The sequence below is a fragment of the Paenibacillus sp. Soil787 genome (assembly GCF_001429545.1).
In the GTDB taxonomy this organism is placed as follows: domain Bacteria; phylum Bacillota; class Bacilli; order Paenibacillales; family NBRC-103111; genus Paenibacillus_E.
Window position 1 is genome coordinate 230032 of record NZ_LMSP01000045.1, and the last position, 55740, is coordinate 285771.

The window sequence follows — 55740 nt, forward strand, 5'->3', positions numbered from 1 at the left end:
TTTCCTTGTTCAAGGTGACGAATCCGTTATGGCTACACATACGTTCCCCCAGTATAAGCATAACTGTGAAATCGAAGGCGCTGTGTCCATTGAAGTTCCTTTGAAAGAAGGAACACACGATCTGGATGGCATGCTTGCTGCCATTACGGAACGTACGAAAATTGTTTGGATTTGTAACCCGAACAATCCGACAGGGACGATGAATACCGATGCGGAGATTAAGGCATTTTTGGCCAAAGTTCCAGATCATGTTATCGTCGTTCTTGATGAGGCTTACTGCGAGTACAACACGACGGGGGAATTCCCGGATAGCATAGAACTAATTGGTCAATACCGCAATGTCATAGCGCTGCGTACTTTCTCCAAAATTTATGGGTTGGCTTCTCTGCGAATTGGTTACGGGATCGGACATCCTGATGTTATTCGATCGATTAATCAAGTGCGGGAACCTTTTAACACAACCAGATTTGCTCAAGCTGCTGCGCTTGCCGCAATCAAGGATCAAGATTTTATCCAAAGCTGCCGAGAAGCGAATACGGCTGGCTTACAATACTTAACTGAAGAGTTTGACAAGATGGGTCTGCAGGCATTTCCAGCACATGGTAACTTCATCATGGTGAATGTTGGCCTTCCAGCTGCGGAAGTATTTAATGGTTTGCTGCGTCGAGGGATTATTATTCGTGGAGGTCATATGTTGGGCTTCCCAACGTCGCTTCGTGTTACAATCGGTTCGCGCGAGCAGAATGAGAAATTCATTGCGGCTTTAACGCAAGTGCTTGCTGAGGTTGCAGTTCAGGCCTAATTTAAATCATAAAGGTTGATTTCATTGACGAAAATTGCGATATTCGGTGTAGGGCTGATCGGTGGATCACTCGCCTTATGCTATAAAGGAAAACCAGGGTTTACGGTCGTCGGTCACTCGCCGAATCCGAAATCAGTTGAAAAGCTTCTAAAACGGAATGTTGTTGATACGGCAACAACTAATATGGCTGAAGCGGCAGAAGGTGCGGACTACATTTTTCTATGCGTGCCAGTTGGTATGTTAGAGGAATATGTCCAGCAGCTCATGCAGCTCCCGCTGAAAGATGGTTGTATCATCACTGATGTCGGTAGTACCAAAGCTTCAATCACGGAGAGTGCAGCCTCCTTTGTCAAGGAAAACGTCTATTTTATCGGCGGCCATCCAATGGCAGGATCTGAACGTCATGGGGTGGAGGCGGCTTCCTCGCATCTTTTCGAAAATGCGTTCTATGTTCTGACACCGGCAGAAGGTACACCTCAAGCTGAGGTTGATCGTTTGACAGAACTGCTTAGGAAGACGAAGGCTCAAATTGTTCAAGTAGGTGCCCGCGAACACGATGATATCGTAGGAGCAATCAGCCATTTACCGCATATTATTGCGGTTGCATTGGTTAACCAAGTAAGAAGCTATAACGAAACGAATCCGTTGTATCAAAATCTGGCCGCTGGCGGCTTCAGGGATATCACACGTATTGCTTCAAGTGAACCGATGATTTGGCGCGATATTCTTGTTAACAATAAAGACGTGCTGCTTAAACTGCTCACGGATTGGAATCTAGAAATGTCACGTTTTATTAAGTTGCTGGAACAAAGTGACGGAGAAGGGATCGCTGAACAATTCCGTGTTGCGGGTGAGTTCCGCAGTCAATTGCCTGAACGCAGAAAAGGGATGATTACGTCCTTATTCGATATTTATGTGGATATTCCCGATCATCCTGGTATCATAGGCCAAATTACAACCTTACTCGGCAACGCTAGAATAAACTTAAGCAACATTCAAATTATTGAAAGCCGTGAAGATGTTCCCGGTATACTGCGTCTTTCTTTTCGAAATCAAGAAGACGCCGATCGGGCTTCCGGACTGCTCAGCGGGCCATACGCAGTGCATGTATGACGCTCATAGTTGTATGATCAAATAGCTGCTTTCTTCCCTTTTTTGGACAATTCAAAAAGAGGGAAGGAATCAGCTTATTTTATTTTTGTTAACAGATTTTCAAAGAAAAAGCTTCGTGATATAATGACATCTGTTCATATATATATTACATAATTTATTGTGGGGCGAACGTGATGAAGGTCCAATTGATAGGAAAAAGTATGCTTATTTTGTTAATCGCTTTCATCAATTTTTTACCATCCTTAGCGAGCGCCAATGATGTTGTTTATTCAAATGAAGTTGTTGTACTGGTATATCACCATATCGATGATCGGGATCAGAGCTCCGTGACGATATCGACAGAGCTGTTCGAAAAGCAGTTAGAAGCTATGCAGCGGAAAGGCTATCATTTCATAAGCATAGATGAGTTTAAAAGCTTCAAGTCAGAGGGGACGGCAATTCCCGACAATGCGGTACTTGTAACGTTTGATGATGGGTACAAAAGCTTCTACACCAATGCTTATCCGATACTCAAAAAAATGCGAATACCTGCTGTGAATTTCGTTATTACCAAAGATTTGGACAACCCGGAAGGAACACCTTTACCATCCTTGTCTAGAGAAGAGATTAAGAAAATGAGACAAGAGTTTGCCGGTATTGATTTTCAATGTCATTCGGATGCGCTGCATGCGATGAATAGTGGCAAGCCCCTGTTAACCAACAAAATAATACAAAACGGAATAACAGAAACAGACGTTGAATTCAAAAAAAGAGTTCTGAATGATACTCGTACAGGTCTTTCAAAACTTATTGAAGTGAATGGCTCAAAGTCCGTGGATTCCTATGCGTATCCTTTTGGAAGCTATGATAATCAAACGATTACTTATCTACAGGAAGCCGGAGTTAAGTTTGCCTTTACAACTAAGCAAGGTATAACTACGAAGGAAACGGATTCTATGCAAATCCCACGGATCAATGCAGGCAGTCCATTCATTCGACCGCATTCCATAAATAATTTGATTAAACAAGCCATGAGACATCAAATACAACCCATTCAATCTTAAAAAATTGAGTTGGTAAACGTTTTCAAAATAAGTATTGACAGAATGAAACCGTATACATATAATAAAAGTACAGTATGGTTTCTCTCCACTCCTATCCGATAATCGCACCATAAGTGCAACCGCCGATTCGGCGGTTTTTTTTTGTGCTTATGTACCATATTTTTCTGATTTTATTATATAATGGGAAGGACAGTCTGTTGTGTGCATCAGACACGCTGCAAATTGAAGTTTATCGAACAATTTGTCGAATCTAGCAGGAATTTCGTAATGAATCAAGAAGTTTTTATAGGCTCGTATTTTATTCGTACATAAATTCATAATTCTTTTACAAATAACCGCAACTTTTCACTCCTGCCGCAGTACAACATGTATGAGCAGTTGGAGTGGTACCCGGAGTCGTTAGGAGGGCCGCCACGTAATGACCGATTCCCAATTGATCAGAGAAATCAAGGATGGAAATGTTCAACTTTACAATGAACTTATGCGTCGTTACGAGCGTAAAATCCTTGCATTTATATTTCATATGTTAAAGAATACGCAGATGGAAGCCATCGCTGAAGATCTGTGTAACGAAACTTTTTATAAAGCGTATCGCAGTTTGCACTCTTTCCGTGAAATCGAGGCGTCCTTTTCAACCTGGTTGTACACCATTGCCCGTAATACGGTTCTAAGTGAGCTGCGCAAAAATAAAAGTGTTCAAGTCTCGCTGGAACAAAGTGGATTGACGCCACATGCGTCCTTTGATGCCATGCCAGAGCAAGCTATGCTGCGTAATGAGAAAGTGTCTATGGTTCGCGAAGCTATTAATAGTTTACCGGAGAAACAACGATCGGCTTTGATACTTAGAGAATACGATCAGATGGATTATCAGGAAATCGCGAACATTTTAGGTCAAACGGTAAGCTCGGTGAAGTCACTCTTGTTTAGAGCAAGGGCATCCGTTAAATTACATCTGGATCCTTATTTCAGTGAACCGATATTCGAAGAATCGAAGGGATGAAAGAGCATGAAGTGTAGTGAGATCCAGGAGTTGTTTGGGGTATATTGGGATTTACCGAATGATGACCTGCGTCGTGCCGCGGTAGATGAGCATATAACAACTTGTGCTGAATGTGCGGAAGAATTTCAAATATGGGAAGAAAGTACGATACTGATTCGTACTGCAGCGATCGAGAGTGAGCTGCCTGATTATGAGCCAATGGTTTCGGGCAAGGTTATGAATCGGATTTACGAAAATGAGTCATGGCGAATTCCAGTTTCTGAACGTATGTATGCCATTTCTTACACACTTAGACGGAATCTTACCGCTGTTATTGCTTTTTGTTTAGCCTTATTCGTATTCAGCTTCTTATTTGCAATCGTGTACGATGGAACGCCTCAATCTTCAATAGCAACTGCGGATAATTCCTTGTTCGATCTTCAAGCACCGCAAGCCTTGAAGACCAGCGGTACTGAATCGATGAATGGTCATAAGATGGGGGACGCAGTAGCGAGTCTGAATCCTAGTTTCATGGAACCTTTACGCTTCCACGTAGGACCAATTCACTCCTATCCACATTACTTACTGGTCGTTTCGATACTAGGTCTAATTGCAACAATTATTATTATGAATTGGTTGTCACGAACAAAAGCATAATGCTCCTGTAGGAGCATTTTTATTTTTATAGAGATGGTGGAGGGGCAAGTAATGACAACAATCGGATTCATACGCCATGGGAGCACAGAATGGAATCGTCTTGGTAAGCTTCAGGGGCAGCTAGATACGGATTTAACTGAGGAAGGCAGAGAACAAGCTCGATTACTTGGACTAAGATTAGCCAAAGAAAACTGGGATGGCATTATAAGCAGTGATCTGAAGAGAGCAAGAGAAACTGCACAAATCGTCTCGGATCTATCGGGGATAACCTTTATACGCACGGATAAGAGGCTGAGGGAACGCAAATATGGGCAGGTAGAAGGAACTACCGTTGCGGAAAGAGAAGAGCGCTGGGGGCCCAATTGGAAGCTTCAGGAACTAGGTCAAGAATCGGATGATGATCTATGGAAACGATGGACAGAGCTAGAAGCAGAATTGATACAGGCTTATCCGAATGGGAAAATATTATTAATTTCTCATGGAGGATTTATTGTGCAGATTCTTAGGGTCCTTCGCTTAGATAGTGAAGATTTTCTACAGAATACTTCGCTGACTATTCTACTACGTCAAGAAGAAGGCTGGGAGCTTCAATTATATAATTGTTTAACTCACTTACAATCTATAACTGAATAATAGGTATTAAGTAAAACATGACTTTTTTGAAAGAGTCATGTTTTTTTATTTCGATTGGAATATTTTCGGTGAAAAATCCCATAATGGTTACTAGAAACCACGGAGCTGTAAGCTTCGCTAATTGGGGGATGTAGGATGGAAATGAACCTAGCGGATATGCTCAGTTATGCCGATATCCATGAATTAGGCCGAATTGCTCATACCTACGAGTGTGAGTGTAATGGTCATTCGAAGAATGAATTGATTCAATCGATTTTGAGCACGGCGCTGCGCAGAGAGATTTTCGAAAAGCATATTCAAGGCTTAGCTATAGAGGATATTAGATTCTTGAATTCACTGCTATTCGATCCTCGCAATGCTTTCAGTATTGAAGAACTTATCGCTAGAGTTGGGCAATCACGATTTCAGAAGGAGGATTCGGAGGAATGGAATCCCCGGGATATGATCATTAAATTCAAGAAGCTGGGATGGTTGTTTAACGGCTATTCACAGCAAACGAAGTTTTTATTTCATGTCCCGCAAGATCTGAAGCGAAGATTTAGTGATGTTCTAACCGGTCAGTTCAAACAAAGCCTGAAAACAACAAATGAACCCAATGTGTACCGTGATGAGCAATTGCTTATCGTCGATGACATTTTTCATTTCTTGACGTTCATCTCTCAAGAACAGGAAATACAACTCACAGCGGAAGGTTCTATGTACAAAAGGCAGCTTCAACAAATTCTCAATCGATTATCGGTTCAAGAAGAAATGGTAACAAAGGGAACATGGAGATTCGGCTATGGCCGCATGTTTAAAGAGTATCCGAACCGGTTTTCTTTCATCTATGATTATTGCTTTTACAGGCAACTGATTAGTGAGCATTCACAAACACTTCGATTAACAGAAGATGGAAAAGCACGGTTGGTAGAAGGCAAGAAAGAAAACCTAGCTGAAGTGTATAAGTTTTGGCTGCGGCTTTATAAAAATCCGATTCCGAATGTGCAAAGCGTTGTGGCCTGGATTGACCGTCTAGGTGGGCAATGGGTGACCACGACATCACTTGGAGAGGTGCTTTGTAAGCTTGTAAAACCTTTCTATTATGATAGTTCTGAATCGATCGTGGAACAACGTATTTTACAAATGATGATGCATTTGGGCCTAGTTCGGATCGGGGAAGATCAGGAGAATGGTACTGTGATTCAAGTCACCAAGCTCGGAACGAAAGTGATTCAGGGAACCTTTGTAGCTGAAGAAGATAAGGTCGTCCTCTTTATGGATAAAGAAAGTATACGTTTCAGAGAAGAAGTTAAGTAGATAGGTAAAGACACATTCCTATTGAATCGGGCGATTGAAGGAAGCGCTAATGTAACGAGTGAATATGATGCAGTAGGGGCAAACACAAGGGATTGGCATACACCAAGAAACAGACTTACATGTTTTTGCGAAAAAGAAGCTCCTGACAAACCGCGGACAACATTTGGAGGTAGGTCTCATGGGAAAAATGAATGTATCTAACGATGCGCTGCTGGCACTTTTCGCGGAAATGGTTTGGGATAATGCCATACGCAAATATAAAGAAGAAAATCTCTATAAAGAGATTGACCGCGCTTTAGCCAAGGGAGATCAAACTACGTTCTTAGCTCTTACGTCTGAGCTCAAAATGTTACAATCGTTGGGTTAATTACTTATTTGGTGGCGGCCATACACACACAAAAAGAGGGCATGTGAATCTTATTCACATGTCTTTTTTGCTGGATATCGGGTGAAAAAGAACTAATTTGACGACCCGCGCGTCTATTTAAAAGAGCATTATATCAAAAACTATAAGGAGACAACGAATGAAAAAAATGATAAAAAATTCTCGTATTCGAAAAGTAATGATACCCGTTCTTTTGATCACAGGGCTATTTGTAGGAGCAGCGTCTGTGTATGCAGCTTATCTATATAACAAGTTGAACCAAACTTTGGATCATATTGCTGCGCCTGAAACCACCAAAGCATCAAACTTAAATGGCGAAAGCTATGTTCCTGTTACGCAAGCAGCTAACCCCATTGAGAAGCCGCTAACTTTCCTTCTGACGGCAATAGATGAACGAGAAGGCAATGAGGGATCGCTGAATACGGATGTCATGATGCTGTTCCGTATTAATCCGCAAACGCATCAAGGTACGGTGGTATCCATTCCAAGGGATCTGGAGATTGAAGCAGATAAGTCAGGATTAGACGGATCTCATAAAGCGAATTATTTCTATGCTTATTATTACAATAAAAATAAAGAAACGGCCCTTCATGAAACCAAAAGACTGTTCAGTGATGTTTATCAAGTGCCAATTGACTATATGGCCGTTATTAATTTTGAAGGCTTTCGGAAGCTCATCGATCAATTAGGGGGAATGACCGTCGAAGTTGATATGGATATGCGCTATCAGGATGCAAGTGACGGAACGGATATTCATCTGAACAAAGGAAAACAGCAGTTGAATGGCAAACAAGTGTTAGACTTTATCCGTTACCGGAAATCCAATTTAGGCACGGCAGAATCCTCGGATATGGAGCGGAATCAAAGAGAACAGCAAGTACTTAATCAGTTACTAGATAAGTTAACCACATTGAATGGTTTGACCGCTTGGGGAAGTGTGCTTGATATCATTGGAGGAACCGTTAAAACGGATATTCCAGCCGATCAGCTTCGTACATTGACGAAATCCTACCGTGACTTGAAACCGGCAACCGTAAACTACATCCAATTAAAAGGCGAATGGGAGAGCCCCTATCTGGTTGTGAAACAGCAAGATCTAGAGGAAGCGCTCGACGCTTTGCGTGGTCAACAATCAGGCGAGCAGATTGACAGTAAGAAAAGGACGGATTAAAGTACAAGATGAGCTTCACGATCTTACATAGCAAGCGTAAATTTGGCAAACGATAGGGGAGGACAACTCGTTGAAGTTTAATGATATCTCAGCACAAGATTGGCCAGAATTGAAACCGTATTTGGACACCTGTTTACTCCCATTGACGGGGTTGACGGGGTTTGAAGATCCAGCACAAGTGACACTCGCGTTAGAACATCTTCGAGATGCTCTGGAAACAATTGAAATTCCATATAAGGGAAGAGTAGTAACATATCCAGCGCTGCACTACATAACGGGTACGGATATGAGAGAACAGTTGAACACCATCTCACTTCATTTAAAAAGAATGGGGTTCCGTTATGTTATCGGTCTTACCATACATACAGAAGCAGCTCTTTGGAAGGATGAGCAAACGGATTTGCTGATTGTTGTCGATATGAAGCAGTGGACGAGCCAATCGGAACTAATCAAATCAAGCATTTCCAAACAAGTACAAGATCTATGGCAGCTGAACGATTAACTTTAAACGGATAAGCGTATTAATGGAAAAAAAGTTGTGCAGGATAAGGGGAGAAATTAATTTCTATAGCTTCCAAAAAGTTGTGACAATTTCGTTAAAATTTGTCCAATGGCCGAGTTTTCAACCGATGAAAAGGAGTTATGGATTCTTGACGACCTAGTAGACGTAGGCTATTATTAGTAATGTCCTAGTTATGTAGTGTAATGTCGAACGACACGTGATAGAGGTAACTGACGTCCGAGAGGGTTCGGACTTCGGCCAATGTAGGAGGGTAGACCTGAGAATGAGTGATCATAACAATCACAAAGAAGAACAGCATGGGAAGAAACCCGGGACCAAACGCGAAATGTCTCGTCGACAATTTCTTTCTTACACCCTTGGTGGCGCTGGAGGATTCATGGGAGCCGGTATTATTATACCGATGATACGGTTTGCTATTGATCCTGTCCTTCAAAAGAAGAGTGCTGCAGATTGGGTTAAAGTTGTCGAAGAAAGTAAAATTACAAATGTTCCACAAGCGTTTACGTTTCAAATTCATCAGGTAGATGGCTGGTACGAAAGCGATGCTGAACTGGTTGCATGGATTTCCAAAGACAGCGGCGGCAAGCTCTTTGCGTTGAATCCAACTTGTAAGCATCTCGGATGCACAGTCAACTGGAACGATAATCCTGCTTACAAAAATCAGTATTTCTGTCCTTGTCACGGTGCTCACTATACGCAAGATGGTAAGAACCTTGCTGTAGCACCAAAGCCTTTGGATGAGTACACGACCAAAGTAGAGAATGGTTTCGTTTATGTGGGACAACTACATGCTAACACAAGAGTATAAGGAGGCGTCAGCATCAGATGTTTAAAAACGTATACAACTGGATTGACGAACGTCTTGATATTACGCCAATGTGGAGGGATGTAGCAGACCACGAGGTTCCAGAGCACGTAAACCCTGCTCATCATTTTTCCGCTTTCGTATATTGCTTCGGCGGATTGACGTTTTTCATTACAGTCATTCAAATTTTGTCAGGTATGTTCTTAACTATGTACTATACACCTGATATTATCAACGCGTATGCCAGCGTTGACTATTTACAACATAAAGTGGCTTTCGGTGTTATTGTCAGAGGTATGCACCACTGGGGAGCCAGCTTAGTTATCGTCATGATGTTCTTACATACCCTGCGCGTGTTCTTCACAGGCTCTTATAAAGCACCCCGTGAAATGAACTGGGTTGTAGGCATGTTGATTTTCTTCGTTATGTTAGGTCTTGGTTTTACCGGATACCTGCTACCATGGGATAACAAAGCGTATTTCGCAACACAAGTAGGTATGAAGATTGCAGCATCTGTACCGTTCGCGGGACCTTATATTGAAACATTGCTGCAAGGTGGAAGCATTGTTGGCGCTCAAACATTGACTCGTTTCTTTGCCATCCACGTATTCTTCCTGCCGGGCGTTCTGCTAGCTTTGCTTGCTGGACATTTCTTCATGATTCGCAAACAAGGTATTTCCGGACCGCTATAATTGAAGGAGGGGCAAATAGCGTGGCGCATGGTCATAAGTCTGACGAAAAAATCGTTTATGTGGGAGATTCCCGCGTAATAAAGAAAACAGAAGAGCAGCGACTGATTCCTAAAGATTATTCTGCATATCCGGGGAAATCAGAAGCGTTCATACCAAACTTCTTGTTGAAAGAATGGATGGTTGGTGTAGTCGTATTGGTCGGTATGCTAGTACTGGTCATGTCGGATCCAGCTCCGCTAGGATATCCTGCGGATCCTAAGAACACAGCGTTCATCCCAATGCCGGATTGGTATTTCTTATTCATGTATCAATTATTGAAATACCCATATACATCAGGAGACTACGTTGTTCTTGGTGCGGTTGTAGTACCTGGTTTACTGTTTGGCGGCTTGCTGCTTGCTCCTTTCTTGGACACAGGTAAAGAGCGTCGTTTCTACAGAAGACCGATCGCTTCAAGCTTGATGATTTTATCTCTTATCGCTTGTACGTATTTGACGTATACATCTTGGTCTCATTACCAAGTAGAATTGAAAGAGAAAAACATCGTTCCAGAGCACATTAAGCGTGAGGAAGAGATGCACGCGAAAAAAGGCGCAGCTGGTGGCGGCGGTGCTACAAAGGAAACCAAGAAATCTGCAGCTATCGTTGCAGCAGATGATCCTGGTGCAGAGATTTTCAAAAAAGCAACTTGCTTATCTTGTCATGGCGCTGGACTTAAAGGGATGCCGGCTTCTGGTGTACCTCCCTTACTTGGTGTTGGTGATAAGCATTCCCAAGATGAGATTCTTGGTATTATCAAAAACGGTAAGGGTAACATGGGTAAACAATACCAAGCTAACATTGATAAAGGCTTGTCTGATGCCGATATCACGAAGCTTGCGGAGTGGCTATCCAAACAAAAGGCCCAATAAAATAGGAAAACCTGATCGCGAGAGCGGTCAGGTTTTTTTAGATAAGTTGACACAAGAGGAGGAGCTTACTTGCAGCAAGGGTTGTCCGTTTCCTATTTTTGGAGCAAGGATTTTCTGCTCAGCAAAAAGATGTTGTGGGCGTTTTTTATTTCAAACCTTTTAGGTACCGTTTATGGCTATGAGTGGTACTGGGAACAAATGGTCGATACGATTGCTAATTACCCTGTTTGGTACGTATTTTTCGTTCCAGACAGCCCAACAGCCAGCTTGTTTTTCACACTATCAATTGGCTTCCTGCTTTTAGACCGTTCTTTGGATCAGCAACCTGGTAAGCTCTATCGAGCTATTCGCGGGTTTGTTGAAGTGTTTGCACTGATTACTTCATTTAAATATGGAATCTGGGCGGTTGCCATGATTTGGACAGGTGCCTGGCAGGGAGTTCCCGTAGGTTGGGATGGTTGGATGTTGACAGGATCCCATTTGGCAATGGCTGTGGAAGCGCTGCTATTTGTTCGATGGAATACCTATAAGCTTACCGCAATCGTACTTGTGGCAGTGTGGACGTTCTGGAACGATTTCATGGATTATGAAAGAGGTGTTTTTCCAAGATTACCTGATGTACTTGTGGACAATTATTTAAGTAACATCGAGTGGTTCACAGTGGGGTTAAGTGTGACAGCTATTTTGATAGCAATCGTATGCCTGCTTTTCCGCAAGAAAAGAAGTACATAACTGAATAGCAGCTGGTCTAAATTGGGACAAACCTCCATATGATGATGGTGAAGGAGGGGATGTCCCATGTTTAATTATTCCGGTATGAAATGGTTAACAACCACACTTCTGCTGGCAGTTGTTATAAGTATAAGCTCAGCTTGCGGAGTTAGCACGAGTACAAACGGACAAGCCGCTAAGTTAATAGATCCTGAACAAGTAGAGCGGATAGCTTTTTTGAACCAAATTGCCGATGAAATGTACAAACAAACCATGGATGGACAAGTACCAGAAGCAAGAAATAAACTGATGCAAATGTCTGATCAGATACCCAAGATTCATTTCGAGGGGATTACATCTGTAGAGGGGTTAAATGCTTTAACGGAGACGATTACACAAGCGAAAAGGGTCTATAATGCCGCAGCTTATTCACCAGAAGAAGGGCAGATCGCTGTCGCCAAAATCCGTCTCGCTACGGATGCGCTAACGCATAAGAACCAGCCTATGTGGCTGCAATACCATAAAGTGCTGCAAAATGATACAAATATCCTAAATGAGGCCGTAAAAGCGAATAAACAGAAGGAGGCGTTGGCGAGTTTCGGCAAGCTGTCCCAACATATTGCCATTATTCATCCTTCCTTGCTGATTAGCCGAGATGCTTCTTCCGTCGAAAAGCTTGATTCGCTGCTCGCTTTCATCCGAACGAATTTGAATAGTCAGCCTATGTCGACGAGACAATTGGAATCAGGGCTTGACCATTTAAATCAAGTTTTGGATGAGTTGTTTCTGAAGCACAAGGATGCGATCGCTTTCGTGCCAATTACGGACCCTAGACAGCCAATCATCTGGTCGTTAGGCATTGGTCTCATTATTGTCAGTGTGCTTTCCTTTGTAGGATGGCGAATGTATCAATCAGGACGCAACATTGTACATGTTAAGCATACAAAAGAAGGCGAAAATAGGTGAAACATAAAAGTGGGTTGAGCAAGCTAATATAGCTGCTCAACCCACTTTTTGCGCTACTGTTTTTTGAATCCTTCCCCAATAACATCATGTATTTCACCAATAATGATGAATGCCCTAGGATCCATGGCATGAATAAGCTCGCGAAGCCTTCTCGTTTCGTGACGGTAGACGACACAATACACAACTTCCTTATTGTTGCCGGAGTAAGCTCCTCTAGCTGGGAATAAAGTCACTCCTCTGTCTAATTCCGTCGTGATGGCTTGTGCTAATTGACTTGCTTGATCGCTAATAATGGTAAATACTTTGGCGGCGTATGCGCCCTCGGAAATATAATCGATGAGACGAGAACTTACGAAGACGGCAACAAGTGAATATAAGACCTTCTCTTTTGGTAAATAAATTAACGAAGAGCCAATGACGATAACGTCAATAATGAGGATGACTTGGCCGACACTCCATCCTCTCTTCTTATTGCCGATATGTGCCAAGATATCAGAGCCGCCTGTTGTACCTCCGAAACGGAAGACAAGTCCGAGTCCAGCCCCGAGTGTGATACCCGCATATAGAGTCGCTAGAAAGTAATCCTGTGTGGTGTGAAAAGGGATCAGCCATTCTTTTCGAATGAGCAGCTCCATGATCCATAGAAAGAAAGACAACGAGACGACGCCGAAGATGGTGTATAGCATCTGTCCTCTTCCGAAATTTTTCCATCCGAGATAAAACAGAGGAATATTAATCAGCAAGGTAGATAGGGAAGGGGGTACATTTAGTACGTATTTGAGCAGCAAGGAAATACCTGTAACCCCGCCCTCCATTAGCTCATTGGAAATAACAAAATAGTGCAAACCAAACGCATAAATAGCCGTGCCGATCATAATTGCAACAACATTCGTAAATCGATCAGCAAATCGTTCTTTAAATCTCATTCCTGTTCCTCCAAATACTTGATGGTTTTGCCAAAAAAATTTGTCAACTTTTCTTCTATAGTTTAACATAGTAATGATAGCTCGGTGAAGATGATGGAAAGAAGGGTGAACATGTCCGAACGTACTCTTAAAGATATACAACAAGAGGTTGACACTTATATTTCCCAGTTTAAGGAAGGATATTTCAGTCCTTTAGCTATGCTGGCCAGAATGTCAGAAGAAGTTGGCGAATTAGCCCGAGAAGTGAATCACACATATGGTGAAAAGCCTAAAAAAAGCACGGAAGATGACAATTCAATTGAGCTCGAACTCGGTGATATTCTATTCATAACCATCTGTTTCGCGAACTCTTTGGGCATTGATTTAACGGAAGCGCACGATAAAATCATGCATAAATTCAACACGCGGGACGCGGGTCGATGGACCAAAATTAACACCGAAACTACATAAGCTTCATAAACTATACCATCCCCAATAACGGGAGACTCGATTTCGGGTAGAGGAGGATGGGCAGATGAATGGAGAAACTCAAATACAGAAAGCGTACGAATCCATACTTGGTCATGATTTTGAAAAAGCCATTGAATGGTTTGAAAAAGCGATAGCTGAAGAACCAAACAATGCTGCCTATCACTACAAGCTATCGATTACTTTTGCAAGAAGTAACAAATTGTCTAAAGCCATTGAGCATGCTTCTAGGGCTGTAGAGCTGGTTAAAGATAAAGAAGCTTATCGTTATCATCTGCAAGTACTGCATGCAAGAGAATTAGTTGAAAAAGCACAAAAACAGCTAAGCGCCCAGACTGAGCATGCGGAACGTGCGATTTTCTTACTTAAAGAAGCGATTACTCTTGATCCTCTGGCTATTGAAGCGTATCTTATTCTAGGAGAGGCATTTGCTTTTCGTAAGGATTATGGGAGAGCCTATCAAACCGTTATGGAAGCGGTTCGGTTAGAACCTCATCATGAAATTGCGGAACAGCATGCGGCGCTCTATCGACAAAAGATGAAATCATAGGCTTGAAACATACAAAAAGGAGATATTCTCAACATGGATCATACAATTCGGGTAGCCGTTATTGGTGCAAGTGGAAGAATGGGGCGAGAGGTCGTGAAGACCGTGCTCACAGAGTCCGATATGGAGTTGGTGGCGGGGGTTAGCCGCTCCTCTGGCCCAATTGATTTGGGAAGGATGGTAGGATTTGAAGAATGTGGGGTTCAAATGAGCAATGATTTGGAGCAGGCTCTCACAGAATCCAGGCCAGACGTTTTGGTAGATTTTACAGGACCGCAAACAGCGGTTTCACATACAAACTTGGCTATTCGCCTAGGAATTCGCCCAGTAATGGGAACCACAGGATTTACGCCGCAAGCTATTGCTGAATTGGACAAGCAGTGTCAAGAAAATGGAATTGGCGGAATCATAGCTCCGAATTTCTCAATAGGGGCTATCCTTATGATGAGATTTGCGGCTCAAGCGTCTAAATACTTCCCAAATCTCGAAATCATTGAGTACCACGGGGATCAAAAGCTGGATGCACCTTCAGGAACAGCAGTGAAAACCGCGGAACTTATCTCCGAAGTTAGAGGAGAGCTGCGTCAAGGTAATCCGAATGAAGAAGAAACAATTGAAGGTTCACGCGGCGGGTATTACAATGGATTTAGAATACATAGCGTTCGACTGCCTGGAGTCTTTGCTCAGCAGGAAGTGATTATGGCAGAGCAGGGCCAAGCACTCAAAATTAGACATGACTCCTATGATCGTGCAGCCTATATGCCAGGCGTTGCGATTGCTGTACGTAAAGTAATGACATATAGCGGAATGATATATGGTTTCGAGCATTTTATAGATTAAAGAGCCCTAGGGGAGTGGAAGACAAGATGTTAAAGATAGCGTTAATTGCCCATGATCGTAAAAAAGATGAAATGGTGAACTTCATTACCGCGTATGAACATGTATTCGAAGGTCATAAGCTATATGGAACAGGTACAACAGCGCAGCGGATTATGGATGGCACGAAATTAGACGTACATCGATTTATGTCGGGTCCACTTGGGGGAGACCAGCAAATTGGCGCATTGGTAGCACAAAATGAAATGGATTTTATTATCTTCCTTCGAGATCCATTAATGGCTCAACCACATGAACCGGACATTATTGCTCTGCTCCGTCTATGTGATGTTCAAGGTATTCCTTGCGCTACGAATGTAGCAACAGCAGAGCTCCTCGTCAGAGCGCTTGATCGCGGTGATTTTGCTTGGAGAGAGTTAGTACATAAATATAAGCCAGGTATTGAATAAGATGAGCGAATCTCTCGATATTCTTATTTTTGGCGCACATGCAGATGATGCTGAGATTGGAATGGGGGCCACCATTGCCAAACATACCAAGTCTGGGCTTAAGGTAGGACTTTGTGATTTAACCTATGCCGAAATGTCCTCTAATGGCACAGTTGAAACAAGGATCGAGGAAGCTAAACGGGCTGCTAGTATTCTTGGCGTGAAGGTTCGTACGAATCTGGGACTGCCGGATCGAGGATTATTTGCCACACAGGCCAATATTGAGCGGATTACGCAAGAAATTCGTAAATATAAGCCGAGAATCGTGTTCGCACCCTACTGGCAGGACCGACATCCAGACCATGTAGCTTGTTCGGGGTTGGTTCAGGAAGCTGTTTTTAACGCCAAGTTACGAAAATATTTACCTGATTCTGAGCCTGTGAACGTGGAGCAGATGTACTTTTATTTTATAAATGACGTTTACGAAGCTGATCTCATGGTGGATGTAACCGATTGTTACGATGAAAAAATTGCCGCACTGAGCGCTTATCGCTCTCAATTTATAACAGGTCAAGGTACGGTAGCCACGCCCTTAAATCAAGGCTATATCGAACGAGTTGAAGCTCGTGATCGCGTGTTAGGTCAAAAGCGCTTATTAACTTATGCAGAAGGTTTCGTTTCTAAGCTGCCTTTGGTGGTAGATCGATTCGTTTGATCGGAAAAGAGGTGCATGATGAAAGATAAACTCAAGATTGGAATTACCTGTTATCCAACTTTAGGTGGTTCAGGTGTTGTTGCTACGGAACTTGGCAAGCTGCTTGCCGAAAAAGGGCACGAGGTTCATTTTATTACACATAGCATGCCTTTTCGTTTGGGCAAATTTCATAAAAATATTTTTTATCATGAAGTAGAAGTCAGTCAATATTATGTCTTTCGGTATCCGCCTTATGACCTTTCTCTCGCTAGTAAATTAGCGCAGGTCGCCAAGATGGAGGAGCTGGATTTACTACATGTTCATTATGCCATTCCTCATGCCGTATGCGCACTTCTGGCGAAACAGATGGTTGGAAGTAAGCTCAAGGTAGTCACTACTCTCCATGGAACTGATATAACGGTTCTGGGACAGGATCAATCCATTTCCGACTTGATTCGTTACGCCATTAATGAAAGCGATGCGGTTACAGCGGTTTCGAAAGATTTAATTAAAGAAACAAGAGAATTATTGGACATCGACCGTGACATTGATCTAACCTATAATTTCGTCGATAAACGGGTGTACTACCCGCGTGATATTACGAAGCTTAGAGGCGAGTTTGCCCGGCCGGATGAGAAGATTCTTATTCATATTTCTAATTTCAGACCTGTCAAACGTGTGCAGGATGTTATTGATATTTTTGCAAAAGTTAGTACGGAGATTCCGTCGCGCCTCTTGTTCGTTGGAGAAGGTCCTGATCTATCCAAAATGATTGCAAAAGTTAAGGAACTTGGACTCGCAGATAAAGTTACGTTCTGTGGTAAACAGGATGATGTAGCGCAGGTGATCTCCCTTGCCGACGTGATGCTGCTTCCTTCGGAAAAAGAGAGCTTCGGTCTAGTCGCTCTAGAAGCAATGGCTTGTGGAGTACCAACAATCGGTTCCAATGCCGGCGGGATTCCCGAACTCATTACGCACGGTGAAACCGGCTATTTAGCAGATGTTGGGGATACTGATAAAATGGCCGAACATGTCGTAAACTTACTTAGTAATCAAGTGTTGTATGAGCGAGTGTCGCAGAATTGCTTGACTCGTGCTCGGCATACCTTCTGTAATGATATAACTACGGTTCAATATGAGGAAATTTATTATCGCGTACTGGGAAGAGAGCTTCCAGAATCCCATCGCATTACAGCTTCGTCCTGTCAATAAGAGGATGTTAGCAGGTTAGGAGTAACATGTCGGATGTTGTTAAAGTAAAAGTAATAGATCCTGGAGCTTCTATCGTTCTCACTAAGCTTACAGAAGCAGGTTATGAGGCGTATCTTGTAGGTGGTTGCGTTCGTGATGCTGTGCTTGGCCGACCGATCAAGGACATCGACATAGCGACGTCTGCATTGCCGGAGCAGGTGATGTCCTGCTTCCCGCGAACGGCGCCGACAGGGCTGCAGCACGGCACCGTAACCGTTATCCTGTCACAGGGGACCTATGAGGTGACGACGTTCCGTAAGGAAACGGAGTATGAGGGCTTCCGCCGCCCGACATCTGTCGAATACATTTCGGATTTGACGGAGGATTTGAAGCGGCGCGATTTTACGATGAACGCGATGGCCATGGACGCGGCGGGCTTTGTATTAGATCCTTTTGCAGGGCAGAAGGATCTGGAACTGGGCGTGCTGCGCTGCGTCGGGGCAGCAGAGGAGCGATTCGGCGAAGATGCGCTGCGCATGCTTCGCTGTGTTCGTTTTGCCTCGACCTATGGACTGGAGGTCGAGTCGAGTACGTGGCAGGCGCTGCTTGCGCAAGCTCCGCTGCTGCGCCACATCGCAATGGAGCGCGTGCGCAGCGAGCTGCAGCGCATGATCGAAGGGCCAGCCCCAGCGCGGGCTGTGCGGTTGCTGCTGGCGAGCCGCCTCACGGCACACCTCAAAAAGCAGCTGCCGCTGCCTTTTGAGCGCTGGCTCGCCTGGGATGACGCGCTGGACGCTGTCAGCGCGCTGTCAGGGCAGCATGACCGCTGGGGCATGCTGCTGATGCTTCTGGAGATGCCGGCGGACACGGTCCGCACGGCGCTCCAGGAGCTGACCTTCTCCCGCGCCGATTGCGAAGCGGTCGTGGCGGTGCTGGCCCTGCGCGAGGCTGTGGCCGCGCAGCTTACGGGCGGCGGCGCTTCGCAGGACGCCGCGCAAATGCAGGACCCGGCTCCGCTGGAGCGGGTCTGGAAGCTTGGCGCGGTGCGCAGCGGCGAAGCCGCTGCCCGCGCGCTTCTGCGGCTGCTGCGCGTGCTGCCGCAAAGCCTTGAGGAGCGCGGCGAGCTCGCGCGCTTCCTGCAGAGCGCCGCGCCGGAGGTACTGCGCCGCGGGGAGGCTTGGCTGAAGGAGGTTCCCTGCTTCAGCCTGAAGGAACTCGCCATATCCGGCACGGATTTGGCGGAGGTGCTTGTCCGGCAGCCGGGCCCATGGATGGGCATACTGCTGCAGCAGCTGCTTGAAGGAACCGCGCTCGGTGAAATTCCGAACGAGCGAGAATCACTTTTACTTGCCGCGCGGGCTGCTAAGTAGCAGCGCAGCGCGGTTTTTTTAATAATGTGAATAAGGATGATATATAATGAATCCTTATTCGTCGGTTTGTTGTAAAAACAATCATGACGCCTATGACGCCACCCCCAAGAAAGAAAATAATATGCTCTTACGTTTGTTATTTTCGTATAAAAGTTGAGTGTGAGGGCAGGTAGATAATCAAGAATAGGTTCACTGGCGGGTTAACATTAATTGTTTGACCTGCCGTAACCATATGACGTGCTCCGTTATCGGAGTGTATAGCAGAAAAGTTTGGTGCGAGGGCAGATAAAATAGTATTCTATTCAAATACTGATAAACAGCTGGTCGAATTCAGCTTTGTGGAGTGACTTCGGAGATATAAGCTGCTAATCTGCGGATCATAGGGAACGAGGAGCCGCTATTTCGGTGATTATGCCGATTCCGTATCGGTACGCGGAACGTGGGGGCGTTATTTTGGCGTTTTTCCAGTTTTTACACCTCGAAAGCGGAAATAGAGGCTCCTCGTTCCGCGAAAACGTGAAATACGTGTTTTTGCGCAAAATAAGGCTTCTACGTTCCGCTAAAATCTAGTGATGCCTGTTGCGGGTTGAATTTGGGAAACGGATAGAAGAACATGGGTGCATCTTGCCTGATTGGGCCTTGAGATGGAGATGTGCTCCTTAGTTGAAGTATGTTGTAAAAACAATCATCACACCTACGATGACCACCTCCCAAGAATGAAAATAATGTGCTCTTATGTTTTTTATTTTCGTATAAAAGTGCAACAATTATTGCCTAGATCCCGCTCCAGCTCCTTTTTTGTTGCATAATGGAGTCAATTTCATAATTCAAAACCCTTGCTACATAAGGACTTATACCGCATTCAAAAACAGTCACCTACTCCAAGATATCTATTAGGTGCCAAGATATCATGTTATTCTCCGTTTAAGTATTAAAAATCAGGGCATTTAAACGGATAAATCTCTTTCTTAATTCTGTAATTGGTTTGAAGGAAATGAAGAAATAGCAGTCTCTAAAGGCTCTTATCCGATTCTTTTCTCCCGAATTCATACTTGAAGAAATCGAACTTTTATTATGAAATTGACTCTAATGTACAACAATTGGGCCTTATATAAAATATTTCGCAACAAATAGACTCGAAATGTTGTACAGACTACAACATCAGCTTGCAAATTAACCTTTGGGAGGGTAAATTGTTATATAAATTCTGTAATTACAATAGCCACTCTAACTTCACGAAACTGCGAGTCGTTGAAATCAAACTTTGGAGTTTGCCAGTTGTGACATCCCATTAAATTACCGATAGATCGTGAGTGAAATCGAATGAACAAACGTATATTAGAGCTGTTCCAAGAGTTCCCGGAAGCTTATGTTTCGGGCGAGGAAATCAGCCGACGACTTAACGTTAGCCGCACCGCGATCTGGAAGCATATCGAAGAGCTTCGAGCGGCAGGCTATGAATTTGAAGCTGCACCTCGCAAAGGGTATCGATTGCTGAGCAAGCCTAATTCATGGCAAGTGAATGAACTGTTGAGCGGATTGAAAACCAAGGTACTTGGTCAGAAAATCCATGTTTACGGGGAAGTCGAATCTACGCAGACAATTGCACACGCTCTCGTTGCTTCAGGTGCGCAAGAAGGCACGATTGTGCTAGCAGAGGCACAGACAGCAGGAAGAGGCAGAATGGGGCGTACGTGGCATTCTCCGGCCGGTAAAGGGATCTGGATGAGTTTGGTGTTAACACCGCGCATTCCTGTTTTTTTCATGCCCCAATTAACGCTGCTAAGTGCGGTAGCACTGTGTCGCTCGATCCAGAAGGTTTGCCAGGTAGACATCGGCATCAAGTGGCCGAACGATCTTCTGATTAAAGGCAAGAAGGTTAGCGGCATTTTGCTGGAAAGCAGCGGGGAAGATGAACGGCTCAAGTATGTGATTGCAGGGATAGGCATCAGTGTGAATTTGAAGACGGAGGATTATCCCGAGGAACTGCGGAATATTGCGACTTCACTAGCGATTGAATCGGGTACTGACATCCCAAGAGAAAGTTTGGTACAAGCTTTTCTTTTAGAGTTTGAAGAACTTTATGCACTTTATATGGAGAAAGGCTTCGCCCCAATCCGTTTGCTGTGGGAGGCTCTCAGTGTAACTTTAAAGCGGCCAATCCGCACGCATACACCTTCAGGTGTTATTGAAGGCATCGCTGACTCGTTGGATGATTCAGGTGCATTAACGGTAATAACGCAAGCTGGAGAGAAAATAAAGATCTATTCCGGAGATATTGAACTGAAGTAAAGGTATCAAATGGAAGCAATATTTGGTATAATAGCATGACAAGGCGGTATCTTATAGGAACTGCACTTGCAGCTTGACGGTTGATTGTTTAACAAAGGAATAGGACTTAAAACATGATGTTGGATTCTGCTCTGAGCCTTATGGGACCGAGACAGAAGGATCATTGGATTCTTTCTGCATGCGATCCTTTTAGCTCTTAGCTAAAAGGTTTTTTATTTTATATGAGGAAGCTGGGATACCGATGGAACAACGTAAGCCGCTAACGACAGCTAAGATGAGAAAAATGAAGCAAGATGACGTTCCCATTACCATGGTAACTGCTTATGATTATCCCTCAGCCCGCTTGGCGGAAGAGGCTGGCATTGATGTTATCCTTGTAGGAGATTCACTAGGGAATGTCGTATTAGGCTACGATTCAACCCTGCCGGTCACCTTGGATGATATGGTTTACCAGACGCGAGCCGCGGTGCGTGGAGCTTCAAATACGTTCATTGTAGCGGATATGCCTTTCTTGACTTACCATGGAAGCTTGGACACGACATTTCGAGGTGTTGCCCGATTAATGCAAGAGGGTGGAGCAAAAGCGGTTAAGCTGGAAGGCGGAGCTGAAATTGCGTCAACTGTTAAAGCAATCACGGAAGCCGGTGTGCCTGTCGTCGGGCATTTGGGTTTAACTCCGCAATCTGTACATCAACTTGGTGGTTTCCGGGTACAAGGACGCAGCTCTGAACAGGCGGAGAAATTGCTCAGTGATGCCAAAGCTCTGGAGGAAGCGGGAGCTTTCGCGGTGGTCTTAGAGCTGGTGACTGACGAGTTGGCAGAATGGATAACGAAGCAGCTGTCGATCCCGACGATTGGAATTGGTTCTGGCATTCATTGCGATGGTCAAGTACTTGTTTATCATGATCTTCTCCAATATGGTTCTGACAGTGCTGCCAGAAAGTTCGTAAAAGCATACGCGAATATAGGGGAAACTATTCGTGCAGGTATAGGTGAATATGTGAAAGAAGTCAAAGCGCGGGCATTCCCTGCGCCAGAGCATACGTTTCATATGGACAACGACGTTGTTGAATATTTATATGGCGATAAGGAGAAGTGAGAGGCATGGAAGCAATCCAGACTATGGAAGTGATTCATTCAATTGCTGATTTGCGTTCTCGCATAAAGAACTACCGACGCAAGAATGATCAATCTATTGGGTTTGTGCCCACAATGGGCTATTTACACGAAGGCCATGCTAGTTTGCTCCGTAAAGCACGTGCTCAAAGTGGACTTGTCGTGCTAAGTATATTTGTAAATCCGCTCCAGTTCGGTCCAGGCGAGGATTTCGAGCGATACCCGCGCAATACGGAGCGGGACTTGCAATTAGCTGAAGCCGCGGGCGCTGATCTGGTGTTTATGCCATCTGTGAGCGAAATGTATCCGTCACCGACGCGCACTACGGTCAGTGTGACAGGTCTTACCTCCAGACTCTGCGGAGCGTCGCGCCCTGGACACTTTGATGGGGTTGCAACTGTCGTTAGCAAGCTGTTTCATATTGTTCAGCCTGATCAAGCTTTTTTTGGTCTGAAGGATGCTCAGCAGGTTGCTGTGATTGAACAAATGGTTCAAGATCTCAATCTCGACATTGAGATTGTTCCTTGTCCTATATTGCGTGAAGCAGACGGGCTGGCAATGAGCTCGCGTAACGTGTATCTGTCTGAGGAAGAGCGTAAGCATGCTTTAGTTTTGTCTCAATCCTTACAGAAAGCAAAGGCATATATGGAATCACATGCAACTTTTACACCGCAGGAGCTTGAAAGCTTGGTCAGCCAACATATTGCGACTACACCATTAGCCGTCATTGACTATGTAGAGGTCTTAGCTTATCCGACATTAGAGCCTTTTGAAAATAGCCATTATATCGATTCTATCATCATTGCTTTGGCCGTGAAATTCGGCAAGACGCGTTTGATCGATAATTTAATTTTACAAGTAAGGAAGTGACCTCCATGTTTCGAACCATGATGAAAGCGAAAATCCACCGGGCAACCGTTACGGAAGCGAATTTGAATTATATCGGAAGCATTACGATTGATGAAGATTTGATCGATTTGGTTGGTATGCTGCCGAATGAGAAAGTGCAAATTGTAAACAACAACAATGGCGCACGTCTCGAAACTTATATTATTCCGGGGCCGCGAGGCACAGGTGTGATTTGTTTAAATGGGGCGGCCGCCAGGTTAGTTCAGACCGGTGATACGGTTATTATTATTTCTTATGCGATGATGACCGATGAAGAAGCTAGGAAGCATCAACCAACGGTTGCCATTATGGGAGAAAATAATAAAGTGGCGCAGCTTCTCAAAGAAGAAGAGCATTCAACGATCCTTTAAGAGGAACACTTCCATGCATGAAATCGGCTCTGTTTACAAAGAATGAGGATAAGCTTTCGAAGCAAAGGTGGGATGCCAAATGTTTAAGCATTTATTTTCCACAATGAACGAGGTTTTGGAAGAAATCCAAAAAGAATATCCGAATAGTAATGTGGAAAAAAAGGCGGAGCTCGACGAACAATTGCAGGTGTTGAAAACGATGAGCGACGAGTTCATTGAGGCGTGGCTGCTTTTTGAGGAGAAGTTGGGAAAGTTTTATGGGGCCGTACCGATGAGTACCCAAACCCTTCATGATGAGCTGATGGATCTAGATGTGTCCGGGAAGCAGACAGATGAATTCATGAGGGGCCAGGGATTTTACAAACTTTATATGTACGATCAAGCGATTAAAGAATTCGAAGCGCTGATTCAGAGGCAGCCGGATTTCTTGCTAGCTCGGGTGTATTTAGCAATGGGTCATTTGCGCAAAGGGGAGTTTGGAGAAGCGTATCAACACTTCAAGTTCCTTCTGCCCTTGACCGATAATACCAAGATGAAGGCTATTTCTTACAACGCTATGGGCTGCATACAAGTGCAAAATCAGAATATGGAAAAAGCTTTTGAATTTTTTCAAAAAGCGTATCACACCGATCCTTCTTGCATGGAGCCGCTTATCAATTTGGACGAATCCTGAAACGGAAGCAGCTAACTGGGTATTCCCTTTTCCTAATAAGATTTGGTATGCTAGGAGAAGTGCAGGACGAAAGGATTGAAGGTACACGTCATGAAATTTGCAGTTTTGGATTTTGAAACGACAGGAAGTCAGCCTGCGGATGATATTATTCAGGTTGGACTCGTCATTATAGATCAATTTCAAATTACTCACAGGTATACTTCTCTGGTAAAACCAGGGATAAGTATACCTTCTTCGATTACAACCCTTACAGGAATTACGGAAGATATGGTTGCGGATGCTCCTTCGCTGGACCAAGTCATGGCAGATATGTTTCCGCTGTTGTTTGATTGTGTTCTTGTGGCGCATCACGCGGCTTTTGATTTATCCTTTTTGCAAAAAGGATTAACGAAAACCGGATACCCGCCCTTCACAGGACGTGTGCTGGATACAATGGATTTGCTGCGCATCTTATTCCCATCGATTTCGAGTCTTCAGCTCAGCATGGTGGCCGGTTTGTTTGGTATTGATCATGAAAGGCCGCACCAAGCGGATAGTGATGCGGAAGTAACGGCGTCCATCTGGATTATTTGTTTGGAGCGTTTGCTGGGGCTGCCGCTTCTAACGGTTCAACGCTTGCAGCATATTTTCGAAAACGGTAACAGCGATTTGGGTTGGTTCCTCGACGAAATATGCTTATACAAAGAGTCTATCACCAGTGTGGATATGGATACGAATCGGTATTTCCGGCAATTTACGCTAAATGTATCCGATTGGGGGGAAGAGGAAGATACGCGCAAAGACTCCGATGCGGATGATTTAGGTGCATCTTTTACCGAGTTCCATCAAGGTTTGAAAACAGCTTTAAGGGAAAAATTCGAGATCTTTGAAGACCGTGAATCCCAAGAGCAGATGATCCGGGAAGTTGAGAAGTCGCTAAGGGCTGATCAGCATTTGATGATTGAAGCGGGGACGGGAACAGGGAAGTCACTAGGGTATTTAATACCATCCATTTATTATGGCATCAAGTATGAGAAGAAAGTGATCGTCTCTACGCACACGATTAACTTACAAGAACAGCTCCGTGAGAGGGACATTCCACTCTTGAAGGAAATCTTCCCAATACCATTCAAAGCTGCTGTGCTTAAAGGCAGAAGTCATTACTTATGTTTGCGTAAATTCGAGACAAAGCTAACAACACGTGATTACGAGAATGGCAAGGAAGATCCGATTACGGCAGCGCAGATGGTTGTATGGCTTAGTGAGACGGAGCATGGAGATGAAGAGGAGCTGCATTTTGGCAATAAAGGTGCGCAGTTTTGGTATTCGGTTGCAAGTGACACCGATTCTTGTTTGAATCGCATGTGCCCTTGGTACAAAAAATGCTTCTATCATCGCGCTCGGAATGATGCCAATACGGCTGATGTGATCATTACGAACCATTCCCTCCTCTTCACGGATATGAAGGCTGAGAACCGCCTTCTACCGTCTTACAAGCACCTTGTGATTGATGAGGCACATCACTTCGAAGAAGTGGCCAGTAAACATCTTGGCATTGAGCTGCATTCGTCCGCATTTTATCATTCAATGCTATGGCTGTATAAAGATAACCGCAGCGGCCAATTACCGATGCTGCGGTTTCGATTGCAGAAGTCGGATGAACATCAGGAACGCGCGGCTGCTTGGAGTCAAACCATTGACGGGCTCTTTCCCAAAATCGTACAAATCAAAGAAGATTGGGATCGGCTCAGCGAAGCGCTTTATGAGCTGTTATCTTCTAGAAGCGATCCTTCGCAATCCGAAAACTCACAGTACGTACTGCGGATGAAGCCTGATATGCTTCCACCCGAGTGGCGAGAGCTTCAAATTATGGAAGACAATATTTATTTGAATGCGAATGATTTACTTCGCACTCTTGATAAATTGTTAAATGAAGTGAAGGACATGCAGGAAGTTTTAGGAGTTCAAGGTTTAGTTACCGATCTGAACGGGACAGTAAAGGAACTCTATAATCATCGAGATGCTCTGCACTTTTTTATGAAAATGGCTGATGAGGGTTATGTGTATTGGATGGAAGCGGGCACTTATGCCAAATCGAAATCGCTGCAGCTTATATCAGTGCCTACTGATGTAAGTGGGCTGTTGCAGCAGCATTTCTTTGAGACCAAAGACAGTATTATCCTGACCTCTGCGACGTTGTCTGTTAATAAATCTTTTCAATATTCGGCAGATCAATTAGGATTAGTAATCCCGGAGGATGAAGAATCGGGCAAGCTGAAAACCGTTCAATTGCCGTCTCCATTCAATTACAGAGAGCAAGCTCTCGTCGTCATTCCTAGGAACTTCCCGACGATCAAAGGTGCCGGTGATCCTGTTTTTATCAACGCACTTATTGAGTCGCTTAGTGATGTTGCGCGAATTACCAAAGGACGTATGTTGATTTTGTGCACTTCGAATCGCATGCTGAAGCAAATTTACGCGGGCATGAAGGATCTCTTAAAGCCGCATGGGATTACGGTGCTCGGGCAGGGGGTAGACAGCGGCAATCGGAGTAAACTAACCCGGATGTTCCAAGATAACAAAATGTGCGTCCTACTGGGCACCAGCTCGTTCTGGGAAGGTGTCGATATTCCAGGAGATGCACTAAGCTGTCTTGCTATTATTCGATTACCGTTTCAACCTCCTAATCATCCGCTTGTTGAGGCTAAGTGTGAAAATATTAAGAAGCGTAATGAAAATCCATTTATGAAATTTTCTGTGCCGCAGGCTGTCATTCGATTTAAGCAAGGCTTTGGCCGACTGGTCAGACGTGCATCCGATAAAGGCATCGTAATCATCTATGATACTCGTGTCATTGATACGTATTATGGCAAGCACTTCCTTTATTCATTGCCTGGTCCGAAGATTGAGCATATGACGACCGAACAAATGTTGCCTAGAATTGAAGAGTGGATGGGGGAGACGTAGCATTGAAAACACAAAAAATATCGGAAGCAGTCGTCCGGAGGCTGCCCATTTATTTACGCTTTCTGAATGAACTTGCAATGAAAAATATCTCGACGGTATCTTCGCAGGATTTGGGTCAAAAGCTCGATCTGAATCCGGCACAGATTCGCAAGGATTTGGCTTATTTCGGGGAATTCGGCAAAAAGGGAATCGGCTACGACATTGCTTACTTAATTGAGAAGATTAGACAGATCCTGAAGTTGGATCGCCATATTCAAGTTGCTCTCGTGGGAGCGGGTAATCTAGGCCGCGCTTTATGCAATTATAATACTTATTTACGGAATGATATGAAAATTGTAGCTGTATTCGATGCAATGCCAAGTAAAGCAGGGGGATCGATCAACAATTTAATCGTTCAACCGATGTATGATATGAAGAAGGTTTTATCTGAATTAGGCGTCCGCATCGGCATCATTACGGTTCCTGCGAACGAAGCTCAAAATGTAGCCAATCAATTCGTTGATTGCGGGATCGAAGCGATATTGAATTTTGCCCCCGTCATTATTAAGGTTCCTTCCGAAGTGCGTGTGCATTACGCGGATTTTACAACTGAATTGCAAAGTTTAGCTTATTATTTGGATTAGTAAAAAGGCACGACCCGATTCGCTTGGGTCGTGCCTTTATTTTTTAGAAAATGAGTCTGAACAAAACGAAGTAGATCGAGAATGCGAGCGCAATGCTGATTGGAATCGTGATAACCCAAGTGATCAACATGCGTCCAACCGTGCCCCATTGAACTTCATGGAAGCGCATGACACTGCCTGTCCCGATAATCGCGGAGGAAATAACATGCGTCGTAGATAATGGCTTACCAATATGAGTTGAGAATTGAATAACAAGTGATGACGTTAAGTCCGAGGCAAAGCCATTGATTGGCTCGATTTTAACAATCTTACCGGAAACGGTTTTAATAATTCGCCATCCACCGATGGACGTTCCCAGTCCCATAGCCAAAGCTGCGGAGATTTTCACCCAAAGCGGTACTTCCAGATCCGTTTGAACACCGGCTGCTACTAAGCCAAAAACGATAATTCCCATTGCTTTTTGTGCATCGTTACCACCGTGCGAGTATGAAAGCAATCCCGCGGATAGAATTTGCAAGGTACGGAATAAGCGATTTAGCTTCGATCTTGATGTGTTCCCTGACCATAATATGATGTACTTGATCAATATCATTATTAGGTAACCTAGGGCAAAAGCAATGATAGGCGATAAAACCAAGATGATAATAATTTGCGTAAACCCACTCCAGTTCACTGCATGAACCCCAGCACCAGCGATAACAGCTCCAGCTAATGAACCAAGGAGCGTATGCGAAGATGATGAAGGAATCGCTAGATACCATGTCAACAAGTTCCAAATGATGGCCGCAAGTAAGGCAGCGATCACGATTTCAACGCCATTTTCAATTTTGGCTGGGTTGGCAATGCTTCCTCCAACGGTTTTGGCAACCTTAGAGGAAACCATAGCTCCGACAAAGTTGAGTGTGGCGGCCATGACGATGGCGACACGCGGGCTTAAGGCGCGAGTGGAAATGGAAGTTGCAATCGCATTAGCCGTATCGTGAAATCCATTAATGAAATCAAATAGTAAGGCAAGCACAACGATGACGATTAAATAAGTTAACATGATTTCCTCCTAAGAGTTTTCCATTTGGAAAACTTTCTTCGTAGACATAGGGCACGAATGTGCCTTATGAATAGCGAAGTACAACACTATCAAGGATATTGGCTACATCTTCACAAGCATCTGTTGTTTCTTCCAAACGCTCATAGATTTCTTTCAGTTTAAAATCCTCGTACGGGTCTTTACGTGTGATAAAAATTTGGCGAATCCCTTCGCGCATTAAACGGTCTCCGTCATTTTCGAGGGAATTAATAGCAACCGTATGCTCAGGAATTTGCATGTATTTTTTCTTCGCCAGCAGCTTGAACGCATCCAGCATATGCTGGCAAGAGTCTACAATGACAGCGGAAAACTCTTTCATATAAGAATCTGTATGGGATACAGCTAGATAATCGAAACGAGCAATTGTTGCTTCAATACCATCCGTTACATCATCCACTTTGGAGGCTAGAACCATAATATCTTCACGATCAATTGGTGTAATAAAGACTTTGTTTAAACCTTTAAAAATTTCGTGAGTTATGGAATCGCCTGCATGCTCTAAATCATGAATCGCTTTAACATACTCAATAGGCGGTTTATCCCCCATCATGGCTGTGCGAAATAGTTGAGCTGTTTGCAATGCGTTTTCTGCAGCACGGATGAGAAGTTGCAAGAAATCGACTTCGTTCTTTTTCGTGAATAACGTTGTCATATAATCCTCCTATATTTTGCTATATGTACTAATTTTTGATCGAATATATAAGATAAACAGACCAAATGGTTGAAAAAACTCACGAAGTTAAAAATATCATAACAATTGTATGGAAAGCAACGAAAATTCCGTGAAATTTTGCAATTTCTTAACATAGCGAAGCTTCCTTGATTTTACAAGCCCGAAGATGTAAAGTTTATAGGGCAATGTTTATTAATAGAATGAGCATAGAGAGGGATTTTTAGCATGAAAAAAACATTAATTATGAACGGTATTTTTATCTCAAATACTGAAGCAAAATCGTCTATCAAGGGCTGTATGGTAATTGAAGGCAGCCAGATTACATACATCGGTGAGGAAATACCTGAACCTCGAGAAAATTATGACGAAGTGATTGACGGCACGAACAAGCTTTATATGCCTGGTCTTGTGAATACGCATGGACATGCAGCGATGTCGCTTTTACGCGGATACGGAGACGATCTTGCTCTCCAAATTTGGTTAGAAGAGAAAATGTGGCCGATGGAAGCCAAATTCAGCTCTCAAGATGTGAAGTGGGGGACGCTTTTAACTATTCTTGAAATGGTTAAAGGTGGTACAACGACTTTCGTAGATATGTACGACCATATGAACGAAGTTGCTAAGGCTGTTGAAGAGTCAGGTATGCGCGGTGTTCTGACCCGAGGCATTATTGGTCTTTGTCCACCAGAAGTACAAGACGCTAAATTAAAAGAGGCTACCGAGTTCGCTAAAAACTGGCATGGCGGTGCGAATGGAAGAATCACGACGATGATGTCTCCACATGCACCTTATACATGTCCACCGGACTATATCGAGCGGATTGTTCAAGTGGCTCATGATTTGAACCTGCCAATCCATACCCACATGTCGGAGACCCTTCGTGAAGTTCAAGGAAATGTTGATCAATACGGTTTGAGACCCGTCGCACATCTAGAAAAGTATGGTGTGTTCAGCAGACCAACTCTCCTCGCTCATGGTGTTCATCTCACAGACGAAGAAATCGGTATCCTTAAGCAATATGATGTTCGTATTTCCCACAACCCAGGAAGCAATCTGAAGCTTGCTAGCGGTGTTGCCCGAGTTCCTGAACTTCTTCGTGCAGGCGTTAAAGTTTCGCTTGGAACAGATGGAGCGGCTTCCAATAATAACTTGGATATGTTCGAAGAAATGAGACTCGCTGCACTGATCCACAAAGGTGTTTCAGGCGATCCTTTAGCAGTACCTGCTGCAGAAGCGCTTCTTATGGGAACAAAAATGGGTGCGGAATCCATATGGTTAGATAATGTAGGTTTATTGCAAGCTGGCATGAAGGCAGACTTCATCGCGCTTGATATCGATCAACCTCATTTCCTTCCGAAGACAGACTTTATATCCCATATTGTTTACTCTTCTTGTGCAAAAGATGTAGTAGATGTGTGTGTAGACGGAAATTGGATTGTCCGCAAGGGTGAATGTTTAACACTTGATGAAGAAAAAATTAAGCGTGAGTTTGAACAATGCTTCGATAAGCTCATTGGCTAAGTAATTTCCTTATAAGTTCGTCTGGGGAGGTGAGCGGCGTTCATGAATGCGAAGCGAACAAGGATCATAGCATTCGGAGTATTTATTATTTTGACACTTGGTGTAGTGCTTAGCCGCTTTTATTTAAATGTTCAGAATGAGCACTGGGACGATAAGCGCAAAGCGGTAGAAATAGCCTATGAGAAAAGTATTATGACGAAAGCAACGAAGGTGGATTTCTTCTATGGAGATGAACCCCTTCAAATCGTTTATGGGGAAGACAAGCTCAGTCAAGGTGTCATCGTTTGGGTTTCAGACAAAGGTGTACATGCCGAGATGACTGCTGAAGCGTTCACCGAAACGCAAGTTCGAGAAACTGTGCTAAAAAAAGCTCCGGATATTGAAATAGAACGTGTGCTGCCAGGTAAGCTTGGAAACGATTATGTCTGGGAAGTCTTCTATAAAAAGAAAGAAAACAGCGGTACACGTTATTTCTATGACTATTACAAATTCAAAGATGGACTCTATATGGATACGTACAGACTCAGCCTGCATTAGGCTGAGTTTTGTTGTTTCCACTCATTTCATAGAGCTAATGTATGTATCGCGTGATATACTCATCGTATAGCAATTGAGGCAACAAAATACGTGTAGAAAGGGGGACGTTGACTGATGAAGCTGCGTCTCTTACCTGTCGTCATGAGTGTTATTATCTCTGCTGGTGTTTTATTCGGTGGTTGGTTCGCTTATACAAGCTTAGCTATGGAAAATCCCTTATCTGATATCATTAGCAAAGTTCCCGGTGTAACGAGCTCAACGATGAAACTTGACAATAACCAAGTTGACATACAAGTTAGTCTAAACCCAGATGCCAATTTACGAAATGTGGTCGATCGTATTCATAAAGATGGTGCATCCATTATCGGAAAGCGTACAGTGAATATAGATGTGAAAAGCAACCCGTCAGAGAAACTGGATCAGTGGTGGTCTAAAGCATTATTCGAGGTAGCACAAGCTATGGAAACGAAGCATTATGCAGATATTCCAACAACGCTGCAGAAATATGCCGAAGGTGTTCCAAGTATGAAAGTAGATAGTGAAATGGACCAAACTTATGTATATATTCGTTTGACAGATGGTGATGCCACTAAATTCATCATGCTTCCTAGAACTTCCCAGATAGGAGTGTGGCCGAATGAGTAAAATATACAAAGAAATTGGGATCGGATTTATTCCAGTTCTTCTTATCTTTTTAGCTTTTCTAGGTGTGAATGTGATACCTATCTTGTTTGTTGGTGTATTGGGTGTATCCTTGTTTTATATGATTAAAGGCCGCGGCGGTGCCGGTATATCAGCAGGTGGCGGTGATCGTAAAAACAAAAATCGGACGCCTTCGTACTTGACGTTTGATGAGATTGGCGGACAAGATCGCGCTAAGAAAGAATTGATGGAAGCTCTTGATTTTCTGATCAAGCATGAAGAAATTAAGAAATTAGGAATCCGTCCGCTCAAAGGGATCCTGCTTACTGGCCCTCCTGGAACAGGGAAAACGTTAATGGCCAAAGCGGCCGCGCATTATACGAATTCCGTTTATATTGCCGCTTCAGGTAGTGAATTTGTTGAAATGTACGTTGGTGTCGGTGCAAGCCGTGTACGTGACCTTTTTAAGGAAGCAAGAACCCGTGCTGTTAAAGAAGGCAAAGACAATGCGATTATTTTTATTGATGAAATTGATGTTATCGGCGGAAAACGGGATGGCGGACAACATCGTGAGTACGATCAGACGCTGAACCAGCTATTAACTGAAATGGATGGTATTCATACGAATGATGCTCCCCGTATTTTGATTATTGCAGCAACGAACCGTAAAGAAATTCTCGACAGTGCTTTATTGCGTCCTGGACGGTTCGACCGTCATATTGAAGTGGACTTGCCGGATAAGAAAGGACGTCTGTCTATTCTTGATATTCATGTAAAAAATAAACCGTTGGCTCAAGGTGTTTCTTTGGATATGATCGCTGATCAAACCTTTGGTTTCTCTGGTGCACAACTAGAAGGTGTTCTGAATGAAGCCGCTATTTATGCCATGCGAGAAGATAAACTAGCCATTGAACAGCACCATCTAGCTTCCGCTATTGATAAAGTGATGATGGGGGAAAGAACGGATAAAGAAACGGCTCAAGAGGAAAAAGAGCGCGTTGCTTATCACGAATTGGGTCACGCGATTGTTGCTGAAATTGTGCGCCCTGGTTCCGTTTCTCAGGTTACCGTTAGTCCGCGGGGGAAAGCGCTGGGATATGTGCGTCATAATCCGCCTAAGGATCATTATTTGTACACCAAGGATTATATTGAGGAGCAAATCATGATTGCTCTCGGCGGTGCCGCGGCTGAAGAAATCTTCTATGGTGGGCGCAGTACAGGTTCGCGTAACGATTTCGAGCAGTCACTTTCCATGGTGCGTAATATGATGGATTCCGGCCTTACTTCCCTCGGTATCATTGACCGTGATATGGTGACGAAGGATCAGCTTATGAAAGAGAATACGAGCATCCTTGATGCGCTCATGATTCGCACCAAGGAGCTTTTAGAGCAGCAGCGCAGTGTTTTCGAACATTCCTTTGCGATTTTGATGAAAGAGGAAGTTCTTTCTGGTGACACGTTCCGCAATTTGTTTGATGCTTCTGTTTCGAAGAGTGCATAAGTTGACCGTTGGCCTTGAGGCCAGCGGTTTTTTCGTGTAGCTAATTATTTCTCAGAGTTTCTGCCCATCATTCGGTTTATTTGTTGTAAAAACTGTAACAATTAAGTTGATTTCTTCTCACTTAGGGGTAGATGTTGTATTTTGTGCAACAAATTTAGCGTATTTCGGTCGAATTCCTTTCTTTTGAGAGGAATTATTGTATTTTTCACAACATTCGCGCGGATATCGAGAATCTGATTACTTAATGTTGCACAAAATACAACTTTGCGCCGCACCGATTGATCTCTCACTTGCTTGGATCAAGACAAATAAACGCGCAAGGAATGCTTTAGCAGGCTGTGCAGAGCGATAAGTAAAGGGGCTTCTCAGAGCTGATCGGAAAAGAGGGAGAGGATATGTCAATTATATTATTCACGGTAACTATGTGTGGATAAGTCGGAGTTGGCTTTTGACAGATGCTGAACTACACCTATATTACAAGTGTTTAAGCTGATAAGTGTTAAAGTAATAAGATAACCTTCTCCTCTCCAAACGAGCAGGAATTGTGTCAAAGCTGAGATAATCTAGCGAATGTTTTGTGTATACTAATGAAATTGGGAAACAAAAATTGTATGATATGAGTGGGTTTTCGAGCTGAGGCAGGATTGTAGGTAAAGAAAGCAGCTTGGGAGAAGGAGAAACTTGGCATGGAATTCAAAACAATAGGTGTAATTGGTGGCGGAACGATGGGACAGGGGATTGCCGAAATGCTCGCTGCCCGCGGTTTGGACGTATTGCTCGTTGAAAAAACAGCAGATAAGCTGGAGCGCGCCATGGAACAAATTACGGTCAGCTTGGATAAGCAGATAGAACGGTGGTCATTGACCGAAGCGGAGAAAAAGCTGATTTTAACCAAAATCAAAAAAGCCGACTCGCTGCAAGACATGGCCTTATGCGATATGGTTATAGAGACGATTTCGGAAGATTTGAATGCGAAAAAGCATGTATTTTTCCAACTGAATCAAATTTGTTCACCAGCCATTATTTTAGCAACAAATACATCTACGCTTAGTGTCACTGAGATTGCAGCGGTCACTACGAATCCTGAACGGGTCATTGGACTTCATTTTTTGCATCCCGTGGCGAAAATTGATCTCGTCGAAATTATACGAGCGATGAAAACGTCAGATGAAACCTTCAAACAGACACGCCGTTTCGTGGACGAGCTCATTTTAAAGAAAAGTATTAAGGTTACAGAGTCGCCTGGCTTCATTACAACGAGGCTTATTTGCACATTGATTAATGAGGCGCTGCACACGTTGTCTGAAGGAGTGGCTTCCGCTGAGGATATCGATACCGCCATGCGGATTGGTTATGATTTCAAATATGGTCCACTGGAAATGTGTGACCGATTCGGGTTAGATTCGGTACACGCAGCCCTTGAGGGCATGTTCCGCGATTATGGAGACATGAAGTACCGCCCGTCCTTCCTATTGAAGCAAATGGTACGAGCGGGGCATCTAGGAGTCAAAACGGGAGAAGGATTTTTCCGTTATGATAAGGATGGTGACCGATTGTGAATATTCTCGTTATAAATGCAGGGAGCTCTTCGCTTAAGTATCAACTGTTCCAAATGGAAGATGAAGCCATTCTCGCCAAAGGTAAGGTGGAGCGAATCGGGATGGAAACGGCGATATTGACACATGAACCGACGGGGAAAGCCGAAGTTCACGAGGTTAGGGAAATTCTCGAGCATACGACAGCTATTCGCAAGGTGCTCGAGCTGCTGGTGCACCCTGATCACGGTGTGCTGGCGTCCACGTCAGAAATCGACGCCGTCGGCCACCGAGTCGTTCACGGCGGCGAATCCTTCAAGAGCTCCGTCCTCGTAAATGACGAGGTGAAAAAGGAGATCAAGCGGCTCTTCGATTTGGCGCCGCTCCACAATCCGGCGCATATGCTCGGCATTTCGGCGGTGGAGGCGAACATGCCCGGCGTTCCGCAGGCCGTCGTCTTCGACACCGCCTTCCATCAGTCGATGCCGGCGCACGCCTACCTATACCCGGTACCGATGGCCCTGTACCGGAAGCACAAGGTGCGCCGCTATGGCTTTCACGGCACCTCGCACAACTACGTGAGCGAGCGTGCCGCAGCCTTCCTAGGCCGCCCGCTGGAGCAGCTGAAGCTCGTTACCTGTCACATCGGTAACGGAGCTTCCTGCGCCGCCGTGATGGGCGGCAAGTCCGTGGATACGAGCATGGGGATGACCCCGCTCGAAGGGCTGATGATGGGCACGCGCAGCGGCGATCTCGACCCGGCCATCGTGCCCTATGCGATGGGCAAGGAGGATTTGACGCTGGGCGAGATCGGCTCCATGCTGAACAAGCACAGCGGGCTGCAGGCGATCTCGGGGATCTCCAGTGATATGCGGGAGATCGTGGAAGCAATGGAGGCGGGCGATAAGAACGCCGCGCTTGCTTTTGAAATGTATGAGTATCGGCTGCGCAAATACATTGGCGCTTACGCCGCGGCGATGAATGGCGTCGATGCGATTGTGTTTACAGCTGGCGTCGGAGAAAATTCCGAGCTGCTTCGTAAAACGGTCTGCGAACGCCTGACATTCCTCGGTGTGGAATTCGATGAAGAAGCGAATCGTACGGGGAGAGGTCTGGAGCGGCGGATTACGAAGCAAGACTCCAATGTGGAAGTGCTTGTGATCCCAACGAATGAGGAGTGGGTGATCGCTCGTGATACATTTGGACTCATTCAGTCACAAACTGTCTGATTTGGAATGGTCTAGATAGATTTTTCTCATGGAAATAGAAATAGTGTACAATAAAGAAGTGTTCAGTAGCCGAGGTTTCGGATTTTTATTGAATATCGTGACGAAGTAGGTTTTTTACGAAAACTTTAAGGAGGTTCAAAAGCAGAATGAAAAGTACGATAAGCGAAGTTAAACATCATGTCGGCGAGTCGGTTACCATTGGCTGTTGGCTAAACAAGAAACGTTCGAGCGGTAAAATTCAGTTTTTACAACTAAGAGACGGTTCCGGATATATACAAGGTGTCGTAGTCAAAAGTGATGTAGGAGAAGACGTCTGGGAAGCCGCTTCTAAGCTAACGCAGGAAAGCTCACTTTACATAACAGGAAAAGTGAAAGAGGATACGAGGAGTAAAGGCGGCTTTGAGCTTGATGTCCTAGGCATTGAAATCATCCAAGTGACGGAAGAATACCCGATAACACCGAAGGAACATGGCGTTGATTTCTTGATGGATAACCGTCATTTGTGGATCCGGAGTCCACGTCAGCGTGCGGTGCTCGTGATTCGCGCTCAAATTATTCAAGCTGTCCAGCAATTTTTCAATGAGCGTGGCTTCCATTTGGTTGATCCGCCGATTCTAACCCCTTCCTCATGTGAAGGAACAACGAATTTATTTCATACCAAATACTTTGATGAGGATGCCTTCCTTACACAAAGCGGACAGCTCTATATGGAAGCAGCCGCGATGGCACTTGGCCGTGTATACTCTTTCGGTCCCACATTCCGTGCAGAGAAGTCCAAAACACGACGACATCTTATCGAGTTCTGGATGATTGAACCGGAAATGGCTTTTGTCGATCATCTTGAGAACCTGGAAGTACAAGAGCAATTCGTTTCTTATATCGTTCAAACCGTGCTCAAAAATTGTGGGCCAGAGCTGGAAACATTAGAGAGAGACATAACTAAGTTGGAGAAAATTCAAGGCAGCTTCCCGCGAATTACGTATGATGAAGCTGTAGACTATCTACAAAAGAACGGTCATGAATTCGAATGGGGCGAGGATTTCGGTGCTCCGCATGAAACAGCGATTGCTGCTCAATATGAAACACCGGTTTTCATTACGCATTGGCCGACGGAAATTAAAGCGTTCTATATGAAGCCCGATCCAAGCCGTCCGGAAGTTGTGCTATGTGCCGATATGATTGCCCCTGAGGGGTATGGAGAAATCATTGGAGGCAGTCAAAGGATTGATGATCCTGAGCTAATGGAGCAGCGCTTCCAGGAGCATGAGCTGTCGAAAGAAGCTTATCAATGGTACCTTGATCTTCGGAAATATGGCACCGTGCCGCATTCAGGCTTCGGGCTTGGACTTGAACGTACGGTTGCTTGGATTTGTGGTTTGGATCACGTGCGCGAAACGATTCCATTTCCTCGTCTCTTATACCGTTTGTACCCTTAACCGATTTTATCGACCATGGGTAGAAAGGGGAACGAATGAGTATACAATCTAGTACACAGCAGCAGATAGAAGCTGTCCTTGTGGCCGGCTTTCTGGAAGGGAATGTCGGAGTTCCAAGTCTTCTTCTTAAGAATTACCGCGCCCTTCATTTGAGTGAAATTGAAGTCATGACACTGATTCATTTGATATCATTTCTGGAAAAGGAAAAGAATGACTTTCCAACCACGGATGAGATTCAATTCCGGATGTCAGCTTCACCGGATCTGGTCATTGCCAGCCTGCAGAAATTAATTCATGAGCAGTTCATCGCGATCGATGAGGATACAGCAGAAATAACGGGGATACGCAGTGAGCGATACAATCTTACGCCGTTATACCAAAAATTAGCTAAACGGGTGGCCGAGCAGCAGATGGCTGAGTTAAGCGCGATCCGCGCATCTATTCCGTCTGACGAGAGTGCCAAAAATATTTATACAACATTCGAAAAAGAATTTGCACGCCCGTTAACACCAATGGAGCTGGAAACAATCAGCGGTTGGTTGGATAAGGATATGTACAAAGAAGAGCTCATTATGACCGCTCTTAAAGAAGCTGTCTTTGCAGGTAAAGTACACTTCCGTTACATTGACCGGATCTTACTGGAATGGAGCCGCAATCGAGTAGCAACCGTGGACCAAGCAAAGGAATATTCACAACGATTTAGGCAATCCAGATAACTAGAAAAACGTCCTCATCTCTATGAGCTTACAGGGGCTAACAACCCAGTTCTCGAACGTGGAGGTCATTTACTTTGACGCTCATGTTGGTCTGAATACTGAAGAGACAAGTCCGACAGGGTACTTTAATAGGATGTGCCAGATGAGCGAGAGCTGATTGTGATGGAGGGCATTTCTTGCTTCACGATGCATTATGTTGGGGATAGTGAAGGTCATTGAAAAGGCGCTGCAAATTGCCTAACATGGAACCGATGGGATTCATATCAGCTTCGATGCAGATTGCTTAGATCCATTAGAAGCACCGGGGGGCGTTCCGACAGTGTCGACGAGCTTCAGCTCGAGGAGCTCCCGCTATAAGCGCGTTTTTCGCGCTTATTTGTTCGAGGCAGCACGATTAAGCGCGATTTCCGCGCTTATTTTTCATTGGGGCTGCCAGTTTTTGTAATGCTTTTTAGCCAGACTAAATAAGATCGTGTTCAGACCAAAGGTTAAAAGATAGACAGGAAACGAGTAGATAAGCTCCCAACCATAATATTGAAACACCGAAAAGGTAACAGCAAGGGCTTCAAAGCCAAGAGAGGCAATTGACCAAACCACGATATGTATAAACTGAAAAGGAGCACGAATGGGATACTTGTCATAAAAATACACATAGAAATAGCCAACAAGAGGAAAAGGAATCGTGTATAGCAGAAAATCGAACAAATCATAGTTTGGAGTATCCATAATATCATACACATTATAAGGGTATGAGGAAGACAAGATATTATCGACGGCTCGTCCCAAATAGGAGTTGAAAATCATAATGAGCAGTGCGATGGGAAGTGGAATTTGCTTAGGAAGCATGGCATATAGCAGGACTAAAGCGACCATAATGACCGTAGCAAAGCCTTCGTTTGCGTCAAAAGTAATCGGTGGAATTAAGATCATACAGGTTGTTTGTCCCTACCTTTCAACCATCGAAGTACGTACATGAGTCCCACTGTAGAAACGATAAAAGTTAGCCAGACAACAAAAGACCACCAAAATTTCCAGTGGACAATATAGACATAACCGGCAAGTTCCATAATAGCAGGCATACTTGCTAATATAAGGGTATAAACAATAGTGAGAATCAAGCGCTTCCTCTTACGGCTCATTTTTAAATAAAAATGCAAAAACCATATCATGGACATAGGGAATAATAATAAATAATAAAACATAGTATCCCAAAATATTTGGTAAGTGCGATAAGGCACAATCAGCTTTAAATTTGTTACTACAATTTCAGAAAAATCTTCCCCGAATAATGAGACCCAAAACCAATAGACTAAGACCTCGAAGAGATTCATGTTTTTTTTAACATAGACATAAGAGATGAATAAAAGTAGAAATAAACTTGTATTAATGACTGAGAACATAGGCGTAGTTATATTCCTTTGCAAACGAATTTAACATGTAATAGTAGTTTTACCCATTATCCGAGTTTCTATGAGATTTTATCTGCTCAATCCAAAATAAAAAAAACGTCCAACTTTCCATAAGGGAAGTTAGAACGGTTTTTTTATTTTACACTTTGAATTTCCCTACCAAGCTTTGCAATTCTTCTGCCATCTGTGACAAGTAGTTCGATGAAGCGGAAATCTCTTCCATGGAAGCCAACTGTTCTTCCGTTGCAGAGGAGGCGACTTGAATTTCTGCAGCCGCATGCTTCGAAATGTGGGAAACGTTGCGAATGGAGTCGGTTACTTCTTCACTGCTGGCTGCGATCTGTTCAACGGCTGCTGAAACCTCCTGAACTTGACCGGATACCTCGATAATCGCACGCTGGATAATCTCAAACGATACTCCTGCCTTATCCATGCTGGTAGAGCCCTGATTGACTTCGTTCATAGTAGTGTGCATGGATTGAATAATTGTATTTGTATCGTTTTGAATGGCATGTACGAGTTGGGTAATTTGACTGGCAGAATTCGCTGACTGCTCTGCAAGTTTTTTGACCTCATTAGCAACTACGGCAAATCCTCGACCATGATCCCCAGCGCGTGCTGCCTCTATGGAAGCATTAAGAGCCAATAAATTTGTCTGAGATGCGATGCCAGTAATAACAGAAATAATTTGGCTGATTTCTGTAGAACGCTCATGAAAGCCCTTTACTACATCGGATAACGAATGAATGGATCGGTTTGTCGTCTGCATTTGCCCAATCGCATCCAGGATGGCATCATTTCCAACTTTTGCAGCTTCAGCAGATTGATGGGATGAACTGGAAACATCTTGAATACTTTCGGCAATTTGCTGGATCCCTTTGGAAATTTCTTGGATGGTAGTTACATTTTGATCCAAACTAACTACCTGCTTGTCGGTACCGGTGGCCACTTCCTGCATGGTGTAAGTGATCTGCTCAGTAGCTTTACTAGTTTGTTGGGAACTGGCGCTTAATTGTTCGGAGGATGAAGCTACTTGTTCTGCCGAATGTCCGATATGCTTCATAATACTTCGCAGATTTCTCAGCATCTGGTTAAAATATAAGGCTAAATCACCAATTTCATCCTTTGAACTCACAAGAATCTCTTTCGTTAAATCCGCTTCGCCTTCTGCAATTTCTTTTACTTGTTTGCTGACCTGAAGCAGTGGCTTAACAATTCGTCTAGAGATGATTAAAGCGATGAAAATACCCAGAATAACGGTAACAAGAATAACACCGATATTAAATTTGGAGACGAACGACTTGAAGGTTGCGATCTTATTTTCCAGATATTTAATCTCTACATTTAATTTGTTTTGATAGGAAATCAAAGATTCAATAATAGGTTCAAAAGGAACTTCCGTATAAGTCGACTGCGCTTTTTGAATTTCTCCCTGCTTAAATATCGCAAAGACTTCTTCATTTGCTTTCAGATATTTATCCCATTGATTTTCAAATTCCTTAATGGCTGTTATTCCTTCTGGGTTAAGCTGTGATTGTTTGAGAACCGATATTTCATTAGTAACCGTTTTAACGTTATTTTGATACTGGGAGAAGAATTTCTTTTGGCCTTCAAGGGATGAGCTTAACAGATACCAAGCACCGTCATCATCCGCACTGCGGATTAAGTAATTTACTCTTTGCATCAAAATAAGTTCGTCTTTCTTGTGGCTGATTTCATTCATGGATGTACTCATTTGATTTTGCACCCATAAATTACTGACAAAGCCTACCAGTGATAAAAGGATAATTAATGAAAAGCCAGCTGTTATTTTTTTGCCGACCGTAAATCTCATAATTCTAGCCCCCGTTTACAGTAGATTTTTGGTTTAGTCTACAAATTCTAAACGCAGGCCTCACGCTCCTTTAAATAAAAATCTCTGTAAAAAAACACCTGAACATCCAGGTGATGGATGTTCAGGTGTTCGTTATGCTTTATTTACCATTATGAAGCAGATGGGAGCGGTACACGTATTCAAAAAGGAACTCAAATGCCTCGAGATGGCGCTTAGCTTCAAACGCATTAGCACCCCAGGCATAAATACCATGCTTTCGTAACACGATACCAGGAATTCGAGGAACTATCGCACCTTCCACCAGCTCGGCGATGCGAGGGATTTCCGCATAATTTGGTAAAATCGGAATTTCGATTTGAGCTTCTTCATCCCAAATATTGAAAGCTTTAATAAGTTCAACACCGTCTACGGGTATGCTTTTACGTTCCCAATACAATTCAGAGATCAAATTATTGAAAATCGTATGTACATGAAAAATGGCGCCTGCACCCGTTAAACGGTAGATTTCACTATGAATCAAGGTTTCTGCCGATGGTTTCAGGCTTGTAGCTTCCGTCGGTTGACCTTTCTCATTTACAAGTAGAAAATCCTCAGGTGTTTGCACGGATTTATCTCTACCGCTTGATGTAATAGCGAATGTGAATGCGTCAGGCTCGAAGCCTCCTATACGAACGGACAGATTGCCGCTCGTTGCCGGAAACCATCCTCTAGCCGCTAAATTAGCTTTAATATCACGCAAATCAGCGAATGCACGCTGCTTCTCTTCCAGTAAAATACTCATCCTACAGGTTCAGCCTCCAATTGCTTCATAATATCAAAGAAAGTATCGAATGGATGATACGGATAGTCTAGCTGCTTACACATATCGATGAGATGAGAGCGAGCAAAGATCGTATCGACCAGCTTAGCGCCCTCGAAATCCGTTATACTATCACCGATGATAATTCGTTCAAATCGATTCGTATCATATGAGCGAATAATGCTTGTTTTGCACATGCCACAATCTGTTGTACAATGCTCGTCACAACGGTTTGGCCACAAAATCTCAATAGTGTCTCCCTCAAATGTGCTGGCATTGCAGTAGATATGCTCTCTAGGGATTGCAAAAGGCTTCAGCAGTGGATAGATAAAAAAATCAATGCCGCCGCTCGTAATCAAAAGCTTGATATTCTGTTCTTTGCAATAGTCTACGAATTCTTTGAATCCATCACGAATCACGGCGTTATTGATCGCATATTCGACAATCTCATCCTTGCGGGAAGTAGGGAGGAGGGCGAACATCTCACCAACACCTTGGCGTATCGAGATGGATTTGTCCAAAATTCGTTCTACGATAGCTTCCCATCCAGCTGGATTGAAATGCTTCATGATGGCAACGATGTTATCGTTCACGGTAATGGTACCGTCAAAGTCACAAAAAATAATGCGTTCCTTACTCATTCGGGAGTCCCCCAAGTGTCAATAGCTGATTGTAACTCTGGATGTGTTCGGGCGTAGTCTTGAAGTGTAATTCCTTGGATAGTTGCGTCGATCGCCTGACGGAAGGCTTGTCCACCGGCAATCGTACCCAGTGGATGTCCATGAATGCCTCCGCCCGCATTGACAATGACATCCTTGCCAAAATCACGCAGAATAAGCGGAACAAGACCAGGATGAATGCCTGCGGAAGGGACAGGAAAGCTTGAAGCTAATTCCAATTGTACATCGGCAGGAGCGTTATAGATGTAATCTTTTCGTAAATCGTCTGTTAGCAGCGCATGCTTAATCGCCATGTTTTCTTCCCTAGGCATAACGACAGAGCCATAAGGGGAAGGGAACAGCACTAAATCTGCTCCGGCCAAACGCATGAGCTTGCCTAGAAGCACAGAAGCAGATATACCATAGTGAGGTGATGGATAAGTCGCACCTGCCATGGCTGGATGAGCCATGATCGGAATCGTGATCTCCGGATCGGAGCTTAATTCATGCAGCGTATCAAATCCGTAAGCTAATACATTAAAAAGTAAAGCATTAGCTCCAACACCGATTGCTTTCTTGGCTTGAGCTGCAAGCTTGGAGGTAGGTCCTGTTAAATTAACAGCATAGAGCAGCTTTTGACCTGTTTCCTTGGTGGCTTGTGCGGCTGCTTCCAGGCAAATTTCGATCCGTTTCTCCAATGGTGTTAATGGATTTTCAAATAAAATCTCATCATCTTTAATGAGATCCACACCGCCGGCTGCTTGCAAATAAAATTGTTCGTGCAGAGCTGGAAGCTCATACCCAACTACCGATTTAAAGATACTCATTAATAAGGGGCGATCATGCACTCCAAGGAGCTCTCGCACACCTTGCATACCGAATTTGGGACCGGAGAAGGCAGATAAGAAATCAGATGAGAAGGATAAGTCAATTAGCTTTATTTTGCCGTCCATCGACAGTTTACCGAATACGGTGACCAACAAGGCAGGGATGTCCTGGCTGAAGTTCACATCTGGATAGGCGATTGTGATATCGGCATAGCGGTTTGAAATCGGTTCTCCCTGAGCAGGCTCATGAACTTCAACCGAAATCACTTTTCCTAAATGCTTCTCCATTTGCGCTTTTTGCGCTTCGGGCAGTTCGGTCCAGCTGCCAACCGTAAGGCCGACAGCGATGCTTGTTGCTTTTTTATGAAAATCGGCTTTCTCATCGAAACTCCGATAGGTAGCTAAACAATAGGCGTTCATCGTAAACATTCACCTGCTTTAGATAGAATTAGACCTCTTGAAATTAGGAGGATTTCGCTACGGGGCTTGGCGCAGCAATTTGTTCGCCCATTTCTTTGGCTCGCTCCGCAGAACGAAATACCGCTTGTGAGATAGCCTCGCTAAACTGAAAACGATCCAATGCTTCTATGGAAGCTTGCGTTGCCCCATTTGGCGAAGTGACCTTGCGGCGAAGCTCAGCAGGATTTTCTTGCGTAAGCTGAACCATATGCGCGGCTCCAAGCACCGTTTGAAGTGTCAATTGATGTGCATCTTCAGCGGAAAGACCGCCATCAATGCCAGCTTTGATCATTGCTTCCATGAAATAGTAGACATAGGCAGGACCGCTGCCGGATACGCCAGTCAGAATTTCTAATTTTTCTTCCTCCACGATCGTTACAATACCAACGGCTTCAAACATTTGGATTGCAACTTGTTTGAATGTAGCATTGACATTGGAAGAGAAGCTCATCCCTGTAGCACCTAGACCAATGGTGCTGGACGTGTTCGGCATCGTGCGAACAATCGGCATATTGGTTTGCAATAGAGCTTCTGTTTTCGCGATGGAGAGCCCAGCAATAATCGAAACGAGAAGCTGCTGCTCGTTCAGAAGCGGCTGCAGCTCGGCGAAGGCATTCTCCACATCCTTAGGCTTCATGCAGAGTACAACGACATCGGCAACACGAAGAAAGGTTTCCTTCGTTGAGGGGTCTGACGTTGCCTGCAAACCGTATTCCGATTGCAGAAAAGCTAATCTGTCTTGATCCGAGCGATTCATTACATAAATATTTTGGGGATCAGCGACTTTTGTTTCAATGAGTCCGCGGATGATCGCTTCCGCCATAGAACCAGCGCCGACAAAGGCGATTTTGGTTTGGGATAAAGTAGTGGACATCGTACATTCCTCCTTGAGTTTTGAATCGTTATTCGCGTATTTGTCCGCTTCCATAAACGCGGTATTTGGTTGAAGTTAATGCTGGTAGACCCATAGGTCCGCGAGCGTGAAGCTTTTGGGTGGAGATGCCGATTTCCGCTCCGAAGCCGAATTCAAAACCGTCTGTGAAGCGAGTCGAAGCATTGTGATAAACAGCCGCTGCATCCACTTCCTGTAAGAATCTTTCGGCATTGGCCGCATCTTCCGTCACGATACATTCGGAATGCATCGTGCCGTATTCACGAATGTGAGCTAGGGCTTCATCTAGATCCTTCACAACTTTGATGTTAAGAATGTAGTCCCCATATTCAGTCTTCCAGTCATCGATTTCGGCAACCTGCATACTAGGCACTAACTCACGAGCTCGTTCGTTACCTTTGAGCGCTACATGAGCATCTTTGAAGGCCTCTGCAATGGCACTTAAATGCTTTTCTGCAACAGCCTCATGCACAAGTAATGTTTCCATACTATTGCAAACAGAAGGACGCTGAGCTTTGGCGTTGATACCGATGCGAACAGCCATATCGAGCTGTGCACTTTCATCTATAAAAGTATGACATACACCCGCACCTGTTTCAATGACAGGAACAGAGGCGTTATTGACAACATTTTGAATAAGCGAATGTCCGCCTCTTGGAATGAGCACATCGATGAGACCGTTCAATTTCAACATTTCATCTACAGAACTGCGGTCTGCGCTTAGAATCAATTGAAGTGCATCAGCGGGAATAGCTGAACGGCTTAATGCACCGTGAAGAACTTCAACGATTTTCTCATTGGAAAATAAAGCGGAAGAACCGCCACGCAGAACGACTGCGTTGCCAGTCTTGAGACATAAACCTGCTGCATCAACAGTCACATTAGGTCTTGCTTCATAAATAATGCCGATCACGCCAAGGGGAACACGGAGTTTACGAATACGCAGACCGTTTGGACGATCAAATGCTTCCAAAGTATCCCCAATTGGATCAGGGAGCTCGGCTATTTGGCGTAGACCTTCAGCAATAGCTGAGATACGGGATTCATTTAGGGCTAGACGATCGAGCAAGGAAGCGCTTGTGCCTAATTCTTTGCCTCGCTGTAAATCTTTGGCGTTCGCTTCGATAATCGCCTGCTGCTCCGTTACAAGGCTATCTGCCATAAGGAGGAGTGCCGCATTCTTTTGTTCAGTTGTCAGATTACCCATCGTCTGGGCAGCTTGTTTGGCTAATTTAGATTTTTGAACGACTTCACTCATGGGAAGATCGACCTCCTGTTTGGAATAAGGAATGGCAATGCGTAAGTATATGCTCTACAGATCGTTCATATTGACTGCCGTCTCGGCGTTCCTTACATTCTACTACTCGATCACTTGCTTTCTTGCCGACAGTTATTCGTAAAGGGAAGCCGAGCAGATCCGAATCATTGAACTTAACGCCAGGACGTTCATCCCGATCATCCCATAGGACAGAGTAGCCTGCCCTAATTAACGTCGTATAAATCTCTTCGGATAATTTCATTTGGACTTCATCCTGAACATGAACGGTCAGTAGATGAATGGTAAAAGGCGTAATGGACTCAGGCCATATAATGCCTCGTTCATCATAGTTTTGCTCGATAATCGCAGCTATCACACGCGAAACGCCAATGCCATAGCAGCCCATAATGATGGGCTTGGAAACTCCGTTCTCATCGCTGAAAGTTGCGCCAAGAGAACTGCTGTATTTGGTGCCGAGCTTAAATACGTGGCCAAGCTCTATCCCTTTCGCAAAAGAGAGCTCGTGCCCACAATGGGTACATAATTCACCTTGAGCGACATTGTGTACGTCATGATAAGAAATGGCTCCGAGTTCCCGATCGACCTCTACATGAACCAGATGGAAATCGGGCTCATTGGCTCCGAAGACAGCATCCTTCATGCCCTTGATTGAAGAATCAGCGATGATTCTCACATTTTGGAGTCCGATAGGACCGATAAATCCGGCAATGGATCCTAACTTCTCTATGTCATCTTCGGAAAGCATGGAAACCTCTACAGCCCCAATGGCTTGCTTGAGTTTGATCTCATTTAATTCATAATCGCCTCGCAGGAGGACAATAACTGGCGCCCCATCTGCTTGCAAAGCAACAGATTTAATGATCTGATTGGCATTTATTTGTAGAAATTGACTAAGCTGCTTGATGCTTGTCACTTGCGGCGTGTGAATTTTCACTGGTTGCGAAGCTGGTAAAATGGTATCGGATTTTCGTTGCTCCGGTATCGTTCCAATTGCTTTTTCAATATTCGCTGCATATTGGCAGGAGGTGCAGTGGACGATTGTATCCTCACCGACATCAGCCAGGGCCATGAATTCATGGGTATCCGTACCGCCGATAGCGCCGGAATCGGCTTCAACCGCTCGGAACTGCAATCCGCATCGTGTGAAAATGTTAACATAAGCGTTATACATACTTTGATAGCTAGCATCCAGCTCGCTTTCCGTACGGTCGAAAGAATAGGCATCCTTCATGAGGAACTCTCGGCCGCGGAGCAGACCGAATCGGGGTCTCCGTTCATCGCGATATTTCGTCTGAATCTGATAAAGCGTAACAGGCAGCTTCTTATAGGAATGAATCTCGTCTTTCACAATCGTCGTGATGACTTCTTCATGAGTAGCTCCAAGCGCAAATTCCCGGCCGTTCCGATCTTCCAGACGCATCAACTCGGGGCCATAGACATCCCATCTGCCAGAGGCTTTCCATAATTCGGAAGGGTGAAGAGCGGGCATTAGCATTTCCTGAGCACCGGCTGCATCCATTTCCTCCCGGACAATTTGTTGTATCTTGTGCAGGGCTTTAAGTCCCAAAGGTAAGTAGGAGTAAATACCACTGGAGAGCTGTCGTATTAATCCCGCACGCAGCATCAGTCGGTGGCTTGCCGCTTCCGCATCTCCCGGAACGTCACGTAAAGTCGGGTTAAGCAATCGTTGTTGTCTCATGGCCCAGAGAGCCTCACTTTCTTCATTAGGCTAAAGGAACCCATTCATCACGGTGTATGACTTCGATTCGGGCAACTTCCACACGTTTCTGGACCTCATCGGTCGATAACCCTGCGGCGGCTTGCACCTGCCAAGCCGCGTAATTGACAACGCCGCGTCCTAGCAGCGCGCCTTCGATGCTGAGCACCTCGACGACGTCGCCGGGGTGGAAGTCCCCTGCAGCGCCCGTGATGCCGGCAGGAAGCAAGCTCTTGCCACCGCTGAGCAGGGCCGCTTTCGCGCCTTGGTCAACGATGATTTGCCCTTGGGGCAGCGAGTGGAAGCCGACCCATTGTTTCTTCACCGGCAGGTTGTTCAGCGCCGTGTCGAAGTACGTGCCCTTGCCGCTGCCGGCCACGGCGTTCGGCAAATCACCGGGCTCGAGTACGCGCCCGATGAACACCGGCACACCCCCGCGCATCGCGATGCGGGCAGCCTCGACCTTCGAGCGCATGCCGCCAGTGCCAACTGCGCTCCCAGAGCCTCCAGCGAAGCTGAACAGCTCATCGCTGATGGCGTCCACACGATCGATACGCTGCGCGTTCGCGTTTTTGCGGGGATCGTCCGTGTACAGGCCGTCCATGTCCGTAATGATGATCAATTTGTTCGCTTTGACCAAATTGCCTACCAAAGCCGACAAGGTATCATTGTCGCCGAATTTCAGTTCATCCACCGCGACGGTGTCATTCTCGTTAATGATCGGCACGACGCCGCGCTGCAGCAGCTCGTCGACCGTCATCAGCGCGTTCTGCACGCGCTTGCGGTTAGAGAAGTCGTACCTAGTAAGCAGAATTTGTGCCACGCTGATACCGTGGGACGCAAATGCTTCGTGGTACGCCTGCATGAGAAGCGCTTGGCCGACAGCGGCTGCGGCCTGCTTCTCGTGCAGCACCTTGGGCCGCGAGCGGTAGCCAAGGGAGGTGAAGCCTGCGGCGACTGCGCCGGAGGTGACCAACAGGACCTGATGGCCGTCCTGCTTCAATTGCGCCAGCTCCGACGCGAAAAAACGTATTTTTTCCGGGTTGAGGCCCCCGTTATCTGAAGTTAAAGAGCTGCTGCCGATTTTGACGACGATTCGCTGAGTCATATCGATCCCATCCTTTGATTTACATGTATGTAGATACAAAAAAGACTCCCGTCCTCAACAAATAAGGACGAAAGTCTGTAGCTTCCGCGGTACCACCTTAGATTGGCGCACACCGATACCGGCTGCACCCAACTCTAGATTCCCTAAATAACAGCAGGGCACTGTTCAACTCATCGTTGACTGTTCAGGGGCGGGTTCGGAGTCGGTTCACGGCAAGCTCTCTCAGTCAGTGGAGCTTACTCTCTGGTTACGTGCTTAACGGTTCCTACTATTCCCATCATAACGTTGCGATATAGAAGTATTGGCTGGTCGGTGACTTCGTCACCTGCTCGCCTATGCATCTTATGAGGACTTCTTTTTTTATTCTATCTAGAATAGCACGCAGTACAAGCGTTTGTAAAGAAGCAGCTGTCTCTATTTTTTCTGCTTATCCAAATAGATTCAGCTTGCCGATCCGCTGTACAGCTTCTTCCAATCTTTCCTCTGTGGACAAGAGTCCAAGCCTTACATAGCCTTCTCCATGCGTTCCGAAGCCAACGCCTGGTGCAACGACAACCTTCGCTTCTTGGAGCAGCAAATCTGCAAGACTCTGTGAGGTATGTCCTTTTGGAACCGGCAACCAGGAGAAGAAAGATCCCTGTGAAGGGCGGGCATGCCAGCCAATACTAGAAAGAGCAGAATAAAGGGCATTACGGCGGCTCTCATAAACATCACGCAGCTCAGTAACACAATCTTGCGAGGCTGTAAGAGCTGTTGCTGCTGCCACTTGGATACCGCCGAACAACGAACAGTAGTAATGATCCTGCATCAAGTTAATAAGGCGGATAACTTCACGGTTCCCAAGGGCAAAGCCTACACGCCAGCCTGCCATATTGTACGTTTTGGAGAGGGTATAGAACTCGATACCCACTTCTTTGGCACCTGGTGTCTGCAGGAAGCTGACCGGCTTCTGACCGTCGAAGCCAATCGCTCCATAGGCGAAATCACTTGCGACGACAACGCCATTCTTGTGCGCAAATTCGACCGTTTCTTCATAAAAGGAAGCGGGAGCCGTTGCACCAGTTGGGTTGTTCGGATAATTAATGAACATCAGCTTTGCGCGGTTCAAATCGGATTCTTTGAGCTGTGAGTAGTCTGGAAGAAAGTTGTTTTCTTCACGCAAAGGCATGAAAGCCATTTCGGCGCCGGCAAGAGCAACCCCAGACCAATAATCCGGGTAGCCAGGGTCAGGAACTAGACATACATCGCCAGGATTAAGCAAACACTGAGCGATCTCGATCAGCCCTGTTTTACCGCCAAAAAGAATCGCTACTTCCGTTTCAGGATCAAGATCTACGTTATAATCCTCCTTATAACGCTGCGCAATAGCTTGTTTCAGAAATGGAAATCCGCTGAAAGGCGGATATTTATGATACAACGGGTTAGCAGCAGCTTCTTGTATGGATGATACAATATGCGGAGGCGTAGGGCGATCTGGATTCCCTTGGCCGAGATTAATGACGTCATGACCTGCAGCAATTTGCTCATTGGCTTTGCGCACGAGGGTTGCGAAAAATTGAGTTGGAAGTCCATTCATACGTTCAGCAGGCTGTATTGTAAAAGGACTTGTAGTTGGGAATACTTTAGTCACGTTTTAATTCACACTCCGGAGGTCGGGATTTTAATTAATAACCTTAATGTAACATGATTAATCTTTTTTTCATAGTGATGAAAATAATCGATTTTACATCAAGCAGCCAATATCATAAAGTTAATTTATTAGTTAGGAAAGGTGCTGAAGACCATGTCGGACAACACACTAGTGGCGCAAGTATTTTTGCAGGAATCCATACGTGCATTTGAAAACATGAAGAAGCTGGCGGATAAAGCATTCGCACAAACGGAAGATGCTCATTTGTATCTTACGTTGGATGAGGAGTCGAATTCGTTAGAATTGTTGATTAAGCACATGCACGGGAACATGTTGTCACGGTGGACAGATTTCTTAACGACAGATGGGGAAAAGGAAACACGGCAGCGTGATAATGAATTTGAAAGTAGTCAATATACGCGGAATGAGCTTATTTCCTTGTGGGAGGAAGGCTGGAAGGTTCTATTTGATACACTGCACGCACTAACCCCGGATGATGTTCTTAGGACCGTTCAAATTCGAGGTGAAGGACATTCTGTGCTGCAAGCCATTCAGCGCCAAGTGTCTCATTACGGCTACCATGTGGGGCAAATCGTCCTGCTCAGTAAACATTGGGCCAATCATCATTGGGAGACTTTAAGTATAGCAAGAGGACAGTCCAAAGCGTTCAAGCCTTCATGAGTTCCATTGAGTTCAAACTTAAATTAGACTACTATAAAGAGATATTGGTAATCTGACCGCTGGAAGGAGTCTTCATCATATGCCCGAATCACAATTACTTCACATTGCACTTATTCAAATGGATATTCAGATCGGTGAACCCGATACGAACTTTGCTCAATTGGAGAAACTTCTACATCAAGCGGTTAGTGGAGATCAAAAGCCTGATGTGATCGTATTTCCTGAGATGTGGAACACGGGCTACGCCTTACCGGAGATTCAGCAGTTGGCTGATCCTAACGGAGTTAGGACGAAAGCCTTTTTGAGTGATTTTGCCCGGACCTATCATGTCAATATTATCGGCGGATCAATAGCAGATAAAAGAGACGATCGTGTTCTGAACACGATTTATGCGTTTGATCGCGAAGGTGCGGAAACAGCCGAGTATTCCAAAATCCACTTGTTCCGTCTTATGGACGAGGAAAAGTTTCTGCATAGCGGCGACCAGCTTGGCCGATTTGAGCTTGAAGGCGTTCCGGCCGGCGCGATGATCTGCTATGACATTCGTTTCCCTGAGCTCGCGCGCAAATTAGCACTTGATGGGACTCGAATTTTATTCGTACCTGCAGAATGGCCGCACCCGCGTTTGCACCACTGGCGTACACTGCTGATGGCAAGAGCCATTGAGAATCAGATGTACGTCGTTTCCTGTAATCGTGTTGGGACTAGTGGAACGACGAATTTCTTTGGACACTCGATGGTTATTGATCCTTGGGGCGAAGTGCTGGTGGAGGGCGATGAGAGCGAAGCGATTTTGCATGCAACCATCGACTTGACGGAAGTCGTGCGAGTTCGCGCTAAAATTCCGGTCTTTGAGGACCGTCGTCCGCATTTGTATTAGTCTAAATAAAAATGTATCTGCACCTATTTGATTTTTTGTCAGTTTTTCTGTAAACTAAAGCCAATTGAATGATCAATTGTGGCTGTGAAGGATGAATAGTACTTGAACAACTTCAAGTTCAGCGAGCTGGGGACGGTGAAAGCCCAGATTGAAGCTCAAGGAAAAGGCTATCCGGAGCCAATACGATAAAGGGGATACGCTGCTTTACGGGTGTATCAACTAGGGTGGAACCGCGGGTGCGTAAGGCTCTCGTCCCTAGGCATTATTTGATGCCTTTGGATGTTGAGCTTTTTTTGCGTTTGCTCATATCCAAATGGTCGTCAAAGGTCATTGACCTATAAACGAGAAGCTGAAGGAGCGAAAGAACAATGAGTGTTACTATGGATCAAGTTGTAGCATTAGCGAAGCACAGAGGTTTTGTATTCCCAGGTTCAGAGGTGTATGGCGGTTTGGCTAACACATGGGATTACGGTCCGCTTGGAGTTGAGCTGAAAAACAACATCAAGCGCGCTTGGTGGAAAAAATTTATTCAAGAATCCCCGTATAACGTGGGTCTTGATGCAGCGATTCTGATGAACCCGCAAGCTTGGGTAGCATCCGGTCACGTAGGTAATTTCAACGATCCAATGATCGATTGCAAAAGCTGTAAAGCTCGTCACCGTGCGGATAAATTGATTGAAAATAAACTGGCTGAGAAAGATATCGAAATCATCGTTGATGGCATGACGTTTGACGATATGATGAAGCTAATCGTAGAGCACAACATCGTATGTCCGGATTGCGGCAGCAAGGATTTTACTGACATTCGTCAGTTCAACCTGATGTTCAAAACTTTCCAAGGTGTGACGGAAGCAAGCACTAACGTGGTTTACTTACGTCCTGAGACAGCACAAGGGATTTTCGTCAACTTCAAAAACGTTCAACGCACGATGCGCAAAAAGCTGCCATTTGGTATCGGCCAAATCGGCAAAAGCTTCCGTAACGAAATCACGCCAGGTAACTTTACGTTCCGTACACGTGAATTCGAACAAATGGAGCTTGAGTTTTTCTGTAAGCCCGGCGAGGACATGAAATGGTTTGAGTACTGGAGAAGCTTCTGCCATAATTGGTTGTTGTCTCTAGGTGCCAAAGCAGATAACCTTAGACTTCGCGATCACAACGAGGATGAGTTGTCCCATTACAGCAATGCGACGACGGATATCGAGTACAAATTCCCGTTTGGCTGGGGCGAGCTCTGGGGTATCGCGGATCGTACAGATTTTGACTTAAAACAGCACATGGAACACTCTGGTTCTGACTTCAACTATATTGATCCAGAAACAAACGAGCGTTACATTCCTTACTGTATCGAGCCTTCGCTTGGCGCAGACCGTGTAACTTTAGCGCTTTTGATTGATGCATTCGAAGAGCAAAAGCTGGAAGGTGACGATAGTCGTACGGTTCTACACTTCCATCCTGCACTGGCACCGATTAAAGCTGCTATTTTCCCGCTTTCCAAAAAGTTGAATGAAGGCGCGCAGGCTGTATTCGCAGATTTAGCGAAGCATTTCATGGTGGATTATGATGATACAGGTTCTATCGGTAAAAGATATCGCCGCCATGATGAAATCGGTACACCATTCTGTATCACATACGACTTTGAATCCGAGACAGATGGTCAAGTAACGGTACGTGACCGTGATACTATGGAACAAACACGGATGCCAATTTCCGAATTGAAAGCATTCATTGAGAATTCACTTCAATTTTAATACCAAGCCCCCTGTGAGAACGTCGTTTGACGTCATTGCAGGGGGCTTTTTTTAGATGACATAATCCAAGATTTCGCTGTAAGGCAAGTAGCGTGTTACTCCCTGGAGAGGCGGGCTATACACATGGATGGAAACAGCAGGCTCGTGGAAAGGGTTGCTTAATTGATGAATTTGCTCGCAAGGAGCTTCAAAATATTCACCTGACCCAATGTAGTCGTCTGTTTGCGCGACGGGATAACCTTCTGAGTCCAAACGGTACTTGGTGTTGACTAATGTTCCCTCAACTAAACAAGCGGAGCCGATGGACGAGCCATGGTTATGAATCGCCGTTGCCTCCGAAGCAGGTATGTGAATCACAATAACTTCGAGATCTTTCGTGCTATAAACGACATTGCGACCATAAGGTAGATGTTTGGGCTCTGTTTTATAAACAGGCACCTCATGGAGTAAGTTGTTTAAGGATTGTAGGGCTTCTTTCAGCTGTTCTAATGAGGGTTCTTGCAATTTACAGAATGTCTGCTCAATTGCTCTTAATAATGTCATGGTTTCCGCCTCCTAGGCTAATGCTATCTTTTTATCATTTATTATTGGGGATTGGATAAGTTTTATTTATATATCATATGCATTCGGAGGTCAAAGGGTTAGGGGGATTTGTGGAATTCATTCATTTTAGTAAGTAATCAGTCTGTGGACTGGGATTTTTTCCTACTCTGGTGCGATTTCTAGAAGAGGTTTTTATGTCAAAATTGAGTGGTGTGGTGGGATGAACCTTGATTTAGCGGAACCTGAGTGCGCTGATATGAACGAAACCTGCAACTCCTAGCACGGAGTTCCTTATTTCGGCATCACCAAAGTGAGCCTGTCAAGCGTTCTTCTTTACAGGC

General features: G+C 44.7%; 54 protein-coding genes (1 of these 54 only partly in view). 40 read left to right on the forward strand and 14 right to left on the reverse strand.

Translation table 11 applies throughout. From position 1 onward, the window contains the following. The 15 genes from hisC to ASG93_RS29905 all read left to right on the forward strand — a co-directional run. Nucleotides 1-802: the 3' portion of a histidinol-phosphate transaminase gene (gene hisC, locus ASG93_RS29835; protein WP_056838101.1), read on the forward strand. Its footprint begins 299 nt before the window's first position; 802 of the gene's 1101 nt are visible here — the last part of the coding sequence; its start codon lies beyond the left edge, outside the window; the stop codon is at nt 800-802. Nucleotides 803-826: 24 nt separating this feature from the next. Further along, nucleotides 827-1915, forward strand: coding sequence for a prephenate dehydrogenase (locus tag ASG93_RS29840; RefSeq protein ID WP_056838103.1), 1089 nt, complete (start codon nt 827-829; stop codon nt 1913-1915). A 173-nt stretch (nt 1916-2088) separates the two neighbouring features. Beyond that, nucleotides 2089-2958, forward strand: coding sequence for a polysaccharide deacetylase family protein (locus ASG93_RS29845; RefSeq protein ID WP_056838105.1), 870 nt, complete (start codon nt 2089-2091; stop codon nt 2956-2958). 418 nt (nt 2959-3376) lie between these two features. Next, nucleotides 3377-3958, forward strand: a complete 582-nt coding sequence (locus tag ASG93_RS29850) for an RNA polymerase sigma factor (protein ID WP_056838107.1) — start codon at nt 3377-3379, stop codon at nt 3956-3958. A gap of 6 nt (nt 3959-3964) precedes the next feature. After that, on the forward strand, nt 3965-4594 hold the full coding sequence (locus ASG93_RS29855) for an anti-sigma factor family protein (protein WP_047674229.1): 630 nt from the start codon (nt 3965-3967) through the stop codon (nt 4592-4594). A gap of 51 nt (nt 4595-4645) precedes the next feature. Continuing rightward, the gene (locus ASG93_RS29860) at nt 4646-5227 is read left to right on the forward strand and encodes a histidine phosphatase family protein (protein ID WP_056838109.1); all 582 of its coding nucleotides are present in this window, start codon (nt 4646-4648) and stop codon (nt 5225-5227) included. A gap of 141 nt (nt 5228-5368) precedes the next feature. After that, nucleotides 5369-6523 carry a hypothetical protein gene (locus ASG93_RS29865; protein ID WP_056838223.1) on the forward strand — a complete coding sequence of 385 codons (1155 nt, stop codon included), beginning with the start codon at nt 5369-5371 and terminating at the stop codon, nt 6521-6523. Between the two features lie 178 nt (nt 6524-6701). Then, complete coding sequence (locus ASG93_RS29870; RefSeq protein ID WP_056838110.1) at nt 6702-6890, forward strand: IDEAL domain-containing protein; 189 nt, start codon at nt 6702-6704, stop codon at nt 6888-6890. 157 nt (nt 6891-7047) lie between these two features. Then, nucleotides 7048-8079: an LCP family protein gene (locus tag ASG93_RS29875; protein ID WP_056838111.1), complete on the forward strand. Its 1032-nt coding sequence runs from the start codon at nt 7048-7050 to the stop codon at nt 8077-8079. A 70-nt stretch (nt 8080-8149) separates the two neighbouring features. Next, a complete protein-coding gene (locus tag ASG93_RS29880; RefSeq protein WP_056838112.1) occupies nt 8150-8581 on the forward strand; it encodes a DUF2487 family protein in 432 nt (143 codons plus the stop codon). Between the two features lie 283 nt (nt 8582-8864). Continuing rightward, nucleotides 8865-9410: a ubiquinol-cytochrome c reductase iron-sulfur subunit gene (locus ASG93_RS29885; protein WP_056838113.1), complete on the forward strand. Its 546-nt coding sequence runs from the start codon at nt 8865-8867 to the stop codon at nt 9408-9410. A 17-nt stretch (nt 9411-9427) separates the two neighbouring features. Beyond that, nucleotides 9428-10099 (forward strand): menaquinol-cytochrome c reductase cytochrome b subunit, encoded by a 672-nt coding sequence (gene qcrB, locus ASG93_RS29890; protein WP_028554311.1) that lies wholly within the window; start codon nt 9428-9430, stop codon nt 10097-10099. 20 nt (nt 10100-10119) lie between these two features. Beyond that, a complete protein-coding gene (locus ASG93_RS29895) occupies nt 10120-11010 on the forward strand; it encodes a menaquinol-cytochrome c reductase cytochrome b/c subunit (protein WP_056838115.1) in 891 nt (296 codons plus the stop codon). Between the two features lie 69 nt (nt 11011-11079). Further along, the gene (locus ASG93_RS29900) at nt 11080-11742 is read left to right on the forward strand and encodes a DUF1405 domain-containing protein (protein WP_235551011.1); all 663 of its coding nucleotides are present in this window, start codon (nt 11080-11082) and stop codon (nt 11740-11742) included. Between the two features lie 66 nt (nt 11743-11808). Then, on the forward strand, nt 11809-12687 hold the full coding sequence (locus ASG93_RS29905) for a sporulation protein YpjB (RefSeq protein WP_056838117.1): 879 nt from the start codon (nt 11809-11811) through the stop codon (nt 12685-12687). Nucleotides 12688-12740: 53 nt separating this feature from the next. Here ASG93_RS29905 and ASG93_RS29910 read toward each other — a convergent pair whose 3' ends face one another. Beyond that, nucleotides 12741-13613: a YitT family protein gene (locus tag ASG93_RS29910; protein WP_056838119.1), complete on the reverse strand. Its 873-nt coding sequence runs from the start codon at nt 13611-13613 to the stop codon at nt 12741-12743. 111 nt (nt 13614-13724) lie between these two features. On the opposite strand from ASG93_RS29910, the gene ASG93_RS29915 reads away from it, so the two are divergent. The 14 genes from ASG93_RS29915 (at nt 13725) to ASG93_RS29980 (ending at nt 28057) form a co-directional block, all read left to right on the forward strand. Continuing rightward, entirely contained in the window at nt 13725-14063 is a 339-nt protein-coding gene (locus ASG93_RS29915) for a nucleotide pyrophosphohydrolase (RefSeq protein ID WP_056838121.1), read from the forward strand. A 64-nt stretch (nt 14064-14127) separates the two neighbouring features. Beyond that, nucleotides 14128-14631 (forward strand): tetratricopeptide repeat protein, encoded by a 504-nt coding sequence (locus ASG93_RS29920; RefSeq protein ID WP_056838123.1) that lies wholly within the window; start codon nt 14128-14130, stop codon nt 14629-14631. Between the two features lie 33 nt (nt 14632-14664). Further along, the gene (dapB, locus tag ASG93_RS29925; protein WP_056838125.1) at nt 14665-15468 is read left to right on the forward strand and encodes a 4-hydroxy-tetrahydrodipicolinate reductase; all 804 of its coding nucleotides are present in this window, start codon (nt 14665-14667) and stop codon (nt 15466-15468) included. Nucleotides 15469-15494: 26 nt separating this feature from the next. Further along, complete coding sequence (locus tag ASG93_RS29930) at nt 15495-15914, forward strand: methylglyoxal synthase (RefSeq protein ID WP_056838127.1); 420 nt, start codon at nt 15495-15497, stop codon at nt 15912-15914. Between the two features lies 1 nt (nt 15915). Further along, entirely contained in the window at nt 15916-16608 is a 693-nt protein-coding gene (gene bshB1, locus ASG93_RS29935) for a bacillithiol biosynthesis deacetylase BshB1 (RefSeq protein WP_056838129.1), read from the forward strand. Between the two features lie 18 nt (nt 16609-16626). Continuing rightward, nucleotides 16627-17799, forward strand: coding sequence for an N-acetyl-alpha-D-glucosaminyl L-malate synthase BshA (gene bshA / locus ASG93_RS29940; RefSeq protein ID WP_056838131.1), 1173 nt, complete (start codon nt 16627-16629; stop codon nt 17797-17799). A gap of 26 nt (nt 17800-17825) precedes the next feature. Beyond that, nucleotides 17826-19148: a CCA tRNA nucleotidyltransferase gene (locus tag ASG93_RS29945; RefSeq protein WP_056838133.1), complete on the forward strand. Its 1323-nt coding sequence runs from the start codon at nt 17826-17828 to the stop codon at nt 19146-19148. Nucleotides 19149-20471: 1323 nt separating this feature from the next. Further along, nucleotides 20472-21440: a biotin--[acetyl-CoA-carboxylase] ligase gene (locus ASG93_RS29950; RefSeq protein ID WP_056838135.1), complete on the forward strand. Its 969-nt coding sequence runs from the start codon at nt 20472-20474 to the stop codon at nt 21438-21440. 241 nt (nt 21441-21681) lie between these two features. Continuing rightward, entirely contained in the window at nt 21682-22539 is an 858-nt protein-coding gene (gene panB / locus ASG93_RS29955; RefSeq protein WP_056838137.1) for a 3-methyl-2-oxobutanoate hydroxymethyltransferase, read from the forward strand. A gap of 23 nt (nt 22540-22562) precedes the next feature. Continuing rightward, entirely contained in the window at nt 22563-23426 is an 864-nt protein-coding gene (panC, locus tag ASG93_RS29960) for a pantoate--beta-alanine ligase (RefSeq protein ID WP_056838227.1), read from the forward strand. 5 nt (nt 23427-23431) lie between these two features. Continuing rightward, nucleotides 23432-23815 (forward strand): aspartate 1-decarboxylase, encoded by a 384-nt coding sequence (gene panD / locus ASG93_RS29965; protein ID WP_056838139.1) that lies wholly within the window; start codon nt 23432-23434, stop codon nt 23813-23815. A 79-nt stretch (nt 23816-23894) separates the two neighbouring features. Next, the gene (locus tag ASG93_RS29970) at nt 23895-24488 is read left to right on the forward strand and encodes a tetratricopeptide repeat protein (RefSeq protein WP_056838142.1); all 594 of its coding nucleotides are present in this window, start codon (nt 23895-23897) and stop codon (nt 24486-24488) included. Between the two features lie 90 nt (nt 24489-24578). Then, nucleotides 24579-27434 carry an ATP-dependent DNA helicase DinG gene (gene dinG, locus ASG93_RS29975; RefSeq protein WP_056838144.1) on the forward strand — a complete coding sequence of 952 codons (2856 nt, stop codon included), beginning with the start codon at nt 24579-24581 and terminating at the stop codon, nt 27432-27434. 2 nt (nt 27435-27436) lie between these two features. Beyond that, nucleotides 27437-28057, forward strand: coding sequence for a redox-sensing transcriptional repressor Rex (locus ASG93_RS29980; RefSeq protein ID WP_056838146.1), 621 nt, complete (start codon nt 27437-27439; stop codon nt 28055-28057). Between the two features lie 43 nt (nt 28058-28100). Here the strand turns inward: ASG93_RS29980 and ASG93_RS29985 are convergent, their stop codons facing one another. Together ASG93_RS29985 and ASG93_RS29990 are read right to left on the reverse strand one after the other, a co-directional pair. Next, the gene (locus tag ASG93_RS29985) at nt 28101-29102 is read right to left on the reverse strand and encodes an inorganic phosphate transporter (protein WP_056838148.1); all 1002 of its coding nucleotides are present in this window, start codon (nt 29100-29102) and stop codon (nt 28101-28103) included. Nucleotides 29103-29166: 64 nt separating this feature from the next. Further along, complete coding sequence (locus ASG93_RS29990; RefSeq protein WP_056838149.1) at nt 29167-29793, reverse strand: DUF47 domain-containing protein; 627 nt, start codon at nt 29791-29793, stop codon at nt 29167-29169. A gap of 246 nt (nt 29794-30039) precedes the next feature. Between ASG93_RS29990 and ASG93_RS29995 the strand changes: the two genes are divergently transcribed. From ASG93_RS29995 to ASG93_RS30030, 8 genes are all read left to right on the forward strand, one after another. Further along, on the forward strand, nt 30040-31335 hold the full coding sequence (locus ASG93_RS29995; protein WP_056838151.1) for an amidohydrolase: 1296 nt from the start codon (nt 30040-30042) through the stop codon (nt 31333-31335). 42 nt (nt 31336-31377) lie between these two features. Then, nucleotides 31378-31872, forward strand: a complete 495-nt coding sequence (locus ASG93_RS30000) for a DUF5590 domain-containing protein (protein WP_056838153.1) — start codon at nt 31378-31380, stop codon at nt 31870-31872. 114 nt (nt 31873-31986) lie between these two features. Next, complete coding sequence (locus tag ASG93_RS30005) at nt 31987-32517, forward strand: hypothetical protein (RefSeq protein WP_056838155.1); 531 nt, start codon at nt 31987-31989, stop codon at nt 32515-32517. Beyond that, nucleotides 32510-34015, forward strand: coding sequence for an AAA family ATPase (locus tag ASG93_RS30010; RefSeq protein WP_056838157.1), 1506 nt, complete (start codon nt 32510-32512; stop codon nt 34013-34015). Before ASG93_RS30005 ends, ASG93_RS30010 begins: the two co-directional genes overlap by 8 nt. Nucleotides 34016-34701: 686 nt before the next feature. Then, entirely contained in the window at nt 34702-35574 is an 873-nt protein-coding gene (locus ASG93_RS30015) for a 3-hydroxyacyl-CoA dehydrogenase family protein (RefSeq protein WP_056838159.1), read from the forward strand. Further along, nucleotides 35571-36779, forward strand: coding sequence for an acetate/propionate family kinase (locus ASG93_RS30020; RefSeq protein WP_056838161.1), 1209 nt, complete (start codon nt 35571-35573; stop codon nt 36777-36779). The genes ASG93_RS30015 and ASG93_RS30020 overlap by 4 nt, the downstream gene beginning before the upstream one ends. A gap of 146 nt (nt 36780-36925) precedes the next feature. Beyond that, nucleotides 36926-38215 (forward strand): asparagine--tRNA ligase, encoded by a 1290-nt coding sequence (gene asnS / locus ASG93_RS30025; protein WP_056838163.1) that lies wholly within the window; start codon nt 36926-36928, stop codon nt 38213-38215. A gap of 35 nt (nt 38216-38250) precedes the next feature. Beyond that, nucleotides 38251-38931: a DnaD domain-containing protein gene (locus tag ASG93_RS30030; RefSeq protein WP_056838165.1), complete on the forward strand. Its 681-nt coding sequence runs from the start codon at nt 38251-38253 to the stop codon at nt 38929-38931. A gap of 420 nt (nt 38932-39351) precedes the next feature. On the opposite strand, the gene ASG93_RS30035 is transcribed toward ASG93_RS30030, so the two are convergent. From ASG93_RS30035 to ASG93_RS30085, 10 genes are all read right to left on the reverse strand, one after another. After that, on the reverse strand, nt 39352-39861 hold the full coding sequence (locus ASG93_RS30035) for a hypothetical protein (protein ID WP_056838167.1): 510 nt from the start codon (nt 39859-39861) through the stop codon (nt 39352-39354). A gap of 618 nt (nt 39862-40479) precedes the next feature. Continuing rightward, on the reverse strand, nt 40480-42174 hold the full coding sequence (locus ASG93_RS30045; RefSeq protein WP_056838170.1) for a methyl-accepting chemotaxis protein: 1695 nt from the start codon (nt 42172-42174) through the stop codon (nt 40480-40482). 139 nt (nt 42175-42313) lie between these two features. Further along, nucleotides 42314-42955, reverse strand: a complete 642-nt coding sequence (mtnB, locus tag ASG93_RS30050) for a methylthioribulose 1-phosphate dehydratase (protein WP_056838172.1) — start codon at nt 42953-42955, stop codon at nt 42314-42316. Continuing rightward, nucleotides 42952-43614, reverse strand: coding sequence for a 2-hydroxy-3-keto-5-methylthiopentenyl-1-phosphate phosphatase (locus ASG93_RS30055; RefSeq protein WP_056838174.1), 663 nt, complete (start codon nt 43612-43614; stop codon nt 42952-42954). Before ASG93_RS30055 ends, mtnB begins: the two co-directional genes overlap by 4 nt. Continuing rightward, nucleotides 43611-44879, reverse strand: coding sequence for a 2,3-diketo-5-methylthiopentyl-1-phosphate enolase (locus ASG93_RS30060; RefSeq protein WP_056838176.1), 1269 nt, complete (start codon nt 44877-44879; stop codon nt 43611-43613). Before ASG93_RS30060 ends, ASG93_RS30055 begins: the two co-directional genes overlap by 4 nt. A 43-nt stretch (nt 44880-44922) precedes the next feature. Continuing rightward, entirely contained in the window at nt 44923-45792 is an 870-nt protein-coding gene (proC, locus tag ASG93_RS30065) for a pyrroline-5-carboxylate reductase (RefSeq protein WP_056838178.1), read from the reverse strand. A gap of 28 nt (nt 45793-45820) precedes the next feature. Further along, nucleotides 45821-47068, reverse strand: coding sequence for a glutamate-5-semialdehyde dehydrogenase (locus ASG93_RS30070; RefSeq protein WP_056838181.1), 1248 nt, complete (start codon nt 47066-47068; stop codon nt 45821-45823). Then, complete coding sequence (locus ASG93_RS30075) at nt 47061-48788, reverse strand: proline--tRNA ligase (protein ID WP_056838183.1); 1728 nt, start codon at nt 48786-48788, stop codon at nt 47061-47063. The genes ASG93_RS30070 and ASG93_RS30075 overlap by 8 nt, the downstream gene beginning before the upstream one ends. 25 nt (nt 48789-48813) lie before the next feature. Then, nucleotides 48814-49914, reverse strand: a complete 1101-nt coding sequence (proB, locus tag ASG93_RS30080) for a glutamate 5-kinase (protein WP_056838184.1) — start codon at nt 49912-49914, stop codon at nt 48814-48816. 427 nt (nt 49915-50341) lie between these two features. Beyond that, nucleotides 50342-51544, reverse strand: a complete 1203-nt coding sequence (locus ASG93_RS30085) for a pyridoxal phosphate-dependent aminotransferase (RefSeq protein WP_321166713.1) — start codon at nt 51542-51544, stop codon at nt 50342-50344. 153 nt (nt 51545-51697) lie between these two features. Here ASG93_RS30085 and ASG93_RS30090 point away from each other — a divergent pair, with 153 nt between their 5' ends. From ASG93_RS30090 to ASG93_RS30100, 3 genes are all read left to right on the forward strand, one after another. Continuing rightward, nucleotides 51698-52225 (forward strand): DUF1572 family protein, encoded by a 528-nt coding sequence (locus ASG93_RS30090; protein WP_056838186.1) that lies wholly within the window; start codon nt 51698-51700, stop codon nt 52223-52225. A gap of 79 nt (nt 52226-52304) precedes the next feature. Then, complete coding sequence (locus ASG93_RS30095) at nt 52305-53105, forward strand: carbon-nitrogen family hydrolase (protein WP_056838188.1); 801 nt, start codon at nt 52305-52307, stop codon at nt 53103-53105. Nucleotides 53106-53473: 368 nt separating this feature from the next. Continuing rightward, nucleotides 53474-54856 carry a glycine--tRNA ligase gene (locus ASG93_RS30100; protein ID WP_056838190.1) on the forward strand — a complete coding sequence of 461 codons (1383 nt, stop codon included), beginning with the start codon at nt 53474-53476 and terminating at the stop codon, nt 54854-54856. Between the two features lie 51 nt (nt 54857-54907). On the opposite strand, the gene ASG93_RS30105 is transcribed toward ASG93_RS30100, so the two are convergent. Continuing rightward, a complete protein-coding gene (locus ASG93_RS30105) occupies nt 54908-55399 on the reverse strand; it encodes a cysteine dioxygenase (RefSeq protein WP_056838192.1) in 492 nt (163 codons plus the stop codon). Nucleotides 55400-55740 lie beyond the last annotated feature (341 nt).

Excerpts from the sequence above, each read along its gene's own strand:
- ASG93_RS29845 (WP_056838105.1), top strand. The coding sequence starts at position 2,089 with ATGAAGGTCCAATTGATAGGAAAAAGTATGCTTATTTTGTTAATCGCT.
- ASG93_RS29850 (WP_056838107.1), top strand. The coding sequence starts at position 3,377 with ATGACCGATTCCCAATTGATCAGAGAAATCAAGGATGGAAATGTTCAA.
- ASG93_RS29855 (WP_047674229.1), top strand. The coding sequence starts at position 3,965 with ATGAAGTGTAGTGAGATCCAGGAGTTGTTTGGGGTATATTGGGATTTA.
- ASG93_RS29860 (WP_056838109.1), top strand. The coding sequence starts at position 4,646 with ATGACAACAATCGGATTCATACGCCATGGGAGCACAGAATGGAATCGT.
- ASG93_RS29865 (WP_056838223.1), top strand. The coding sequence starts at position 5,369 with ATGAACCTAGCGGATATGCTCAGTTATGCCGATATCCATGAATTAGGC.
- ASG93_RS29870 (WP_056838110.1), top strand. The coding sequence starts at position 6,702 with ATGGGAAAAATGAATGTATCTAACGATGCGCTGCTGGCACTTTTCGCG.
- ASG93_RS29875 (WP_056838111.1), top strand. The coding sequence starts at position 7,048 with ATGAAAAAAATGATAAAAAATTCTCGTATTCGAAAAGTAATGATACCC.
- ASG93_RS29885 (WP_056838113.1), top strand. The coding sequence starts at position 8,865 with ATGAGTGATCATAACAATCACAAAGAAGAACAGCATGGGAAGAAACCC.
- qcrB (WP_028554311.1), top strand. The coding sequence starts at position 9,428 with ATGTTTAAAAACGTATACAACTGGATTGACGAACGTCTTGATATTACG.
- ASG93_RS29905 (WP_056838117.1), top strand. The coding sequence starts at position 11,809 with ATGTTTAATTATTCCGGTATGAAATGGTTAACAACCACACTTCTGCTG.
- ASG93_RS29910 (WP_056838119.1), bottom strand. The coding sequence starts at position 13,613 with ATGAGATTTAAAGAACGATTTGCTGATCGATTTACGAATGTTGTTGCA.
- ASG93_RS29915 (WP_056838121.1), top strand. The coding sequence starts at position 13,725 with ATGTCCGAACGTACTCTTAAAGATATACAACAAGAGGTTGACACTTAT.
- ASG93_RS29920 (WP_056838123.1), top strand. The coding sequence starts at position 14,128 with ATGAATGGAGAAACTCAAATACAGAAAGCGTACGAATCCATACTTGGT.
- dapB (WP_056838125.1), top strand. The coding sequence starts at position 14,665 with ATGGATCATACAATTCGGGTAGCCGTTATTGGTGCAAGTGGAAGAATG.
- ASG93_RS29930 (WP_056838127.1), top strand. The coding sequence starts at position 15,495 with ATGTTAAAGATAGCGTTAATTGCCCATGATCGTAAAAAAGATGAAATG.
- bshB1 (WP_056838129.1), top strand. The coding sequence starts at position 15,916 with ATGAGCGAATCTCTCGATATTCTTATTTTTGGCGCACATGCAGATGAT.
- bshA (WP_056838131.1), top strand. The coding sequence starts at position 16,627 with ATGAAAGATAAACTCAAGATTGGAATTACCTGTTATCCAACTTTAGGT.
- ASG93_RS29945 (WP_056838133.1), top strand. The coding sequence starts at position 17,826 with ATGTCGGATGTTGTTAAAGTAAAAGTAATAGATCCTGGAGCTTCTATC.
- ASG93_RS29950 (WP_056838135.1), top strand. The coding sequence starts at position 20,472 with ATGAACAAACGTATATTAGAGCTGTTCCAAGAGTTCCCGGAAGCTTAT.
- panB (WP_056838137.1), top strand. The coding sequence starts at position 21,682 with ATGGAACAACGTAAGCCGCTAACGACAGCTAAGATGAGAAAAATGAAG.
- panC (WP_056838227.1), top strand. The coding sequence starts at position 22,563 with ATGGAAGTGATTCATTCAATTGCTGATTTGCGTTCTCGCATAAAGAAC.
- panD (WP_056838139.1), top strand. The coding sequence starts at position 23,432 with ATGTTTCGAACCATGATGAAAGCGAAAATCCACCGGGCAACCGTTACG.
- ASG93_RS29970 (WP_056838142.1), top strand. The coding sequence starts at position 23,895 with ATGTTTAAGCATTTATTTTCCACAATGAACGAGGTTTTGGAAGAAATC.
- dinG (WP_056838144.1), top strand. The coding sequence starts at position 24,579 with ATGAAATTTGCAGTTTTGGATTTTGAAACGACAGGAAGTCAGCCTGCG.
- ASG93_RS29985 (WP_056838148.1), bottom strand. The coding sequence starts at position 29,102 with ATGTTAACTTATTTAATCGTCATCGTTGTGCTTGCCTTACTATTTGAT.
- ASG93_RS29990 (WP_056838149.1), bottom strand. The coding sequence starts at position 29,793 with ATGACAACGTTATTCACGAAAAAGAACGAAGTCGATTTCTTGCAACTT.
- ASG93_RS29995 (WP_056838151.1), top strand. The coding sequence starts at position 30,040 with ATGAAAAAAACATTAATTATGAACGGTATTTTTATCTCAAATACTGAA.
- ASG93_RS30000 (WP_056838153.1), top strand. The coding sequence starts at position 31,378 with ATGAATGCGAAGCGAACAAGGATCATAGCATTCGGAGTATTTATTATT.
- ASG93_RS30005 (WP_056838155.1), top strand. The coding sequence starts at position 31,987 with ATGAAGCTGCGTCTCTTACCTGTCGTCATGAGTGTTATTATCTCTGCT.
- ASG93_RS30010 (WP_056838157.1), top strand. The coding sequence starts at position 32,510 with ATGAGTAAAATATACAAAGAAATTGGGATCGGATTTATTCCAGTTCTT.
- ASG93_RS30015 (WP_056838159.1), top strand. The coding sequence starts at position 34,702 with ATGGAATTCAAAACAATAGGTGTAATTGGTGGCGGAACGATGGGACAG.
- asnS (WP_056838163.1), top strand. The coding sequence starts at position 36,926 with ATGAAAAGTACGATAAGCGAAGTTAAACATCATGTCGGCGAGTCGGTT.
- ASG93_RS30030 (WP_056838165.1), top strand. The coding sequence starts at position 38,251 with ATGAGTATACAATCTAGTACACAGCAGCAGATAGAAGCTGTCCTTGTG.
- ASG93_RS30035 (WP_056838167.1), bottom strand. The coding sequence starts at position 39,861 with ATGATCTTAATTCCACCGATTACTTTTGACGCAAACGAAGGCTTTGCT.
- ASG93_RS30045 (WP_056838170.1), bottom strand. The coding sequence starts at position 42,174 with ATGAGATTTACGGTCGGCAAAAAAATAACAGCTGGCTTTTCATTAATT.
- mtnB (WP_056838172.1), bottom strand. The coding sequence starts at position 42,955 with ATGAGTATTTTACTGGAAGAGAAGCAGCGTGCATTCGCTGATTTGCGT.
- ASG93_RS30055 (WP_056838174.1), bottom strand. The coding sequence starts at position 43,614 with ATGAGTAAGGAACGCATTATTTTTTGTGACTTTGACGGTACCATTACC.
- ASG93_RS30060 (WP_056838176.1), bottom strand. The coding sequence starts at position 44,879 with ATGAACGCCTATTGTTTAGCTACCTATCGGAGTTTCGATGAGAAAGCC.
- proC (WP_056838178.1), bottom strand. The coding sequence starts at position 45,792 with ATGTCCACTACTTTATCCCAAACCAAAATCGCCTTTGTCGGCGCTGGT.
- ASG93_RS30070 (WP_056838181.1), bottom strand. The coding sequence starts at position 47,068 with ATGAGTGAAGTCGTTCAAAAATCTAAATTAGCCAAACAAGCTGCCCAG.
- ASG93_RS30075 (WP_056838183.1), bottom strand. The coding sequence starts at position 48,788 with ATGAGACAACAACGATTGCTTAACCCGACTTTACGTGACGTTCCGGGA.
- proB (WP_056838184.1), bottom strand. The coding sequence starts at position 49,914 with ATGACTCAGCGAATCGTCGTCAAAATCGGCAGCAGCTCTTTAACTTCA.
- ASG93_RS30090 (WP_056838186.1), top strand. The coding sequence starts at position 51,698 with ATGTCGGACAACACACTAGTGGCGCAAGTATTTTTGCAGGAATCCATA.
- ASG93_RS30095 (WP_056838188.1), top strand. The coding sequence starts at position 52,305 with ATGCCCGAATCACAATTACTTCACATTGCACTTATTCAAATGGATATT.
- ASG93_RS30100 (WP_056838190.1), top strand. The coding sequence starts at position 53,474 with ATGAGTGTTACTATGGATCAAGTTGTAGCATTAGCGAAGCACAGAGGT.
- ASG93_RS30105 (WP_056838192.1), bottom strand. The coding sequence starts at position 55,399 with ATGACATTATTAAGAGCAATTGAGCAGACATTCTGTAAATTGCAAGAA.